52 protein-coding genes, 4 tRNA genes, 1 other RNA gene and 1 riboswitch (1 of these 58 only partly in view) are annotated in these 55881 nt (G+C 63.3%); of the genes, 29 read left to right on the top strand and 28 right to left on the bottom strand.

The annotated features are described in order from the left end of the window. The 7 genes from AC1RDJ_RS26275 to AC1RDJ_RS26245 all read right to left on the bottom strand — a co-directional run. Nucleotides 1-405, bottom strand: the 5' end (the start) of a protein-coding gene (locus tag AC1RDJ_RS26275; protein ID WP_071324731.1) for a cysteine protease StiP family protein. Its footprint begins 702 nt before the window's first position; 405 of the gene's 1107 nt are visible here — the first part of the coding sequence; the start codon lies at nucleotides 403-405; its stop codon lies off the left edge, out of view. After that, on the bottom strand, nucleotides 402-1154 hold the full coding sequence (locus tag AC1RDJ_RS26270) for an HAD family hydrolase (RefSeq protein WP_493029192.1): 753 nt from the start codon (nucleotides 1152-1154) through the stop codon (nucleotides 402-404). The genes AC1RDJ_RS26275 and AC1RDJ_RS26270 overlap by 4 nt, the downstream gene beginning before the upstream one ends. After that, nucleotides 1132-2289, bottom strand: a complete 1158-nt coding sequence (locus AC1RDJ_RS26265) for a phosphoribosyltransferase domain-containing protein (RefSeq protein ID WP_493029190.1) — start codon at nucleotides 2287-2289, stop codon at nucleotides 1132-1134. Before AC1RDJ_RS26265 ends, AC1RDJ_RS26270 begins: the two co-directional genes overlap by 23 nt. Further along, nucleotides 2286-3323, bottom strand: coding sequence for an ATP-grasp domain-containing protein (locus AC1RDJ_RS26260; RefSeq protein ID WP_493029189.1), 1038 nt, complete (start codon nucleotides 3321-3323; stop codon nucleotides 2286-2288). Before AC1RDJ_RS26260 ends, AC1RDJ_RS26265 begins: the two co-directional genes overlap by 4 nt. A 212-nt stretch (nucleotides 3324-3535) precedes the next feature. Beyond that, nucleotides 3536-4252, bottom strand: a complete 717-nt coding sequence (locus AC1RDJ_RS26255; RefSeq protein WP_071078756.1) for a TIGR00266 family protein — start codon at nucleotides 4250-4252, stop codon at nucleotides 3536-3538. Nucleotides 4253-4386: 134 nt separating this feature from the next. Beyond that, on the bottom strand, nucleotides 4387-4962 hold the full coding sequence (locus tag AC1RDJ_RS26250; RefSeq protein WP_070290657.1) for a TerD family protein: 576 nt from the start codon (nucleotides 4960-4962) through the stop codon (nucleotides 4387-4389). Between the two features lie 228 nt (nucleotides 4963-5190). Further along, nucleotides 5191-6276 (bottom strand): DUF475 domain-containing protein, encoded by a 1086-nt coding sequence (locus AC1RDJ_RS26245; RefSeq protein ID WP_071324727.1) that lies wholly within the window; start codon nucleotides 6274-6276, stop codon nucleotides 5191-5193. Between the two features lie 247 nt (nucleotides 6277-6523). Between AC1RDJ_RS26245 and AC1RDJ_RS26240 the strand changes: the two genes are divergently transcribed. The 3 genes from AC1RDJ_RS26240 to AC1RDJ_RS26230 all read left to right on the top strand — a co-directional run bounded on the left by AC1RDJ_RS26240 (nucleotide 6524) and on the right by AC1RDJ_RS26230 (nucleotide 11609). After that, a complete protein-coding gene (locus AC1RDJ_RS26240; protein WP_071324726.1) occupies nucleotides 6524-6949 on the top strand; it encodes a divergent PAP2 family protein in 426 nt (141 codons plus the stop codon). Between the two features lie 259 nt (nucleotides 6950-7208). Further along, the gene (locus tag AC1RDJ_RS26235; RefSeq protein WP_071324725.1) at nucleotides 7209-8384 is read left to right on the top strand and encodes an efflux RND transporter periplasmic adaptor subunit; all 1176 of its coding nucleotides are present in this window, start codon (nucleotides 7209-7211) and stop codon (nucleotides 8382-8384) included. A 3-nt stretch (nucleotides 8385-8387) separates the two neighbouring features. Next, the gene (locus AC1RDJ_RS26230; protein WP_071324724.1) at nucleotides 8388-11609 is read left to right on the top strand and encodes an efflux RND transporter permease subunit; all 3222 of its coding nucleotides are present in this window, start codon (nucleotides 8388-8390) and stop codon (nucleotides 11607-11609) included. Nucleotides 11610-11745: 136 nt separating this feature from the next. On the opposite strand, the gene AC1RDJ_RS26225 is transcribed toward AC1RDJ_RS26230, so the two are convergent. From AC1RDJ_RS26225 to AC1RDJ_RS26205, 5 genes are all read right to left on the bottom strand, one after another. Beyond that, nucleotides 11746-12111: a hypothetical protein gene (locus tag AC1RDJ_RS26225; RefSeq protein WP_493029187.1), complete on the bottom strand. Its 366-nt coding sequence runs from the start codon at nucleotides 12109-12111 to the stop codon at nucleotides 11746-11748. 260 nt (nucleotides 12112-12371) lie between these two features. Beyond that, on the bottom strand, nucleotides 12372-13292 hold the full coding sequence (locus tag AC1RDJ_RS26220) for an SAM hydrolase/SAM-dependent halogenase family protein (RefSeq protein WP_493029186.1): 921 nt from the start codon (nucleotides 13290-13292) through the stop codon (nucleotides 12372-12374). Nucleotides 13293-13308: 16 nt separating this feature from the next. Beyond that, nucleotides 13309-15831, bottom strand: a complete 2523-nt coding sequence (locus AC1RDJ_RS26215) for a TonB-dependent receptor plug domain-containing protein (protein ID WP_493029185.1) — start codon at nucleotides 15829-15831, stop codon at nucleotides 13309-13311. Nucleotides 15832-15976: 145 nt separating this feature from the next. Then, nucleotides 15977-16741, bottom strand: a complete 765-nt coding sequence (locus AC1RDJ_RS26210; protein WP_493029184.1) for a histidine phosphatase family protein — start codon at nucleotides 16739-16741, stop codon at nucleotides 15977-15979. A gap of 80 nt (nucleotides 16742-16821) precedes the next feature. After that, complete coding sequence (locus AC1RDJ_RS26205; RefSeq protein WP_289889305.1) at nucleotides 16822-18222, bottom strand: L-cystine transporter; 1401 nt, start codon at nucleotides 18220-18222, stop codon at nucleotides 16822-16824. A 282-nt stretch (nucleotides 18223-18504) separates the two neighbouring features. On the opposite strand from AC1RDJ_RS26205, the gene AC1RDJ_RS26200 reads away from it, so the two are divergent. From AC1RDJ_RS26200 to AC1RDJ_RS26185, 4 genes are all read left to right on the top strand, one after another. Next, a complete protein-coding gene (locus tag AC1RDJ_RS26200) occupies nucleotides 18505-18882 on the top strand; it encodes a nuclear transport factor 2 family protein (protein WP_493029183.1) in 378 nt (125 codons plus the stop codon). Nucleotides 18883-18891: 9 nt separating this feature from the next. Continuing rightward, nucleotides 18892-19281, top strand: a complete 390-nt coding sequence (locus AC1RDJ_RS26195; protein ID WP_071324718.1) for a hypothetical protein — start codon at nucleotides 18892-18894, stop codon at nucleotides 19279-19281. 96 nt (nucleotides 19282-19377) lie between these two features. Next, nucleotides 19378-19920 (top strand): hypothetical protein, encoded by a 543-nt coding sequence (locus AC1RDJ_RS26190; protein WP_493029182.1) that lies wholly within the window; start codon nucleotides 19378-19380, stop codon nucleotides 19918-19920. Beyond that, nucleotides 19892-20539, top strand: coding sequence for a hypothetical protein (locus AC1RDJ_RS26185; protein ID WP_071324716.1), 648 nt, complete (start codon nucleotides 19892-19894; stop codon nucleotides 20537-20539). Before AC1RDJ_RS26190 ends, AC1RDJ_RS26185 begins: the two co-directional genes overlap by 29 nt. Nucleotides 20540-20607: 68 nt before the next feature. Here the strand turns inward: AC1RDJ_RS26185 and AC1RDJ_RS26180 are convergent, their stop codons facing one another. Together AC1RDJ_RS26180 and AC1RDJ_RS26175 are read right to left on the bottom strand one after the other, a co-directional pair. Then, on the bottom strand, nucleotides 20608-21216 hold the full coding sequence (locus AC1RDJ_RS26180) for an IMPACT family protein (protein WP_071324715.1): 609 nt from the start codon (nucleotides 21214-21216) through the stop codon (nucleotides 20608-20610). 67 nt (nucleotides 21217-21283) lie between these two features. Beyond that, nucleotides 21284-21541, bottom strand: coding sequence for a hypothetical protein (locus AC1RDJ_RS26175; RefSeq protein ID WP_493029181.1), 258 nt, complete (start codon nucleotides 21539-21541; stop codon nucleotides 21284-21286). A gap of 66 nt (nucleotides 21542-21607) precedes the next feature. On the opposite strand from AC1RDJ_RS26175, the gene AC1RDJ_RS26170 reads away from it, so the two are divergent. Continuing rightward, the gene (locus AC1RDJ_RS26170; protein WP_493029180.1) at nucleotides 21608-22387 is read left to right on the top strand and encodes an AraC family transcriptional regulator; all 780 of its coding nucleotides are present in this window, start codon (nucleotides 21608-21610) and stop codon (nucleotides 22385-22387) included. A 54-nt stretch (nucleotides 22388-22441) separates the two neighbouring features. Here AC1RDJ_RS26170 and AC1RDJ_RS26165 read toward each other — a convergent pair. Then, nucleotides 22442-22517, bottom strand: a tRNA-Lys gene (locus AC1RDJ_RS26165). A 78-nt stretch (nucleotides 22518-22595) separates the two neighbouring features. Then, a tRNA-Lys gene (locus tag AC1RDJ_RS26160) sits at nucleotides 22596-22671 on the bottom strand. A 130-nt stretch (nucleotides 22672-22801) separates the two neighbouring features. On the opposite strand from AC1RDJ_RS26160, the gene AC1RDJ_RS26155 reads away from it, so the two are divergent. Together AC1RDJ_RS26155 and AC1RDJ_RS26150 are read left to right on the top strand one after the other, a co-directional pair. Then, nucleotides 22802-23260: a MarR family winged helix-turn-helix transcriptional regulator gene (locus tag AC1RDJ_RS26155; protein WP_493029179.1), complete on the top strand. Its 459-nt coding sequence runs from the start codon at nucleotides 22802-22804 to the stop codon at nucleotides 23258-23260. Continuing rightward, complete coding sequence (locus AC1RDJ_RS26150) at nucleotides 23257-24744, top strand: MDR family MFS transporter (RefSeq protein WP_493029178.1); 1488 nt, start codon at nucleotides 23257-23259, stop codon at nucleotides 24742-24744. Before AC1RDJ_RS26155 ends, AC1RDJ_RS26150 begins: the two co-directional genes overlap by 4 nt. Here AC1RDJ_RS26150 and AC1RDJ_RS26145 read toward each other — a convergent pair. Next, the gene (locus AC1RDJ_RS26145; RefSeq protein WP_493029177.1) at nucleotides 24738-25826 is read right to left on the bottom strand and encodes an NADH:flavin oxidoreductase/NADH oxidase; all 1089 of its coding nucleotides are present in this window, start codon (nucleotides 25824-25826) and stop codon (nucleotides 24738-24740) included. The genes AC1RDJ_RS26150 and AC1RDJ_RS26145 overlap by 7 nt on opposite strands. Before the next feature lie 117 nt (nucleotides 25827-25943). On the opposite strand from AC1RDJ_RS26145, the gene AC1RDJ_RS26140 reads away from it, so the two are divergent. Together AC1RDJ_RS26140 and AC1RDJ_RS26135 are read left to right on the top strand one after the other, a co-directional pair. Beyond that, nucleotides 25944-26279, top strand: a complete 336-nt coding sequence (locus AC1RDJ_RS26140; protein WP_493029176.1) for an ArsR/SmtB family transcription factor — start codon at nucleotides 25944-25946, stop codon at nucleotides 26277-26279. Nucleotides 26280-26421: 142 nt separating this feature from the next. After that, nucleotides 26422-27543, top strand: a complete 1122-nt coding sequence (locus AC1RDJ_RS26135) for an acyltransferase family protein (protein WP_493029175.1) — start codon at nucleotides 26422-26424, stop codon at nucleotides 27541-27543. A gap of 112 nt (nucleotides 27544-27655) precedes the next feature. Here the strand turns inward: AC1RDJ_RS26135 and AC1RDJ_RS26130 are convergent. From AC1RDJ_RS26130 to ybgC, 9 genes are all read right to left on the bottom strand, one after another. Beyond that, nucleotides 27656-27731: transfer RNA gene (locus AC1RDJ_RS26130), tRNA-Lys, on the bottom strand. An 88-nt stretch (nucleotides 27732-27819) separates the two neighbouring features. Beyond that, nucleotides 27820-27895, bottom strand: a tRNA-Lys gene (locus tag AC1RDJ_RS26125). Between the two features lie 67 nt (nucleotides 27896-27962). Beyond that, on the bottom strand, nucleotides 27963-28721 hold the full coding sequence (gene ybgF, locus AC1RDJ_RS26120; RefSeq protein ID WP_071324709.1) for a tol-pal system protein YbgF: 759 nt from the start codon (nucleotides 28719-28721) through the stop codon (nucleotides 27963-27965). 133 nt (nucleotides 28722-28854) lie between these two features. Continuing rightward, on the bottom strand, nucleotides 28855-29376 hold the full coding sequence (pal, locus tag AC1RDJ_RS26115) for a peptidoglycan-associated lipoprotein Pal (protein WP_071324708.1): 522 nt from the start codon (nucleotides 29374-29376) through the stop codon (nucleotides 28855-28857). A gap of 40 nt (nucleotides 29377-29416) precedes the next feature. Then, nucleotides 29417-30694, bottom strand: coding sequence for a Tol-Pal system beta propeller repeat protein TolB (tolB, locus tag AC1RDJ_RS26110; protein WP_083411951.1), 1278 nt, complete (start codon nucleotides 30692-30694; stop codon nucleotides 29417-29419). Then, entirely contained in the window at nucleotides 30691-31707 is a 1017-nt protein-coding gene (gene tolA, locus AC1RDJ_RS26105; protein ID WP_493029174.1) for a cell envelope integrity protein TolA, read from the bottom strand. Before tolA ends, tolB begins: the two co-directional genes overlap by 4 nt. A gap of 48 nt (nucleotides 31708-31755) precedes the next feature. Continuing rightward, a complete protein-coding gene (locus AC1RDJ_RS26100; protein ID WP_083411949.1) occupies nucleotides 31756-32196 on the bottom strand; it encodes an ExbD/TolR family protein in 441 nt (146 codons plus the stop codon). A 15-nt stretch (nucleotides 32197-32211) separates the two neighbouring features. Further along, complete coding sequence (gene tolQ, locus AC1RDJ_RS26095; protein ID WP_071324706.1) at nucleotides 32212-32901, bottom strand: protein TolQ; 690 nt, start codon at nucleotides 32899-32901, stop codon at nucleotides 32212-32214. A gap of 46 nt (nucleotides 32902-32947) precedes the next feature. Beyond that, nucleotides 32948-33349, bottom strand: a complete 402-nt coding sequence (ybgC, locus tag AC1RDJ_RS26090) for a tol-pal system-associated acyl-CoA thioesterase (RefSeq protein ID WP_071326617.1) — start codon at nucleotides 33347-33349, stop codon at nucleotides 32948-32950. A 314-nt stretch (nucleotides 33350-33663) separates the two neighbouring features. Continuing rightward, a riboswitch (ZMP/ZTP riboswitch) is annotated at nucleotides 33664-33790 on the top strand. 111 nt (nucleotides 33791-33901) lie between these two features. Between ybgC and glyA the strand changes: the two genes are divergently transcribed. From glyA to AC1RDJ_RS26035, 11 genes are all read left to right on the top strand, one after another. Then, a complete protein-coding gene (glyA, locus tag AC1RDJ_RS26085) occupies nucleotides 33902-35149 on the top strand; it encodes a serine hydroxymethyltransferase (RefSeq protein ID WP_071324705.1) in 1248 nt (415 codons plus the stop codon). Nucleotides 35150-35294: 145 nt separating this feature from the next. Continuing rightward, nucleotides 35295-35756, top strand: coding sequence for a transcriptional regulator NrdR (nrdR, locus tag AC1RDJ_RS26080; RefSeq protein WP_071324704.1), 462 nt, complete (start codon nucleotides 35295-35297; stop codon nucleotides 35754-35756). A 389-nt stretch (nucleotides 35757-36145) separates the two neighbouring features. Next, nucleotides 36146-36739: a type IV pilus modification protein PilV gene (gene pilV / locus AC1RDJ_RS26075; protein WP_493029173.1), complete on the top strand. Its 594-nt coding sequence runs from the start codon at nucleotides 36146-36148 to the stop codon at nucleotides 36737-36739. Further along, nucleotides 36736-37695: a PilW family protein gene (locus tag AC1RDJ_RS26070; protein WP_493029172.1), complete on the top strand. Its 960-nt coding sequence runs from the start codon at nucleotides 36736-36738 to the stop codon at nucleotides 37693-37695. The genes pilV and AC1RDJ_RS26070 overlap by 4 nt, the downstream gene beginning before the upstream one ends. Nucleotides 37696-37703: 8 nt before the next feature. Further along, complete coding sequence (locus AC1RDJ_RS26065) at nucleotides 37704-38363, top strand: pilus assembly PilX family protein (RefSeq protein ID WP_493029171.1); 660 nt, start codon at nucleotides 37704-37706, stop codon at nucleotides 38361-38363. Between the two features lie 50 nt (nucleotides 38364-38413). Beyond that, nucleotides 38414-42319, top strand: coding sequence for a pilus assembly protein (locus AC1RDJ_RS26060; RefSeq protein ID WP_493029170.1), 3906 nt, complete (start codon nucleotides 38414-38416; stop codon nucleotides 42317-42319). 294 nt (nucleotides 42320-42613) lie between these two features. Continuing rightward, on the top strand, nucleotides 42614-43066 hold the full coding sequence (locus AC1RDJ_RS26055; RefSeq protein ID WP_493029169.1) for a type IV pilin protein: 453 nt from the start codon (nucleotides 42614-42616) through the stop codon (nucleotides 43064-43066). Nucleotides 43067-43095: 29 nt separating this feature from the next. After that, nucleotides 43096-43716: a GspH/FimT family protein gene (locus AC1RDJ_RS26050; RefSeq protein WP_493029168.1), complete on the top strand. Its 621-nt coding sequence runs from the start codon at nucleotides 43096-43098 to the stop codon at nucleotides 43714-43716. Nucleotides 43717-43904: 188 nt separating this feature from the next. After that, the gene (ribD, locus tag AC1RDJ_RS26045; protein WP_493029212.1) at nucleotides 43905-44978 is read left to right on the top strand and encodes a bifunctional diaminohydroxyphosphoribosylaminopyrimidine deaminase/5-amino-6-(5-phosphoribosylamino)uracil reductase RibD; all 1074 of its coding nucleotides are present in this window, start codon (nucleotides 43905-43907) and stop codon (nucleotides 44976-44978) included. A gap of 148 nt (nucleotides 44979-45126) precedes the next feature. Then, complete coding sequence (locus tag AC1RDJ_RS26040) at nucleotides 45127-45759, top strand: riboflavin synthase (RefSeq protein WP_289889278.1); 633 nt, start codon at nucleotides 45127-45129, stop codon at nucleotides 45757-45759. 277 nt (nucleotides 45760-46036) lie between these two features. After that, nucleotides 46037-47578 (top strand): hypothetical protein, encoded by a 1542-nt coding sequence (locus AC1RDJ_RS26035; protein WP_493029167.1) that lies wholly within the window; start codon nucleotides 46037-46039, stop codon nucleotides 47576-47578. 87 nt (nucleotides 47579-47665) lie between these two features. Here the strand turns inward: AC1RDJ_RS26035 and AC1RDJ_RS26030 are convergent, their stop codons facing one another. Next, a complete protein-coding gene (locus tag AC1RDJ_RS26030; protein ID WP_071324695.1) occupies nucleotides 47666-48091 on the bottom strand; it encodes an OsmC family protein in 426 nt (141 codons plus the stop codon). A gap of 485 nt (nucleotides 48092-48576) precedes the next feature. Here AC1RDJ_RS26030 and ribBA point away from each other — a divergent pair, with 485 nt between their 5' ends. From ribBA to nusB, 3 genes are all read left to right on the top strand, one after another. Beyond that, a complete protein-coding gene (gene ribBA, locus AC1RDJ_RS26025; protein ID WP_071324694.1) occupies nucleotides 48577-49695 on the top strand; it encodes a bifunctional 3,4-dihydroxy-2-butanone-4-phosphate synthase/GTP cyclohydrolase II in 1119 nt (372 codons plus the stop codon). A 177-nt stretch (nucleotides 49696-49872) separates the two neighbouring features. Next, nucleotides 49873-50355, top strand: a complete 483-nt coding sequence (gene ribH, locus AC1RDJ_RS26020; RefSeq protein WP_071326615.1) for a 6,7-dimethyl-8-ribityllumazine synthase — start codon at nucleotides 49873-49875, stop codon at nucleotides 50353-50355. A 188-nt stretch (nucleotides 50356-50543) separates the two neighbouring features. Further along, nucleotides 50544-51014, top strand: coding sequence for a transcription antitermination factor NusB (gene nusB, locus AC1RDJ_RS26015; protein ID WP_071324693.1), 471 nt, complete (start codon nucleotides 50544-50546; stop codon nucleotides 51012-51014). A 336-nt stretch (nucleotides 51015-51350) separates the two neighbouring features. Here nusB and AC1RDJ_RS26010 read toward each other — a convergent pair whose 3' ends face one another. Further along, nucleotides 51351-52277 carry a lytic transglycosylase domain-containing protein gene (locus tag AC1RDJ_RS26010; RefSeq protein ID WP_071324692.1) on the bottom strand — a complete coding sequence of 309 codons (927 nt, stop codon included), beginning with the start codon at nucleotides 52275-52277 and terminating at the stop codon, nucleotides 51351-51353. Between the two features lie 477 nt (nucleotides 52278-52754). Here AC1RDJ_RS26010 and ubiD point away from each other — a divergent pair, with 477 nt between their 5' ends. The 3 genes from ubiD to dnaX all read left to right on the top strand — a co-directional run. Then, nucleotides 52755-54239 (top strand): 4-hydroxy-3-polyprenylbenzoate decarboxylase, encoded by a 1485-nt coding sequence (ubiD, locus tag AC1RDJ_RS26005; protein ID WP_083411947.1) that lies wholly within the window; start codon nucleotides 52755-52757, stop codon nucleotides 54237-54239. 202 nt (nucleotides 54240-54441) lie between these two features. Further along, nucleotides 54442-54540: signal recognition particle sRNA small type (gene ffs / locus AC1RDJ_RS26000), an RNA gene on the top strand. Nucleotides 54541-54778: 238 nt separating this feature from the next. Beyond that, on the top strand, nucleotides 54779-55881 hold a 1103-nt coding region (gene dnaX, locus AC1RDJ_RS25995; protein ID WP_493029165.1), incomplete at its 3' end, for a DNA polymerase III subunit gamma/tau.

Below are 55881 nucleotides of genomic sequence, written 5' to 3'. Positions count from 1 at the left end.
GATGCCGCGGTCGCGGATGATGGAGACGGAATAATGGCTGCACTCGCGCTGGAAGACCTGGCGCAGCACGTGGCCCAGGATGACGCCCACGGGCGTGCCGGCGCGCGCCAGCGAGACCAGGGCGATCGGACCCGCGCGGCGGGCCGCGATCAGGGCTGCCAGGCGCAGGCAGTCGCGCGCCATCTGCAGGCGGTTGGCGGCAAACGCGCTCTGGAACAGCGCCAGGTAGGCGGGCGAGGGCAGGGATTCGGGGGACAGCATTTCGCTGTAGTGGCGCTGGCCGGACTGGATCAGGCGCTCTTTCTCGGCCAGGTCCAGGATCGGCTCGAGCGCCATCGGCGTGAGCAGAAACTCCACGTCGTCCTGGCGGTAGCTGCCGCTGAAATGCTGTTCGACTGCCGTCATAGGGCCGCCACGGTGAGCGCCGCCAGCTGCGTGCCGTTGGGGACGATGGCATAGTCGCAGGCCGCCATGAAGCGCGCGTCCGAGCGGCTGTCGCCCATGCCGAAGCTGAGGATTGGGCCATGTTCGGCTTCCAGCTCCGCGCGCAGGTAGGCCACGGCGCGCGCCTTATTCAAGGTCTTGGGCAGCACGGCCAGGTTGTTGCCGTTGCGGTGGATGAAGTAGTCGGAGCCTTCCGTCGCGATCCAGTCCTGCAGCACCTGTTCCTCGATATCGGCCAGGCGTTCGCCGCGTGCCTCATGGTCCTTGACGACGACGTAGAACGGCGTGTCGTAATCCTCGATCAGGCGCGCGCGCGAAGGCATGCCCGCCTTGGCCTGGAAGTCGTCGATGATGCGCATGGCGTCCCGCAGGCCGGGCAGCGCCGTCTGCATGTCGTTCTGCATCAGCGCCAGCCAGCCCGCGTCGAGCGCGCCGCCCGGCTGCAGCACGATGCCGCCGTAATCGAGCACGCTGTAGCTGGTGAACGGCAGGTCGACGCGGCGGAATGCGTCGCCATTCCTGGCCGTGGCGGGGATCAGGGTCATGCCGCTTTGCGCGAATTCGAAGAAGGCACGCTGGCGCGCCGTCGTAAACGAGCAGGCCTCGCCATTTTTCAGATAGGCGGCCGGCTGCAGGTCGGTCTCGCCGACGCATTTTTTCGGGGTCTGGAACAGTGTGTCGTCCAGGTCAACAAACAGGAATTTCTTCAATTTTGGTCTCTGACTGAAAGTGGAACAGGCGGCCGTTCAACTGGCCGGCGAGTTGCATGAGGGCCGGACTGGCCGGGGTTTCATGGCAGATGAAGACGTGCTGGTACTGGCCAGGCGCCACGTTGTACAGGTAGTTGGCGATGCCTTCGCCGTAATTGTCGTCGCAGCAGACGATATGCCCGACAGAACCCCATGACAGGATGGGCGAACGCGTGGTCGACTGAACCACCACGCTCTTGCCCAGGGTTTCCAGTTCGCGCGCCAGCAGGAAGGACGGGTGCATGAATTCGCCCGTGCCCAGCACCAGCACGGAATCGCCGGCGCCGATTTCCTGCGCCAGCTGCACCGCCAGGCCTTGCGGCGGCGTCAGGGCGCGGCCCACGCCGATGCGGCCGAACACCGGGCTGGCGCCGCGTTCCTCGTTCGCCTCGAAGCGTTGCGCGCTGCCCGCCACGGGCGTCGGTGCCGCGCCGGCCTGGAAGGCGTACTGGCCGGAGAGCGCCGCGCCGATGCTGGTGGGCAGGCCGAAGCGCTGGCTCAGGCCCGCGTTGGCGGCCTGGCCCATGAAATTGGTGATCACGCCCAGGTGCAGCTTTTCCAGCTGCGGATAGCGCGCGCGGCACACTTGCACCAGGTTGGCGAAGGTATTGCCGGTCGACGCTTCATCGTCGATCAGCACCAGGCTGCGCGCGGTGGAAAACAGCGCGCTGGCCGCATCCGACAGGTGCAGGAACTGGCGCGGCGCGTGGCTGTGCGATTCCTCGAATTCGAAGAAGGGCACGCTGCCGACGCGGTAGCGCGAACTGTGCAGGAACAGGGCCTTGCCGTCCGGGTTGGCGCGCAGCCACGCCTCGAACACGCCCTGGCCCAGGCCGACGGCCGTTTCCGCCATGGCGATGAAGACCACGGGGCCGGGCAGGCTGGGGGGGATCTGCGCGGCCAGGTCGTCGTGGATGGCTTCCATGGCGCGCGGCGTGACGGGCCAGTGCTTGCCCAGTACCTTGGAGAGGAACAAGAAACCGCGCTTGGCGTTGGCGCGCGCGGCAAAGCCGATCAGCCAGTCCAGCGGAAAGCGCGCCTCGTCCACTTTGAGGGTCAGTTCGCCCGTCGGCATCTGCTGCTTGACGATGTTCATGGCAGCTCCACGGCGCAGGCGGATTCGCCCACGCGCATGCCTTCGCGTATGGCCGGCACGGCGAGCTTGTCGTAGCCCTGGTCGAAACCGGCCAGCGCCAGGTAGGGCAGGTTCGGACCGGCCGCGCACGCCATGCCGATGCCGCCCGACATGCGCGGGTTGATTTCCAGCAGCGCCAGGCCGTTGGCGCCTTCGCGGAACTGGATGTTGAACACGCCGTTCAGGCGGTAGTCGCGCGCCAGTTTTTCGCAGGCCGCCAGCAGGTCGGCGCGCAGTTCGATCAGCTGGCCGCTGCCGCCGCCCTGCAGCTTCTTGCGCGGCACGGCGCACACGAGGGCGCCCTGGTCGGCGACGCAGTCGGCGCTGTATTCGTGGCCATCGAGGTATTCCATCAGCAGCAGGGTCTTGAAAGTGCCCATCTGCGCCAGGCCGTCGCGCAATTCCTGCGCATTGATCTGGTAGGCGGCGCCGGCCAGCAGCAGCTGGGCGCTGGTGCGCTCTTCATCGAGAATGGCAAAGCCCAGGGCATACACGGATTCGGACGGCTTGATGCACAGCTTGCGGTGCAGCGGGCGCAGTTCGGCGTAGGCGGCGTCGTATTCCTCGATGCTGGTCACGGCGCGGTAGTCGGCCGGACGCGCCATGGGCAGGTCGAGGCCGTCGCAGAAGCGCGCCTTGTCATGCATCAGGGTCAGCGTCTCTTCGCTGGCCACGCTGAGCACGCGCGTGCCGATGGCGGCAAAGCGTGCGCTGGCGCTGCCGATCAGGCCCGCTTCCTTGCCGGGCCAGAATATCGTGATGCCCCGCTCGCGGCAGAATTCCAGGCACCATTCCACATAGTTATGGCCTGTCAGGCCCGATGGCTCGACCGCGTATTCGTGGGCCGACAAAAAGGCCGCCGCATGCGCGTTCGTATTGCTGCACACGATGTGGTAGCGGGGCTTGCCGCCGGTGGCGGCGCTGTCCGCCTCACGGATCAGGCGCATGGCCGTGCCGACCGAGGAAAATGTTTTGTTGAACCAGACTCTTTGCATGTACGGGGACCGGGTAAAGAAAGGGAAAGCCGCGCGCAGGTGCGCGCGCGGGGATTCTAATTGACCAGACTTAACCTGGCCTTAGAAAAACGCCAGCCCGAACCTGCTGCGCGTCGTGGACGCGACCTGCGATGCTTACTGTGCATACACACAGCTGCGCTTCTCGGCCATGTCCCCTTCCGCTGGCGACGGTTCTGGCGGGCGTTTGAGGATCAGCCAGCCTTGCCGGAGGCTGTCCATTTTAAGAACGCGTCGCGGTTGCGCGAGCAGATGAAGACCTTGCCCGAACCGGAAAAGCGCAGCACGATGCCTTCGCCGCTGGTCACGCTGTTGACGATATTGCCGAGGAAGCCGCCGATGCCGCCGCCGCCCGAACCGCCGCCCGTGGTCACGGAAATCTCGTATTTCAGGCTGTTGTCCCAGCACACGACGTGGGAATTGTCGATCACGACATCCTTGCCCGGCTCGACGTCGAGCTGGAACATGGAACCGAAGCCCGACACCACCACCTGGCCCGTGCCGGCCGTTTCCATGACGAAGAAGCCGCCGGACTGGGCGAACAATGCGTTGCCCAGACTCTGAGTGCGCACCTTCATTTCCGTGCCCGAAGTGGCGGCGACAAAGGCGCCGTCATTGAGCAGGTACTGGCGCGCACCGACGTCGACCACTTCGATGGCGCCGGGCAGGGTGGGCGACAGCAGGCAATCGCCGCTGCCGCGCACCGCTTCGATATGCTGCTGGAAGAACGATTCGCCATTCGCGAAGCGGCGCATGATGGCGCTGCCCAGGCCACCCGTCATCTTGCCCTTCAAGTCCAGCGCCGTTTCCATCATCACCATCGCATCGGATTCGCAATAGATGGTTTCGCCCTGTTTCATGCTGACGTGGAGGAATGGATCGACGTCGCCGGTGACACTAAATACTGGCATGGTAATCTCCAAAAAAAAGCCGCCTGAACTGTGCAGGCGGCAGTAATGATATGACATTAACCCAAGTCACCGCGGAAAACCGTCGCGCGCGAGCCCGAAGGCGAGCGGCGCAGCCGGTTTTACGAGCGTGAATCTTAGGCGTTCACGCCGAACGAGCGGGCGAGGGGGCCCAGGCCGCCGTTGAAGCCCTGGCCGATGGCCTTGAACTTCCATTCGCCGTTGTAGCGGTAGATTTCGCCAAAGATCATCGCCGTTTCCGTCGAGCTGTCTTCGGACAGGTCGTAGCGGGCGATTTCCTTCTCGCCTTCCGCGTTCAGGCAGCGGATGAAGGCTTTCGAGACCATGCCGAAGTTCTGGCGGCGCGCGTCGGCGTCGTGAATCGTCACGGTGATGCTGATGCGGTCGATGTCGGCCGGCACGCGGGTCAGGTCGATTTCGATGCGCTCATCGTCGCCTTCGCCTTCGCCGGTCGTGTTGTCGCCCGTGTGGACGACGGAACCGTCGGTCGACTTCAGGTTGTTGTAGAAGATAAAGTCAGAGTCGCCACGGACTTTGCCGTCGTTTTTCAGAAGGAAAGCGCTGCCGTCAAGGTCGAAGGTGGCGCCGTCTGTCGAACGAGGATCCCAGCCGAGGCCGACGATGATCTTCTTCAGGTTCGGTGCTTCCTTGCTCAGGTTGACGTTGCCGCCTTTTTGCAAACTGATTGCCATGTGGTGCTCCTTTTAGTAATTAAACTTAGAACGCCTGTCAAAACCTGCTGCGCGTCGTAATTTGCGGCCGGCGATGCTCACTGTGCCTTCGTACAGTTGCGCTTCCCGACCACAACTTCCTTCCGCTCGCTACGGTCTTGCAAGGCGTTGTTAATCCAGCCTTCATGGCATGAGCGCGCCAGGGCGCTCGTGCCATTACTCTCTCAATTGGGGGCGAAACCCCCGATTTCAAGCTTGTGCCGCGTGCCGCTTGCGATAGCGCAGCGACGACCACAGCGAGACCAGGATGAAGGCCACGCCGGATAGGCCCGTGAACCACTCGGGAATATGGTACTTGACGGATGCCAGCATGATCAAGGCCAGGATGCCGATCGCATAATGGGCGCCGTGCTCGAGGTAGACGAATTCGTCCAGGGTGCCCTTGTGCACGAGGAAAACCGTCATCGAGCGCACGAACATGGCGCCGATGGCCAGGCCCAGCATAATGATGACGACGTCGTTGGTGATGGCAAAGGCGCCGATCACGCCGTCAAAGCTGAACGAGGCGTCCAGCACTTCCAGGTAGAGGAAGCCGCCGATGCTGCCGCGCGCCACTGTTTTTACCAGCTCGCCATTGCCGTTTTTCGCGGGCGCTGCGCCTGCCTCTTCATCGTCGTCCTGGAGGTCCGGCTCGCCTTCTTCCAGCAAGCCGCTGATCCAGTTCACGCCGATGTAGACCGCGATGCCGACGATGCCCGAAGCGAGCACGCTGTATTTTTCATCGACGGGGCCCATGGCCACGCAGGCGGCCACGGCGCCCATGGTGATGAGCACGGCCAGGCTTTCGGTGCCCAGCGCGTTGACTTTTTCCTCGGCCCAGCCCAGCCAGTGCAATTCCTTTTCATCGTCGAACATGAAGTTCAGGAAGACCAGCAGCAGGAAGGCGCCGCCGAAGGCCGCCACCTGGGCATGGTTGTCCGTCAGGTGCTTGGCATACACTTCCGGCGTGGTGGTGGCCATGGTCCACACGTCGACCAGGCCCAGGCCCGTGGCGACGGAAACGATGACCAGCGGGAACAGCAGGCGCATGCCGAAGACGGCGACGAGGATACCCACGGTCAAGAACAGTTTTTGCCAGAACTCATTCCAGTGGCGCAAGACTGAGGCATTCACCACCGCATTGTCGAAGGACAGCGACACTTCCATGATGCCCAGCACGCCCGTGATCCACAGGGCCTGGATCATGCCTGGCACGCCGCCGTGGCTGTAGCCCCACCAGCCGGCCACCGCCATCAGGATGAAGGTAACTAAAAAAGAGATTCTGAAATGCCGCATGGAGACCCCGTTGCAAGTGTGGAAAGACGTTTGATTATCAGCGCCGCGCTGCGCGCCACTGCCAGTGTTGATATACGTCAATTGTTGTATATGCCATGATTTTATATTATCACCGCCGCTGGCGGCGTTTTTATAGGCCGCGGACAGACAGTTCTGCTGGCGCGGTTGATCTGCGATAATTGCGGCGCGCCCCTTTTGGCCACCGCAGCCCCTGACATACTTTTAGACATATAAGAAGGAATACCCCGTGGATATCGCTTACCTCGTCACGCCCCTGATCACCTGGATCCTGGTGGGACCGATCAAATTCCTGATCAACAGCGCCCGTACCCGGCAGTGGGCATTCGGCCTGGTCGGCAATGGCGGCTTTCCCAGCAACCATAGCGCCGTCGTTTCCAGCATGGCGACCCTGATCGCCTTGCGCGAAGGCATAGGCCATCCGGCCTTCGGCGTGGCCGTCACCCTGGCCTTCATCGTCATCATCGACGCCAACAGCCTGCGCCAGCACGTGGGCAAGCAGGCGGCGGCCATCAACCGCCTGGCCGGGGAAGCGGCCAGCGCCGCACACAAGACCTTGCGCGAGCGCATGGGCCATACGCTGGTGGAAATTGCCGGCGGCCTGTGCACGGGCGTGGCGATCGGTTTCCTGATCAATGCCGTATTTGCCAAATAACATCTTTTTAGAGCGGCGCAGCATCGCCGCCTATCGACGCAAAACCCCGCTTCAAGGCGGGGTTTTGCGTTTCAGGGCGTAAAAACTACGTTTCATCCATAGATTAAAGCATTACAGGAAACCGCCGATTGACATGCCCAGACACGCTCATGGATACTTTGGCGCTTGTGGTTTTAATAAAAATAAATGCCTGCTATCGCCTGCCGCCCTATCCGGGCTGCCGGTACGGTAACGGTGCTATCTATCCGGAGAATTACCCATGTTGCGCAAAACCCTGTTTGTTCTGGCAATCGCTTCTGCCCTGACCGCCTGTGGCAAAGAATCCAAAGATCCTGGCAAGGGCGTTGGCAAGGACGGCAAGGAACAGGCCAGCGCCGCCGTCAATTTGCTGATTTCCCCGGAAGACATGTTGACCATCCAGAGCAATGCGCTGGCATCGGGGCCCGTGATCACCGGTTCCGTGCAGCCAGAGCGCAATGCCGACCTGCGCGCCGAAGTGTCGGCCGTGGTGATCCAGGTCATGAAGGAAAATGGCGAAGCCGTGAAGCGCGGCGACGTGCTGGTGCGCCTGGACGAAACGGCCATCCGCGACAGCCTCAATTCGGCCGAGGAAGCGAGCCGCGCCTCGAGCCAGGTGCTGGAGCAGTCCGAACGCATGTTCCAGCGCATGAAGACCCTGCGCGCCTCGGGCATGACGTCGACGCAGGCGCTGGAAGACGCTGAAATCCGCCGCAACAATGCGCAGAGCGACCTGTCGGCCGCGAAGAGCCGCGCCGCCCAGGCCCGCCAGCAGCTGCAGCGCACGCTCGTGCGCGCGCCGTTCGACGGCATCGTGAGCGAGCGCAAGGTATCGAACGGCGATACGGCGCAAATCGGCAAGGAATTGATCCGCGTCATCGATCCGACCAGCATGCGCCTGGAGGGCCTGGTATCGGCCGACAAGATCGGCGTCGTCAAGGTGGGCCAGCCGGTGTTGTTCCGCATCAATGGTTATCCGGGCCAGGATTTCTCGGGCAAGGTGCGCCGCGTCGATCCAGCCGCCAACGCCATCACGCGCCAGGTGGCCGTGCTCGTCGATTTCAATGACAAGGAACAGCCGCGCGTGGCCGGCCTGTATGCGGAAGGCCGCATCGAAACGGATACCGTCAGCGCCCTGATGATCCCCGATTCAGCCCTGGTGAAGGCAGGCGACGTGACGTACACGTGGAAAGTCAAGGACAAGGCCTTGCAGAAGACCAGCTTGCGCATCGGCGCGCGCGACGTGCGCACGGGCCAGTGGGAAGTGCAAAGCGGGCTGGCCAGCGGCGACACCGTGCTGCGCACGCCGGGCTCGACCTTCAAGGATGGCCAGAAAGTGGAGTTGACGGCGGCCAAGGCCGTGCCGGCCGCCGCCGTGGCCAGCAGCAGCACCGCCGTTGCCGGTAAAGGAAACTAAGCCATGTTCCTTTCCGATTTCAGTATCAAGCGGCCTACCGCCACCATCGTCCTGATCCTGGCGATGATGTGCGTCGGCTTGCTGGCGCTCAAGAAACTGCGCGTCAACCAGAATCCGGACGTCGAAGTGCCGTTTATCGTCGTCAGCATTCCTTACCCTGGCGCATCGCCCGATACGGTCGAGCGTGAAGTGGTGAACCGCCTGGAAAAGTCGCTGCAAAGCATTTCCGGCGTGACCGAGGTCAATAGCGATTCGAACGAAGGTTCGGCCACCCTGTTCTTGAAGTTCTCGTTCAAGACCAATCTGATCGAAGCGTCCGACGATATCCGCAACGCCATCGCCTCCGTGCGCTACAAGCTGCCGCTGGAGATGCGCGAACCGATCCTGCAGCGCATCGACCCGTCGGCCGAGCCCATCATGCAGCTGGCCTTGTCGTCAAGCTCGCAAAGCCATGCGGAAATCTCGCGCCTGGCCGAGGACGTGCTGTCGGACCGCTTCCGCGCCGTCGATGGCGTGGCGCTGGTGAATGTGGGCGGCTCGCTGAAACGCGAACTGTCCGTGCTGTTGCGTGCGGAAAAGTTGCGTGAATATAATGTTTCCGTCAGCGATGTCGTCACGGCCTTGCGCAACCAGAACACCAATGCGCCGGTGGGCAAGGTGCGCGGCACGCTGGACGAGAAAAGCATCCGCCTGGTGGGGCGCATCGAATCGCCTGCCGAATTCGAGCAAGTGGTGATCAAGCGCCGCGGCGAGGAAATCGTGCGCCTGGCGCAGGTGGCCACCATTCAGGATGGCTTTGCCGAAGTCAACAGCATGAGCGTGCGCAGCGGCAAGCCGAACGTGGGGATATCGATTACCCGCGTGCGCGACGCCTCCACCGTCAGCGTGGCCAACAAGATCCGCGACATGGTGGCGGAAATCAACAAGACCTTGCCGAAGGGCACCTTGTTGCAAGTGACGCGCGACGGCGGCGAAAACGCCCAGCATAGCTTGAACAATGTGATCGAATCGCTGGTGCTGGGCGCCGTGCTGACGATTTTCGTCGTCTACGCCTTCCTGAACTCATGGCGTTCGACCCTGATCACGGCGCTGAGCCTGCCGACGTCCGTGATTGCCGCCTTCATCGCCGTGTGGCTGTGCGGCTTTACCCTGAACTTCATGACCCTGCTGGGCCTGTCGCTGGCCATTGGCGTGCTGATCGACGATGCCATCGTGGTGCGTGAAAACATCGTGCGCCACATGCAAATGGGCAAGGACCGCCGCACGGCGGCGCTGGAAGGCACGGCCGAGATCGGCATGGCCGTGGCCGCCACGACCTTCTCGATCATTGCCGTCTTCATCCCCGTGGCCTTCATGCCCGGTATCTCTGGCGAATGGTTCCGTCCGTTCGCCTTGACGGTGACGTGCTCGGTGCTGGTCAGCCTGGGCATCTCGTTTACGCTCGATCCCATGCTGTCGGCCTTCTGGGGCGACCCGATCGAGGAACACGCGGCGCCGAAGAAAGGCATCGGCCGCGTGCTGGAGAAATTCAACCACTGGTTCGACCACCAGGCCGACCGCTATGGCCGCGTCATCGCCTGGGCCCTGCATCATCGCCGCTGGATGGCCATCATCGCCTTCGGCAGCCTGGTCGGCGCCATCGTTCTGCATAGTACGCATGGCGGCACGAGTTTCCTGCCAGCATCCGATTCCGGCAATTTGATGATCAATGTGCGCACGCCGTCGTCGAGCAGCATCGAGTATTCGCGCCTGAAACTGGAAGCGGCGGCTGTGCTGGCGCGTACCTTGCCTGAAACCAAGGATACCAACAGCTCCATCAATGCCGGTGGCGGGCGCGTGTATGTCGATATCGGCAAGCGCAATACCCGCAAGCGTTCCGCCAAGGAAATCGCGGTCGAGCTGCGCGAGAAGATGTCGCGCCTCGTGGGTGCCGAATACGTGGTGCAGGACGACCTGAGCAATGGTTCGCAAAAGCCGATCCAGGTGGAATTCACGGGTCCCGATTCGCGCAAGTTGATGGAAATCACGAACGCCTATATGGACAAGATGCGCCTGATTCCGGGCGCCGTCGACGTGGGCCTGTCGGAGCAGGATCCGAAGAACGAGCTGCAGATTGAACTGAACCGTGGCCTGGCCAACTCGATGGGCATTTCCGTCAACGATGCGGCGCAATCGCTGCGCGTGGCGTTTGCCGGCGTGGAAGTGGGCGACTGGGTCGATCCGACGGGCGAAACGCGCGACGTGGCCGTGCGCCTGCATCCCGATGACCGCGTGGCGTCCGAGAATATCGAGCGCCTGCCGATCAGCGTGACGGGGACGTCGCAAATGGTGCCGCTCGACCAGATTGCCACCATTACCATGGGCAAGGGCCCGTCCGGTATCGAGCACAAGGATGGCAAGCGCACGATCACCGTGTCGGCCAATGCGCAGGGCCGCTCGAATGGCGAAGTGACCACCGACGCCATGAAGCTGGCCAAGTCGATCGATTTCCCGCCCGGCTACGGCCTGGCGCTGGGCGGTGCCGGCCAGGACCAGCAAGAGCTGTTCACGGAAATGCTGATCGCGCTGGTGATGGGTATCGGCTTGATGTATTTGATCCTCGTCATGCAGTTTGGTTCGTTCACGGCGCCCGTGGCCGTCATGATGTCCTTGCCGTTGAGTTTGATCGGGGTGGTGGTGGCGCTGGTGATCACGAACAACACCCTCAACCTGATGAGTTTTATCGGCATCATCATGCTGATGGGGCTGGTGGCGAAGAACGCCATCCTGCTGCTGGACGCGGCGCGCAAGCGCGAGGAAGAGGGCTATGGCCGCGAAGACGCGCTGATGTATGCGGGCCGCATGCGTCTGCGTCCCATCCTGATGACGACGTTCGCGCTGATCGCCGGCATGTTCCCCGTAGCGCTGGGCCTGGGCGAAGGTGGCGAGTTCTACCGCCCACTGGCGATCGCCATCATCGGCGGCACCATCACGTCGACGATTCTGACCCTGCTCGTGGTGCCGACCTTCTATGACAGCATCGAGATCGCCCGCGATGGCGCCGTGGCCAAGTTCCACCGCCGCGCCGCGCGCATGCCGGTGGCCGTGGCCATGATCCTGACCCTGGTCGAGTGCGTGCTGACCTTGCTGCTGCTGCGCTTCGTCTACCGCATGCTGAAGAAGGGCATCCTGTTCGCGATGGGACGCCGCACGCCGAAAGCGGCATCGGTCAGCCTGCAAAAGTAATACCGGGCCAAGGCCAGCTTGCGCTGCGCCGTGGTTTTCAAGGAGCCTTCCACGGAAGGCTCCTTTTTTTGCCTGTTGCTGCGGCCAGGCGCGCTACCTCATGCTCGGAAATTCACTATTGGCGCTTGCCGCTTGCCTAGCTGTTGCGCGGTGGCGGCGTGGTCGTGCCGGTCCCGGTCCCGGTCCCGGTACCCGTGCCCGGTGTGGTGCCATTGGCGGGCGGCACGCTCGGCGGCGGCGTCGTGGTGCCGTCCGGATTCGTGGTGGTGCCTGGTGCCACCCCTGGCGTGGCAGGCATGGTGGCGTCCGGCGTGGCGGGGGCGGTCGTGCCCGTGGTGCCCGAGGTGCCGCTGGTGCCTGGCGCCGTTGCCGGCTCCGTGGCCGCTGGCGTGGTGGTCGTCGTCGTGCTGGTGTCGCTGCGCTTGTTGCAGCCGCCCAGCAGCGCGCAGACGATGGTGCTAGCGAGGACGAGCTTGCTGGTAGTCAGGAGTGGAGCCGTCATGATTGTTCCTTTTCGGTGGAAGGCTGTCGTGGGAGCGCATGCCTTGCCAGACTGCCTGACTGGCAACTGGAGCATGGCTGGCATCGCTTGCAGAAATTAGAGTAGGCAGCCGGGCGCAGGTTCACCGCAGTTACAAATGAGGGGCGCTGGGGCGGAGCGGATATGGTCAGGTTTGATGTGGCGCAAGGGCGCGATACCCATCTGTCGCCGGAGGGCGGCAAGATGGGCCAGGACAGCATATCCTGGCCGCAGGGAACGGTTTATTTTGCAGGGACCTTGCTGACTTCCACTTCCCAGTCCACGCCTGATTCGATATGGTGTTTGGCGGCAAAGTCGCCCTGACTGATGGCGACGGCCACGTCGAGCAGGCTGTTCAGGTAGACGAGGGGCTTGCCCTTGGCAACGCCGCCAAACGTATGTTCGAACGGCGCCGTGACCCTGGCGACCTGCTTGCCTTTATGCAAGATGCGCACTTGCAGCGGATCGTGCAGTTTTACCTGCAATTCATCGAGCAGGGTTTTCGGGATATTCGTCCAGACATTGCCATATTTCACGTCGAGCACGGGCACGATGCCGCGGATGGTATTGCCGTCCCGTACAGGTTTTTGATAGGCGATCTTCACCACGGATTCGCTCGGCAATTGCGGGCCCACCTGTTCATAGCTGATGGCGCCCGAGGCCAGGCGCGCACCCACATACGCGTACACATCGCGGCCATGGAAGGTGTACGACTCGGCGGAACCGGCCAGGCGGTTGACCTTTTCATCAATCTCGCGCAGTTCGGCCACGCCGTCGCGCTCGGCGATCAGGGTGAACAGGCCGTTATCGGGGCCCACGAAATAGCGGCCATTTTTTGTCTTCAAAACAACAGACTTGCGTGCCGTCCCCACGCCCGGATCGATGACGGAAACAAACACCGTGCCTTGCGGCCAGTAATTGGCCGTCTGGTACAGGCGATAAGCGCCCAGCCAGATGTCGTAGTCGGGAATCTGGTGCGTCAGGTCCGAAACGGTCAGCGTGGGGTCGACGCCGTACGCCACGCCATGCATGGCCGAGACGGCGCCGTCGGCCGTGCCGAAGTCCGTCATCAGCACCAGCGGCGAGGCGGCCTGGGCGCTGGAGAACAGGAGGGCGCCCAGGCAGGCGCCGGTGACGAAGCGGGAGATTTTCTTGGTGATCATATGGTCTTTCCGTGCGTTAGAAGGTGTAGTTCAGCTTGGCGTAGAAATACGCGCCGTTGACGCCGATGGGATTGATGAAGTTGTAGGGCAGGGCGCCGCCATAGGTGGCGTTATTCGTCTGGCGCACACGCTGCGGATAGCGGTCGAGGATATTGTTGCCGCCCACGCTCACCGTCAGCTGCTTGCTCAGTTTCAATTGGCCTTCCAGGTCCAGTGACCAGACGGCGCCGAAGCGCTGCGCGGGTATGCCGTCGATCAGGGGCGCCTCGCTGTCGTATGAAAAATCTTTCAGCTCGCCAAAGCGCGTGGCACGCGCCTGCACACCCCAGCCTGCTGCCTGCCAGTCGGCGCCCAGTATCAATTTGCTCTTGGGTGACGCATGTTTGATGCGGAACAAACTCGTTTGCGTCAACAGGGTCAAGCTGGGATCGATGGCGTTCAAGGCGTCGGAGCTCAAGCGGACCTTGTCGAGCGTGGTCGTGTTCAGGTTCAGCGCCGTGTTGAGGTTCAGCTTGCCGTTGGCGTAGGCGAGGTCGTGGTTCAGCACCACGTCCAGGCCCTTGGTGCGCGTGTCGAGCAGGTTGGCCAGGTAGGCGACGGACTGGATGTCGCTACGCCCCACGCCAGCGAGGTAGGCGGTGACGGCGTCGCTTTGCAAGTCGCTCGAGCGCGTGATGCGGTCGCGGATGCGGATCACGTAGGCGTCCACCGTCAGGCTGGTGGCGCTGGCCGGTTTCCAGGCCAGGCCCAGCGACACGTTGGTTGATTTTTCCGGTTTCAGTGCCTGTGCGCCGAAGCTGCGTGCCAGCGTGTCGCTGGCCGGCAGCAGGGCCGACGTCTGCAGGGCCGTGCCATCGGCGTTGAAGTTCAGGGTGGCGAAGCGGAAGCCCGTCTGCACGAGGGCCGGCGCGCGGAAGCTGTTCGACAGCGAGCCGCGCACGAGGAAGGCGTCCGTCACCTTGTAGCGGCTCGACAGCTTGCCCGTGCTGGCGCTGCCGAAATCGCTGTAGCGCGAATAGCGGGCGGCGGCGCCCACCAGCAGGCGCGGCGTGAGGTCGCTTTCCACGTCCGCATACACGGAGCGGATGTGGCGGCTGCCGTCGTAGGTGTCCGACGGACGCAGGCCGGGGCCAGCCTGCGCGCCCGGTGGTGCAATAGCCTGCGCATCCGTGACGGTGCCGGCCGCATATGATGCGGCGTCGCCGGAGGAGCTCTGGTAGCTTTCGCGCATCCATTCCGCGCCCACGGCTACGTTCAGGGCCGCGGGCAGGCCGATGTCGAGGCTGCGCGTGGCGTCGAGGTTCAAGGCATCCTGGCGGAAGTCGAAGCCGGCCAGGTGGAAACGCGTGGGGCTGGTCGCGCCCAGCGAGGCGTTGACGGACTGGTTCACGCCGTAGTCAAAGCGGTCGCTGCCGTGACGGACGCTGGCGTCCCAGTTCCAGTCCGCTGCCGTGCCGCGCACGCCGGCCACGACGCCGAGGTCGCGCTTGTCGCCATTCGTGACGGGACGGTAGCCGTTCGGATACAGGGCGAGTACGTTCGACGGATCGCCCGGATAGCGGAAGTAGGCGCTGCCGTCGGACTTGCGCTCGTTCAAGGTGGCAAACGAGTACAAGTCCAGGCCGCTAGCGAGGGTGAGCTGCGCGTTGTAGAACAGGTAGTGATTGTGTTGGCGCGAGTCGCCGGACTTGAACAGCACCTTGCCGTCGAGGGCCAGGTCGGCTGGCGTGGCGTTGTACGAGGTCCAGCCCGCGTCGCTGGGGCCGGCCCGCTCCGTGGGCGAACGGCGCCGCGTTTCTGCGCCGAAGCGGAAATAGCCGGCTTCGCCCAGCAGTACGCCATAGTCGGCGTTGACGATGACGGTCTGGCCATCCGTCAGGGTTTGATCGGTCGGGTCGAAATGCGTGTGGTTGGCACCATAGCTGACGGCCGCCGAGCCGCCCGTGCGGGCTTTTTTCAGCACGATGTTGATCACGCCCGCGACGGCGTCGCTGCCGTACTGGGCGCCGGCGCCATCGCGCAGGATTTCGATATGGTCGATGGCGCCCGGCGGAATGGCGTTGATGTCGACCGGCACCGTGCCGGCAAAGCTGCTTTCCGTGTCGAGCACGGCGCTCGTGTGGCGGCGCTTGCCATTGATCAGCACCAGCACCTGGTCGGGCGCCAGTCCGCGCAACTGGATGCCGCGCACGGAGTCGGATGCGCCGCTCGATTCGATGCGGGGGAAGTTGATCGAGGGCGACAATGCCTGCAGGGCCGCGCCCACGTCCCCCGTGGCCAGCGCATTGCTGACTTCGCGCGCGCCGAAGCGGTCGATGGGCACGCTGCTGTCGAAGACGGTACGGTTGCGCGCGCGCGAACCGACGACGGTGACCTGGTCGATGCTGGCGCCCGCTTGCGTTGCGGCATCGCCGGCTGTGTTAGCGGTTTCGGCATCGGCCCAGGCGGGTGCGGCGCCCAGCATGGCGCAGGCCAGCACGATGGCGCGCAGCGACGTGGAGGGAAGGGAGGGCGATACGTGTGAATGGCGCGGGTGCAAGGCGGTGTCCTTTGGGCTCGGTCAATGTATTTATGAAAACTTTTGATTGAGCTTACGGCAGGCCGTTGCCATGGCGAACGATTCTTTATGGATATGCTTATGGCTGTTGTTTCTGTGTGATTTTCGTGTGACTTCTTGGCGCGGCTCAGGATTTGGGCGCGGCCGGCATGTCTGGCTGGGCTGTGACGGGCGTGCCGGCCGCTTCCAGCGGCGCGACGAAGTTGCACAGGTCCAGTTGCAGCTTGCCCTGCTTGCCGAGGGCGGGATTGAATGCGTACGAGGTGATGCCGCAGTTGGGCACGTCGGCGGCCTTGTCGATGGCCAGGATGGCTTGCTCGTCGCAGCGTTCCAGCAGGTAGCGGAAGCAATTGACGATCACCTGGTGGCCGACGACCAGCACCCGTTCGCCCCGGTATTCGCGCGTGATGGTGTCGAGCACGCTGCGCAGGCGCAGGATGACGTCGCACCAGCTTTCGCCGCCCGGTGGCCGGAAGTAGAACTTGCCCACGTGCTGGCGCTGTTCGTGCAGTTCCGGATACTTGCTGGCGATGCCGCGCGCGGTCAGGCGGTCGAGGATGCCGAATTCCTTTTCGCGCAGGCGCTCGTCGGCCACCACGGAACTCAGGCTGTCCGCGCCCAGCCGCGCCAGCACGGCTTGCGCCGTCTGATGGGCGCGCACGTATGGCGAATACAGCACGACGGTCGGTTGTTGTTCAGGGGGGAGGGCGGCAAACCAGCCGCCGAGCGCTTGCGCCTGGCGCGCGCCCAGGTCGGAGAGGGGGACGTCGACATCGCGTTCGGCGATGGCGATCAACAGCTGTTTTTCCGCTTCGGCGGCATCGCGCGCCACGTTGCCGGCACTTTGGCCGTGACGCACGATCCACAGTTGCTGCGGCCACTTTTGTTCCATCGCCTGGCGCCTTCCTCTGTACTTGTTGTGAATAAATATAGAGGAAAGCGGCAAGGCGCGGCGCGCCGCTGGAGTGGTGCTTAGGCGGCGTGTTCCGCTTCGTCCAGGTCGGGCGCGTCGTCGCTGTTGTAGACGGCCAGGTCGGTCTGGCCCATGACGCGGCTGGTGACGGTGCCGGCCGTGATGGAGCCGCTCACGTTCAGGGCCGTGCGGCCCATGTCGATCAGCGGTTCGACGGAGATCAGCAAGCCGGCCAGGGCGACGGGCAAGTCCATCGCCGACAGCACGATCAGGGCGGCAAACGTGGCGCCGCCGCCCACGCCGGCCACGCCGACGGAACCGATGGTGATGATGGCCAGCAATGGCAGCAGGAAGCTGATCGTAAACGGGTCGACGCCGACGGTGGGCGCGATCATGACGGCCAGCATGGCAGGATAGATGCCGGCGCAGCCGTTCTGGCCGATGGTCGAGCCGAACGAGGCGGCGAAGTTGGCGATGCCTTCCGGCGTGCCCAGGCGCTGGGTCTGCGTCTGCACGCTCATCGGGATCGAGCCGGCGCTGGTGCGCGAGGTGAAGGCGAAGGCCAGCACGGGGAAGACTTTCTTCAGGAAGCGCAGCGGGTTCAGGCCCGTGCCGGCGATGATGGCCAGGTGCACGAGGAACATCAAGATCAGCGCGCTGTACGAGGCGACGACGAAGTTGATCAGTTTCAGGATGTCCGTGTAGCTCGACGAGGCTACCACTTCGAACATCAGCGCGAATACGCCGTATGGCGTCAGGCGCAGCACCAGGGTGACCATGCGCATGACGATGGCGTGCGCCACTTTCATGAAGCTTTCGAACGAGGCGAAGATTTCCGGCTTCTTCGCGGCGATGCCGGTGGCCGAGATGCCGATGAAGATGGAAAACACGACCACGGCAATGGTGGAGGTCTTGCGCGCGCCCGTCATGTCGAGGAAGGGGTTGGTCGGCACGAAGCTGACCAGCAGTTTCGGCAACGACAGCGCCTTCGCCGTTTCCAGCGAACCTTGCAGCTGTACGCCGCGCGCCACTTCGGCGGCGCTCGACGTCAGGCCGACGGCAGTCAGGCCGAACAGCTTGGCCATCAGAATGCCCAGCGCGGCGGCGATGGTGGTGGTGATGAGCAGGGTGCCGATGGTCAGCGCGCTGATCTTGCCCAGCGAACTCGCATCCTTGAGTTTCAGGATGGCGGAAATGATGGAGACCATGATCAGCGGCATGATGATCATCTGCAGCAGTTTCACATAGCCGCTGCCGACGATATCGATGTATTCATTGGTGCCGGCGATGATGGGCGAGCCGGCGCCATAGATGGCTTGCGCGGCCGCGCCCAGCAGCACGCCCAGGCCCAGGCCCGTGAAGACGCGCACGGTAAAGGTCGCGTGGCGGCTTTGCTGGCGGAACATGAAAGCGAAGACGATCAGTGCAACGAGCAGGTTCAGAATGATGTTGATTGCCATAGTGGGCCTTATCTTGGTTTTCTTGGTTTTATGCTGCAGAGGGCATTTTATAGAACTTTGCTGCAAGTAACATCCGCGCCGGTCCTGGCCCGGTCCAGGGCGGAAGGGCAGGCACTGTACAGTACTATGGGGACGTTTTGCGCCATACCGCTGCGAATATTACGCTATATAAATATGCTCCACAGGCATAAGTCGTCCGGATGATTGTGTAATTGGCTATTTCGTGCCAGCATGCTTTCCCCGTTTGCTACTATGGCGCGCGTTATCTTGATAAGGAAAACAATGAATGCTTTGACGGAAGTACAGGTGCTGGATGTGGAAGAGTGCTTGCGCCAGGCCATGATGGCCTCCGATGTGGCCGTGCTGAACGACTTGCTGGGCGACGACTTGCTGTTTACGAATCACCTGGGGCACTTGCTGAGCAAGCATGCCGACCTGGCCGCGCACGAGCAGCGCCTGCTGACCATCACGGAATTGCGCGCGTCCGAGCGCCATGTGCGCCTGAGCGGCGACGTGGCCGTGGTATCCGTGCGCATGCAGTTGACGGGCAGCTATCACGATGTGGAGACGCATGGCGACTTCCGCTTTACGCGCGTGTGGGCGCGCAATGCCGCCGGCGCGTTGCAAGTGATCGCCGCCCATTCCGGCGTGATCGCTTAAGGAGTCGCAGTGGATCATCGTTCCAAAGGGCAGCTGGTCGAAGCTGTCATCGCCGCCGGCCCCGCCACCCTGGCCATCACGGCCGGCTATCCCGTGCTGCTGTACAACCTGGTGCGCACGTATGCGGACGCGCCCGGCGCCAATGCGCTGGCGGCGCTGCTGCTGACGGGCGGCCTGTGGGCCTTGCTGGAATTCTGGCGCATCGCGCTGGCAACCGTGGCGCGCAAGGCCTATGCGTTCAACTGGCGCTTCTGGCTGGCCATCGCCGGCTTCCTCGCCTGCTTCGTGCGTTTCGTGCCGGACATGGCTGCCGGACTGATGCTGGTCTTGCTGGTGCTGCCGGCGCTGGCGTGGATCCATTTCATCTTGTTGCAGATCAAGCGCCCGCGCCAGGCTTGATTGCTGGAAGTGCCGTAGCGGGAGCGATATATTATTACTGAAATCAAAAAACTGGGCGAGCAATTCCACGCGATAGCGTCGCAATCCGACTTTTTCATGGCGACCTATTTAGAGGCCGTCAAGCTGCGCGTGGCACGAACGCAGATCAGCAAAGGACCGCTGTTTAATGTCAGGCTATTCGACGCCCAACGGGCCGGCTTCACGCCGGGAAAAGAGCTAAAGACGCTGCCCGCGAAGTTAAAAGATACTTATGTGTACTATTTCGACGGGGAGGACAGGATACTCCTGGTGGAAAGCCATGGCGGCTCTGCTACTGTCATCAACAGGAACTTCTATTTTCATGAACCGGACAGGCTGAAAAGCGTGCACTTCAATGCAGGAGGGAGCTTGAGGAATGTCATGCTCAGTTTTCTCGATGGGGCACGCATCACGCAGGACATTAATTTCGGAAAATTTGGCGTAGGTCGTTACGATTACCTGTATGAAGGGGATCGCCTCCAGTCCATCATGGTCCGGCAGCGAGAGCATGGTCAGGAAAGCCCTAGCGGATACCAGATTCTGTTCGGCTATGTGGATGGAAAGATGGACAATATTTTCCACATGTTTACGAATGGATATCAGGAGCAGCGCTATCCATGACGTTGGTGGTTTTGAGGGCAAGGCCGTGAAAAAATACATGTGGCATCTGTATTATTCTGGAACGGATGTGGTGGACGCCAGTGAAGCGTGGACGAGCGGGCATGTCGGTGCGGGTATCTGTCAAGACTGCGGAAATTATATGCCCGGGAATGAAGGCGACTTTGCCGTGGTCGTGGAGCAGCGTATTCCTGCAAAAGCAGATATGTTTTCAATGGGACGGCTATCGCCTTCCATCATGTCCGCCAGGCTGCGGAAATTGCTGCCGGAGCGCATAAACGAATTTTTCAGGTTCGGCGATGTCTATCTCGGTGACTCTTCGAGGAAGATGGAGAGCCACTGCGCATTTGTTGGCGGAGCGCCGTGGGTCCTGCTCTTTGGCGATCAGCCCGCAATGATGGATGGTGCAGTAGTCGCGGATGCAAAAATTGCGGCTTGCCCTGCCTGCGGCGTGAAATTCGGCTTTGGGCGAGGGAACAGGCATGCCGACACCAGCGTCAACGTGATCCATGAAATTTCCTGGACGGAGTTTGGCGGAATGTTAATTTCTGACGACATAATGCAGCCCTTGCGCGGCATTCAATTGAAAAATGTCAGAGTTGAAAAGATAGAAATCCGTTAGGCGCGCCTCGGGCGTGGATAAAGACCCGGTTTGTGACTGGTGACTGCCAGCGGCAGCGCACTTGCCGACTATGACTGGCCGTCGCTATCCTGCGCGTCCAGCCAGTTGATCCGTCCATTGCCCGCTTCCTCCAGGTGGGCGAGCAGGGCAGTGGCGGCCGCTTCCGCCAGGCTGAAGTCGAACAGCACGTCTTCGCCATGCTCCACCTTGAGCAGGGTGGCGCCGGCGGCATCGAGTTCGCGGCGCAGCATGCCTTCCATCGCATACGGCAGCGTGCAGCGCAGGTTTCTCTGGCGCACGATGGCCGTCTTTTCCGCCAGCAAGAGCGCTTGCGCCACGCTATCCGTGTAGGCGCGCACGAGGCCGCCCGCGCCCAGCTTCACGCCGCCAAAGTAGCGCACGACGGTGGCCAGCACGCCTTCGAGGTCCTGGTGGCGCAGCACGTCGAGCATGGGCCGCCCGGCCGTGCCGCTCGGTTCGCCATCGTCGACGGCCGCCGACTGTCCGCCCGCCAGCAGCGCCCAGCACACATGGCAGGCGCCCGGATGCTGCGCCTTCAAATCGTTGACCACCTGCTGCGCGCTGGCGCGGTCCGTCATCGGCTGCACGCAGCCGATGAAGCGGCTTTTCTTGATGATCAGTTCGCTGTGGACGGGGGCGGCGATGGTGAAGGGCATGGCGGGAGCAAGGGCGGGCAAAGCAGCATGATAGAGGAAATGCGCGCCCGCGACGAGCCAATGCCGCCTACCTGGCCGATGGCAATACCAGCTCGCGCAGCGCAGCATCGCGCACTTGCACGATGTCGAACAGTCCCAGCGCGTGCAGGGCGGGCAAGGCGTCGAGCATGTCGCGCTCGGCGACGGCCCGTTCCGCATCGCCGCTGGCCTCGTCCAGCCACAGGCGGGCATTGGCGAGAAAAGCGCCTACCGTGCCCTTGCGCACGGTGACGCCGTTGAACTGGCCTTGGTTTTGTTGATCCGGTAACACGTCTTCGGCACGCATGATGTACTCCTGAATAATGGAAAGACTCCACTGTATGATGGCGGGATTGTCTTGCCTGCCTTGTTTATGACTATCGATACGTCAAATCCGCCAATCTTGCCGCCGATGCTGCTGGCGCCGCTGCGCGCCCTGCGCATGTCTCAGCCACAGGAGCGGGTGACGCCGCCGCACCGCCATGCCAGCGGCCAGTTGTTCGGCGCCGAGCGCGGCTTGCTGTCCATCGGCGCCGACAGCGGGCAGTGGGTGGTGCCCGCCAGCCACTGCGTGTGGATGCCGCCCCATCACGCCCATGCGCTGCGTTCGCATGGTCCGTTTGCGGGCTGGAGCGTGTATGTGGACGAGGCCAGTTGCGCCAGCTTGCCTGCCGCGCCTTGCGTGATGCGCGTCTCGGGCTTGCTGCGCGAGGCGGTGGGCCGCGCCAGCAGCTGGGAAGGTGGCGCGCTCGATGCGCGGCAAGCCCGCGTGGCGGGCGTGATACTCGACGAGATCGCCGCCTCGCCGCATGAGCCCTTCGGCTTGCCCCTGCCCACGGACCCGCGCCTGTTGCGCGTGGCGCGTGCCGTGCTCGATGACCTGGCCGACGAGCGGGGCGTGGCGGCATTGGCCGCCTGGGTCGGCGTCTCGCCGCGCACCCTGGCGCGCCGCTTCCAGGCCGAGACCGGCTTTGCGCCGGCCGCGTGGCGCCAGCGCGCCCGCATCCTGCGCGCCCTGGAATTATTGGCCGCCGGCCAGCCCGTCACGACGATTGCGCTGGACCTGGGCTACGACAACGTCAGCGCCTTCATCGCCATGTTCAAGCGCGTGATGGGCGTGACGCCGGGCAGGTATGGGGAAGGGGTGGAGTAGCTGGCGCGCAAAACAAAAAAGCCAACCGCGAACGGTTGGCTTCTCTGAAGTATTTGGTAGGCCGTGCGGGATTCGAACCTGCGACCAACGGATTAAAAGTCCGCTGCTCTACCAGCTGAGCTAACGACCCAAAACTTTGACTGCTTGCTGCGGTAACGCTGTGCGGTGCGTGCTTGCCATGGCGGCATGCAAACGGACTGCAAATTCTTGGTAGGCCGTGCGGGATTCGAACCTGCGACCAACGGATTAAAAGTCCGCTGCTCTACCAGCTGAGCTAACGACCCAAGGGCGGCTATTATGACGGCCAAAGGTGGTTTTGGGAAGGGCCAGGCGGGACATGGGCGCAAAAAAGCCTTGCGTGGCGTTCACATGCGGCCTAATATGGATAGATAGCCTACCTATTTATATCATCCCATGCCTGATACTGAAGATCTTCCCATCCCCGAACGCGCGCTGGCGCTGTCCGATGAATTGCGCACGGCGTTCAAGCGCCTGCTGCGCTCGATGCAGCGCGAAGGGGGCGAGCTGGAGAGCGGCGTGTCGATGATGCAATACATGCTGCTGGCGCTGATCCACGAGCAGCCCGGTATTGGCGTGGCCGCGCTGGCGCGCCTGCAGAATGTGCGCGGGCCCACCGTCAGCGCGCAGATCAAGTCTTTGGCCGAGGCGGGACTGGTCGAGCGCAGCGCACCCGATCCGCAGGACCGGCGCCGTTCCGGCCTGCATGTGTCGGCGCAAGGCGAGACCATCCTCGAGACCCTGCGCGCGCGCCGCCGCGATGCGCTGGCGCGGCGCATCGCCCGCCTGACGCCGCAGCAGATGGAGGCGCTGGCCGCCGCCATGCAGCCGCTGCTCGAGATTGGCCAGGCATGAGCAGCCCCGCCAAACCCGCAGGCGCAGAGGCGCCGCTGACGGAGCGTGAAGTGCGCGCCACCTACCTGGGCCTGATGGCCGTGCTGGGCCTGGGCGCGCTGGACCAGAGCATCGTCGCCACGGCCCTGCCGCGCATCGTCGACGACCTGGGCGGCATGGCGCACCTGTCGTGGGTGGTGACGGCGTATGTGCTGGCCTCGACGGCCACCATGCCGCTGTACGGCAAGCTGGCCGACCAGTATGGCCGCCGTCCCATGATCTTCACGGCCTTGCTAACCTTCCTGCTCGGTTCCGTGCTGTGCGGGCTGGCGCAGAACATGACGGAACTGATCGTCTTCCGCGCCATCCAGGGCCTCGGCGCGGGCGGCTTCATGCCGCTGGCGCAAATCATCATCGGCGATATCGTGCCGCCGGCCGAGCGGGGCAAGCGGCAGGGCATGGTGCCCATCGTGTTTGCCGTCACCAGCGTGCTGGGCCCCGTGCTGGGCGGCGTCATCACGGACGCGCTGTCGTGGCACTGGATTTTCTTCGTGAACCTGCCCGTGGGCGCGGTCGCCTTTGTCATCATCGCGCGCGCCATGCGCAAGCCGGTGCGCACGCATGCGCACCGGATCGACTACCTGGGTTCTGCCTTGCTGACGGGGGCCGTCACGGCGGCGCTGCTGGTGCTGGCGCTGGGCGGCACCGAGTGGCCGTGGGATGCGCTGGCCATCAAGGTGTGCGGCGGCGTCGCCGTGCTGCTGGGGGTCTGGCTGGCGTTCCACGTGGGCAGGGTGGATGAACCCGTGCTGCCGCCCGACCTGTTCGAGAACCGCACCTTCAATATCGCCAGCCTGGTGATGGCCGTGACGTTCATGGGCCTGATGGGCGCCAGCGTCTTCTTCCCGCTGTTCTTCCAGCTGGTGATGGGCACGACGCCCGCGGAATCGGGCGTGATGACGGTGGCCATGATGGTGGGGCTGGTGGCCTCGTCGATGTTCAACGGCAGGGTGCTGTCGCGCTCGGGCAAGTACAAGATGGTGCAGGTGATGGGGCTGGCCGTGGCGGTCGTGGCGTTTGCCGTGCTGGCCTGGGCCATGGAAACGTCGCAGGGCTACTCGATCATCGAGCCGGCCATCTTCTTCCTCGGCACGGGCCTGGGCCTGGTGATGCCGAACATGACGATCGCCGTGCAGAATGCCCTGCCATTGGCGCGGCGCGGCGTGGGCACGGCCATGCTGGCCTTCTTCCGCTCGCTGGGCGGCTTGCTGGGCGTGACGGCGTCGGGCGCCATCCTTGCGCACCAGCTGCACCGGCACGGCGTGGAAGCCGTCTCGGCGCTGGGCGCGCACGCGGCGGCACAGACGGTGGAAGTCTACCGCCATGCGATCGCCAGCGTGTTTGGCGCCGGCGCCGTGCTGCTGCTGGTGGGGCTGGTCTTCCTGCTGTTCTTGCCGGAACTGCCCCTGGAAGGGCATCCGGCAACGGTGAAGGACGATCAGTAGCGTTCCAGCCAGTGCGCGTAGGGCGCCGGCAGGGTCCACGAGGCGCGCTCGACTTTCAATTCCTTGGCGGCAAAGTAGGCCCAGTGCGGATTGGCCAGGTGTGCCTTGCCGACCATCACCAGGTCCAGCTGCTCTTCCTTGACGACGCGTTCGGCAATGGCCGGCGTGCCGAAGCCCCAGGCCGACGAGACGGGCACGCCCGCTTCGCGGCGCACGCGCTCGGCGATCGGGCCCATGAAGGCCGGGCCCCACGGGATGGTCACGTCGGGAATGGTAAAGCCCATGCTGACGCTGATCATGTCCATGCCGGCATCCTTGAACTGGCGTACCAGGCCGATCGATTCGAGCAGGGTTTGCTCGTCGCGGCCGTCGAATTCCAGCACGCCGAAGCGGATCGTCAGCGGCAGGTGCTCAGGCCACACTTCACGCACGGCTTTCAATGTTTCCAGCAAGAAGCGGCTGCGGTTTTCCAGGCTGCCGCCATAGATATCGTCGCGCCGGTTCGAGTGGGCGGAAAAGAAGCTTTGCGCCAGGTAACCGTGGGCGAAGTGCAGTTCCAGCCATTCGAAGCCCACTTCACGGGCCCGCACGGCGGCGTCGACGAAATTCTGGCGCACGCGGGCGATATCGTCGAGATCCATGGCGCGCGGCACCTTCGGCAAGCCGCCGCCAAAGGCGATGGCGGAAGGGGCGATGGTTTGCCAGCCGCGCGCGTCGCCGTCAACAATATGGTCGTCGCCTTCCCATGGGCGGTTGGCGCTGGCCTTGCGGCCCGCGTGGGCGATCTGGATGCCGGGCACGGCGCCGGCCGCCTTGATGGCTTTCACGACGGGGACAAAGGCTTGCGCCAGATCATCGTTCCAGATGCCGGTGCAGGCGGGCGTGATGCGGCCTTCCGGCGCCACGGCGGTTGCTTCGACGATCACCAGGCCGGCGCCGCCGCGCGCCATGCCGGCGTAATGCGACAGGTGCCAGTCGTTGGCCTGGCCATCGACGGCCATGTACTGGCACATGGGCGGCACGGCGATGCGGTTGCGCACGGTGATGTCTTTGAGGGTGTAGGGCTGGAAGAGGGCGGACATGGTGGCCTTTATGGTTTGTTGATGAGTAAGGTGCGGGTAGCGTGCGTATGTTGATTCGGTAGTTCGTAAATATTCGAATAATGGAATTAGTATAGCCGATGCTGTATGATTCTGCTCATGCGCCCACACAAACATCCTCCCGCCAGCGAATTCGTCCTCGAACGCGTGCTCTACGCCTTGAGCGATTCCATCCGCCTCGACATCGTGCGCCACCTGGCCCGCGTCGAGGCGGCCGCGTGTGGCGACCTGGACGGCGGACGGCCGAAATCGACCGTCTCGCACCACTTCAAGGTCTTGCGCGAAGCGGGCCTCGTCTACACGGAAAACGCGGGCACCACGCATATGAATACCCTGCGCCGCGCCGATATCGAGAGCCGCTTTCCCGGCTTGCTCGATGCCATCCTCGCGCAGCAGCCGCTGCTGCAGGAGTTTGGCGGGCAGGGCGGCGCGTAGCACCTGCAGCTTGCCGTGCGGCGATGCGCGGCGACGCAACCTGTCAACCTCGGCTATGATGTCGGCCGGTCGGCAAAATCATCGGCAACGCGCTTGTCTGGGATTGTGTTGTTGAAAAGTGGCTGTATGGCAAGGGTTGTGGATGAAGGCAGTGGCAGGAATCGACGCGGACAAGGTGCTGCGCGCGCAGTTTGGCTGGATTAATCTGTTGAAGGCGGGCGCGGCGCAATTGATCGTGCTGCACCATCTGGCGTTTTACGGCCCCATGTCCGATTACGTGCAACCGCTGTGGCCCGACTTGCTGGACTGGCTGGGCGGCAGCGCGCGCATCGCCGTGCAAGTGTTCCTCGTCATCGGTGGCTTTCTCGTCGCCAAGTCCCTTGCTCCTGCGGCTCTTCCTGGTATCGATTCCCCCTTGCAAGCCATCTGGCGCCGCTATGCCAAGCTGGCGCCGCCATTCCTGGCCGCCACCCTGCTTGCCGCCGTCGCGACCCCCGTGGCCGGCATCTGGATGATGCACGATTCCATGTCGGCCGCCGTCACCCTGGGCCAGCTCAGTGCCCATGCCTTGCTGCTGCATGGCGTGCTCGGCTATGAATCGCTGTCGGCTGGCGCCTGGTATGTGGCCATCGATTTCCAGCTATACCTGCTGACGGTGTTGCTGCTGTGGCTGGGCGGCCGCCTGGCGGGTCAGCGGCGGCCGGGCTGGCTGATGCCGCTGGCCGTCACCGTGGGCATCATTCTTTCCCTGCTGTACTTCAATATCGATGCCGGCTGGGATAACTGGGCGCCGTACTTCTTCGGCAGCTATGGCCTGGGCATGCTGGCCTGGTGGGCCAGCGACCCCAAACGCCAGCCTGGCGCCATGACCGTGCTCATGGCCCTGGCCGCCGTGCCCGTCCTGCTGGCCCTGGCCATCGACTATCGCAGCCGCATCGCGCTGGCCCTGATCGTCGCCTGCGCGCTGTTCCTGTTCGGCCGCGCCCGCACGCCTTCCCGTGGACGCGCCTGGAACGTCATCAACGCCCTGGGCCGCATCTCGTACGCCGTCTTCCTCGTGCACTTTCCCGTCAGCCTGCTCGTCAATGCATTATTCACCAGCTACGTCCCGCTCGAGCCGGAATGGCAGGCGCTGGGCATGCTGACGGCCTGGAGCGCCAGCCTGGCGGCCGGTGCCGCGTTCTATCGTTGGGTGGAGGTGCCGCTGGGACGCGTGGTGCAGGCCTGGGTGGCGAAGGCTGGCGTGCGGACGGTGTCGGCCTGAGGGGTGGCATGCGCCTGCAGGGATGTGGGCGCCAGAGTTTTTTTGCATTGCCGGGAAGTGCGCGCGCAAAACAAAAAAGCCAACCGCGAACGGTTGGCTTCTTCATAGTATTTGGTAGGCCGTGCGGGATTCGAACCTGCGACCAACGGATTAAAAGTCCGCTGCTCTACCAGCTGAGCTAACGACCCAAAAACTTTTACAACAACTTCGGTAACACTGTGCGGTAAAAAAATGCTTGCTATAACAACTCGCAAGCAGATCAGTACTGCGTATTCGTGGTAGGCCGTGCGGGATTCGAACCTGCGACCAACGGATTAAAAGTCCGCTGCTCTACCAGCTGAGCTAACGACCCGAAGAAGGAAGATTATAGGGGGTGCCCGGGATTCTGTCAAACCTAACGGGCAACTTTTTCCCCGGTTTTACTTTTTACCTGCGCGTTCCTTGGCCGTCTGGGCGGCGCTGGAGTCCGGATAGCGCGAGATCAGCGCGTTGTAAGTCTTGGTGGCGTTGGCCTTGTCTTTCAGTTCCGTGTAGCAGCTGGCGATGTTGAGCATGGCGTCGGCTGCCTTCGGGCTGTCCGGGTAGTTCTTCACGACCACTTGCTGGGCGCTGATGGCGCTCTTGCAGTCGCGCTGGGCGTAGTGGGCGTTGCCCAGCCAGTATTGCGCGTTGGCCGCGTAGGCGGACTCCGGGTAGCGCTTGACGAAGGCGTCCAGCGAAGTGGCCGCCGCCTTGTAGTCGCCCGACTTGAACAGGCCCAGGGCGGCGTCATACGCGCCTTGCTCGGAGACGCCCACGGCCGCTTCCTGGCCGTCGATGGTGACCTGGCGCGGTTCGAGCTTGCGCAGGCGCGCGTCGAGGTCGGTGTAGAAATCCTTCTGGCGCTTTTGCGCGTTGGCCAGGTCATTGCCCAGCACTTCGATCTGGCCGCGCAGGCGGGCGATCTCCTGCATGGTCTGGTCGTGCTGGTTGATCAGGCTCAAGGTGCTGGTCTTGTCCGCTTTCGTGTCGATGCGGCTATTCATGTCCCGCGCCAGCGCGTCGACCTTGGAGCGCAGCTCCAGGATGGCCTTGCGTGCTTCGTCGTCGTCGAACAGGGCCGCGTTGGCGTGCAGGGGCAGGGCGGCAAAGGCGGCCAGCAGGGCGGCGGCGACGCCGGCTTTCGAGAATGTCATCATGAGTCGGGCTTTCAAAAGTTACGCAAACATGCAAACGGGGCGCTGGGCGGTGAAAATCCGCACAGCGCCCCATTATTATGCCTATGACTGGCCAGTTAGGTAAGCGCCAATCCTGCCGCGCTCACCCGGGATATCAATAAGCGATGTCAGCGCGGCGGTTTTCTGCCCATGCTGCTTCGTTGTTACCTTGAGCCTTAGGCTTTTCTTTGCCGAAGGACACTGCTTCCATCTGGCTGTCGGACACGCCCAGGGCGGCCATCGACTTGCGCACTGCTTCAGCACGTTTCTGACCCAGGGCCAGGTTGTACTCGGCGCCGCCGCGATCATCGGTGTTGCCTTGGATGATGACTTTGCGTGCTGGGGTCTTCACCAGGTAAGCCGCGTGGTTTTGCACCACTGGCGTTTCCGATTCACGCACGACGTATTTGTCGAAGTCGAAGTACACGCTGCGGTTAGCCAGCACGCCTTTTGGATCGTTCAGCGGGTCAACGGTTTCAGCAACAACGGTGTTGACTTCGCGTACGTCTGCTGGTGGCGCGGTTTTTTCAGGAGCGCGCTCGACGACTGGGGTTTCTGCCAGTTTGACAGGGGTGCTGCAAGCCGACAACAGGGCTGCAGTAGCTGCGATGAAAGCTAAACTTTTAAAGTTACTCATTTTTATTCTCCGGGTCGTGGTTAAGGTAAAACGTACTGCATTACTTCATGAAAGGACCCCAGGTGGGCTCCTTGATATTGCCAGCTTGCGTGGTCAGACGCTGCTTGACGCGGCCATCCACCGAAACTACCGCCAGCGACTTGCGTCGCCCGGATTCGGTCGCGTACATAATATATTTCCCGTTGGGCGAAAAGCTCGGTGATTCGTCGTTGGCGGTGTCCGACAGGCGCAAGTCCTGGCCACTAGCCAGGTCAAGCGCGTAGAGCTGGAAATTGCCGTCGCGACGGGAAATATAAGCGAGTGTCTTCCCGTCGGACGAAATCCGCGGGCTGGTGTTGTAGGAGCCGCCAAACGTCACGCGCTTGGCTTCGCCGCCACTGACGGGCATGCGGTAGATTTGTGGTCCGCCGCTGCGATCACTGGTGAAGTAGATGCTTTGGCCATCGGCCGAGAATTGGGGTTCCGTATCGATGCCGCTGCTGGTGGTCAGGCGGCGCAAGCCACCGCCATCGGCGTTCATGATGTAGACCTGGGTATGTCCGTCGCGCGACAGGGCCACGGCCAGGCGCGAGCCGTCCGGGCTCCAGCTCGGCGCCGAATTGCTGCCTTTTTCGTTCGACACGATGGTGCGCTGGCGCGTCACCAGGTTTTGCACGTAGACGATGGGCTTGCGTTTTTCAAACGAGACATACGCCACCTTGGTGCCGTCCGGCGACCAGGCCGGCGAAATGATCGGCTCGTGCGAGCGCAGGGCGACCTGGATGCCTTCGCCGTCGGCGTCGGCGATTTCCAGGCGGTATTCGCGGCCCGACTGCGTGACATAGGCGATGCGCGTGGCGAACGCGCCCTTGGTGCCCGTCAGCTTTTCATAGATGTCATCGGCGATCTTGTGCGCCAGCAAGCGGTTGAATTGCGGTGCGGCCGCATTGTTCATGCTCGACAGCTGGGCGCCCTTGATGGTGTCGAACAGCTTGTAGCGCACGTCCAGGCGGCCATCGGCCATGCTTTGCACGCTGCCGGCCGCCAGCGCATCGGCGCCGCGCGACTTCCACTGATCGTAGCTGACGGGGGCCGTTTCGGCGATCGGCGCATCGGTGTCGATCAGCTTGAACACGCCGCTGCGCGCCAGGTCGGCCTTGATGATGCCCGACAGCGATTGCGGCGCCGCCGCTTCATTGACGAACGGGGCGATGGTAACGGGGATCTGGTTGCTGCCGATCCCGGTAATTTCCACGCGCAGTTGCGCCTGGGCAGCCGTGGCGCCCAGCACCAGGCTGGCGCAGAGCACGACATAGCTCATTTTTTTCATGATCATCATTTAGGCAAATCCTTCATCTCGAATATGAGTTCAATCTCGCGTTCCACCGTGCCGTCTTTTTTCTTCGGCAGTGGCGACGATTTATTAATGGCGTTTTCCACCGAGCTGTCATACGCCGGCAGGCCGCTACTTTTGATCTTCCGGACCGAAATAATTTCCCCAGTTGGCAGTTGCTCGATCTTGAACACGGCGCGCGGGTTGCCCGGCACGTCCGTGCTACCGCTGTACGCGATATTGCTCTTGATCTTGCTCGTCAGGGCAGCGACATAGCCGCTGTCCTTGCGTGGCGCGGTCGATTTCTCGGCCGTGCCCGTCGTGCCGGCACCTGCCGCGCCCGTGATGCGGCTCATTTCTGCGGCACGTGCCTTGTCGGCGGCTTTTTTCTCTTCTGCCGCTTTCTTGGCCTTGGCGGCTTTTTCCGCCGCGGCCTTCTTGTCCGCCAATTCCTTCTCGGCTTTTTCCTGGGCTTTCTCTTTCTCTTTCTCGAGCTTGGCCTTCTCCAGCTTGTCGGCCTTTTCCTTCTCGAGCTTCTCAGCCTTGTCTTTTTCCTTCTGCTTCTGTTTTTCCAGCTCGCGTTTTTCTTCCTCGCGTTCCTTCTGTTCCTGTTTGCGGCGCTCTTCCGCGGCCGCTTTGTCCTTTTCTTCCTTCAGCTTGGCCTTCTTGCGCTCGAGGGCGATTTCCGCCTCGCGCAGGTCAACCTTCGGCTCGGGCGCTGCCACCGGCGGCGGTGGCGGCGGGGCGGGCCGTTCGGCTTCCGGTTCCGGCGGCGGGGCAGGTGTCGGCTCCGGTTCCGTCGCCACCTCGGGCGGCGGCGCGGCCGTCTGCACCTTCAGGTCCCACACTTCCGCTTCCACGGCCACAGGTTCCGTATTTTGCCAGTGTACGCCCACCCACAGGAAAAACAGCAGGCCAAGATGCATCGCCAGCGCCAGGCCCAGTGAGGGCCAGCGGCTGCGTTCGCGCGGCACGCTGTAGGGCTTGCCGAGTACATGGTCGATTTGTTTGGTCTGCAAAGTCAAGTCTATCTAAAAACGGTCAAGTCTGGATACGTGAGAGTGCGCTTACTTGGTGGCCAGGCCAACCCGGGTGATGCCCATCTTTTTCGCTTCCGAAATCAGCTGGATCACATCGTCGTACTTGCTTTCCTTGTCGCCCGCGATCAGCACGGGATAGTCGGGATTGGTCTCGTGCAAGCCACGCAGCTTGCGCAGCAGGGCGTCGCGGTTCGGTTCCGTTTCCGGCGCCAGCTGTTCCTTGCCGATCACGCCGATCGACAGCGAGCCGTTCGGCTTGAGCACGATCTGGATATAGTCATCGGGCGGTTTCGCCGTCTTTTCCGCGTTGGGCAGGTTCACCACGCTGGGATTGTTCGACGACGGCATCACCATGAAAATGATCAGCAGTACCAGCATCACGTCGATATATGGCACGACGTTGATTTCCGACTTGAACTTGCGGCCTCGGCCGCCGCGCATGCCGCCGCTATTGAATGAAGAGCCCATGGACGCTGCCCCCTCTTAGCGCGACTGGCGCTGCAGGATGTTGGAGAATTCCTCGACGAAGCTTTCGAAGCGGATCGCCAGGCGGTCGATATCATGCGAGAAACGGTTGTAGGCCACGACGGCGGGAATGGCCGCGAACAGGCCGATGGCGGTGGCGATCAGCGCTTCGGCAATGCCGGGCGCGACGGCGGCCAGCGTGGCTTGCTGCACGTTGGCCAGGCCGCGGAAGGCGTTCATGATGCCCCACACGGTGCCGAGCAGGCCGATGTACGGCGAGACGGAGCCGACGGACGCGAGGAAGGCCAGGTGCGATTCGAGCACGTCCATTTCGCGCTGGAAGGCGGCGCGCATGGCGCGGCGGGCGCCGTCGAGCACGGCGCCGACGTCGAGCGCTTCGCGCGAACCGTACGAGGCCTTGCCCTTGATGAATTCGCCCATGCCGGCATCGAAGATGCGGGCCAGCGCGCCGCTCTGGTCGCGGTTGCCGTTGGCGCTCTGGTGCAGCGCATGCAGGTTGCCGCCGGCCCAGAAGCTGCGTTCAAATTCGATGGTTTGCTTGCGGGCCTGACGTACCGCAAACATCTTGCGGAAAATGTAGGTCCAGCTGGTGAGGGAGATCAGCAACAGCAGGGCCATGATCAATTGCACGATCAGGTGGGCATTGGAGATGAGCGCGAGGAAAGAAAGATCTTGTGTAACGTTCATTGGCTGGCAGTCTGTTGGTGAATTATCCGGGGGTGGCGGGTAGGGCTCAGGCGGCGCGCATGCGGGCCGCCACTGCATCAGGCACGGCGCGCGGGCGCAGTGCCGAGTCGACGCAGCCGATCTTGACGCGTGCCGTATTGAGCAGGCTGTCGCCGCACCAGGCTTGTTGCAGGAAAACGATGGAGGCGCGCCCCATTTTCTCTATGCTTAAGGTTAATCTTATCGTGTCATCGAGTCTGGCCGGCGCATGATAGTCGGCGTTGACGCTTTTGACAACGAACATCGCGTCGTGCTGTTGCAGCAATTCCTGCTGGCCTACCTCGATGGCGCGCAGCCATTCTGTGCGCGCGCGCTCAAAGAACTTCAGGTAGTTTGCGTAGTAAACGATGCCACCGGCGTCGGTGTCTTCATAGTAGACACGTACGTTCCAGGTAAAGACTGAAGGCATGTTTATTGCGCCAGTAGTGAGATTGAGCAACATTTTACGCGATTTTTCTTCTTGTGACTTGAGGCGCTTGCCTGAATGCCATGCAAAAGCAGCATGCAAGTTGCACCGCAGCATTGTAAGTCTGGGGTGTCCAATGGCAAGCTTCGTAACATACGCTTACATGCCGCAGCCAGGTTTAAGTTCAGCTTAAGAACTAGCGTAGCGGCCCGGTTGATGCTGCGGCGTGCCCGGGCTTGCATGGCGCGCGGCGATTATAGCCGCACCGTTGCATTCCTTGCTCAATTTGAGCACTTAACTTACAATTTGATTTCCATTACGTCTCACGTGACTGGCGAAAAGTCGAAGCGATCTCCACAGTGTGGCGGTCCGCTTACCGGCGAAAGGTGGACACCCACCGGGAAACGTGAGATTTTTCATCAGCCGTTCGCCTGGGTAGCCACTATGGAAAAGCACGAAGAGGCTGCCTGTCCAATGTTGTTATTCACTTAACGCCGGCGCCCCTCATTCGATCCAACCTGCCAGTACAAGCACCCTCATACTTGGAGTTTTTACATGTTTGCAAAAGATCACACCCTCGCCAACGTCGATCCTGAATTGTTCGCCGTCATTCAAAAAGAAAACGTGCGCCAGCACGATCACATCGAGTTGATCGCGTCGGAAAACTACACCTCGCCAGCCGTGATGGAAGCGCAAGGTTCGCAACTGACGAACAAGTATGCCGAAGGCTATCCAGGCAAGCGCTACTACGGCGGCTGCGAATACGTCGACGTGGCCGAGCAACTGGCGATCGACCGCGTGAAACAGCTGTTCGGCGCCGAATGCGCGAACGTGCAGCCGAACTCGGGCTCGCAAGCGAACCAGGGCGTGTTCTTCGCCATGCTGAAACCAGGCGACCTGATCATGGGTATGTCGCTGGCCGAAGGCGGCCACCTGACGCACGGCATGCCGCTGAACATGTCCGGCAAATGGTTCGACGTGGTGTCGTATGGCTTGACGGCGGAAGAAGACATCGACTACGAGGCCATGGAGCGCCTGGCGCGCGAACGCAAGCCCAAGCTGATCATCGCCGGCGCTTCGGCATTCTCGAAAAAGATCGACTTCGAGCGTTTCAGCAAGATCGCCAAGGAAGTGGGCGCCTATTTCATGGTCGACATGGCCCACTACGCCGGCCTGATCGCCGCCGGCCTGTACCCGAACCCGGTGCCATTCGCCGACTTCGTCACCTCGACCACGCACAAATCGCTGCGCGGCCCGCGCGGCGGCATCATCCTGATGAAGGCCGAGCACGAAAAAGCCATCAACTCGGCCATCTTCCCCGGCATCCAGGGCGGCCCGCTGATGCACGTGATCGCCGGCAAGGCCGTCGCCTTCAAGGAAGCGCTGAGCCCTGAATTCGTCGACTACCAGAAGCAAGTGATCAAGAACGCCGACGTGCTGGCGAAAACCCTGATCAAGCGCGGCCTGCGCATTGTTTCCGGCGGCACCGAATCGCACGTCATGCTGGTCGACCTGCGCGCCAAGAACCTGACGGGCAAGGAAGCCGAAGCCATCCTCGGTTCCGCGCACATCACCTGCAACAAGAACGGCATCCCGAACGACCCGCAAAAGCCATTCGTCACCTCGGGCATCCGCCTGGGCAGCCCGGCGATGACGACGCGCGGCTTCAAGGAAGCGCAAGCGGAAGAAGTGGGCAACCTGATCGCCGACGTGCTGGACAATCCGCATGACGCCGCCACCATCGAGCGCGTGAAAGCGGCCGTGAAAGTGCTGGCCGACGCGCACCCGGTCTACGCCGCATAATTATTTGTCCAGAATGTGTCATACAGAGTAAGATTCTGTCTGACACATTCCGTTGTGCCCATGGGCGCCCGGAGTGATTCGGGCGCCCTTTAATTTAAGAGCGGCGATTTTCCGTCATTCACTACTATAAAGTTGTATCCGCCACATGAAATGTCCATTTTGCCAGCACGGCGACACCCAGGTTCTCGATACGCGCGTATCGGAGGAAGGGGATGCCATACGGCGGCGGCGCCGCTGCAGCAAATGCGACAAGCGCTTCACCACCTATGAGCGCATTGAACTTATCATGCCGGCCGTCGTCAAAAAGAATGGCAGCCGGACGGAGTTCGCTGCGGATAAGTTGCGCGGCAGTTTGATGCTGGCCTTGCGCAAGCGCCCCGTCGCGGCCGCCTCAGTGGACACGGCCATCGCGTCCATCCAGGAAAAACTGCTGACCAGCGGCTTGCGCGAAGTCGATTCCGGCTATATCGGCGAACTCGTCATGCAGGAATTGAAGCGTCTCGACAAGATCGCCTACATCCGCTTCGCTTCCGTCTACAAGAATTTCGAAGACCTGGCCGAGTTCCAGGATGCGATCGCCGAAGTGGGACAGGCGCGCAAGCCCTGATTTGCCCCTGACTTGCGTCTGATCGCGGCGCGCTGGCGGCTGGCATGCCGCGGACGTTTCGGCGCCTTGCCGTCCCGGCGATTCGTCGCCTCACTGTCGCACCATCTCATTCGTCCATCGTCCAGACTCGATGCACCCTGCAGGGCTGGCCGCCCTATGGCCGCATCGTCACGGCCGCGTGTAGGCGCCACCTGGCCATGCCGCGCGCGAGGCTGCTGCTTGCCTGGCGTTTCTTGCAAGCGGTCTGATCAATTCCAGCAGCGTTTTTTCTTCGCGCCGCGCCTTTTTGCCACATCGTTTGCGCTGCCGCATACCAGAGTCTTTGACCGCGCCTATCGTGTAGCTGGGCCGCCCGTTCCTGCGGTCCGTTTTGCGCGAGGGAGCACTTCATGGACAACGGAGGCCGCCGCAGGGCGACGATGGACGGCAGCAGCCTGGTCGAGGTGCTGGTGTCGCTGCTGCTACTGGCGCTGGGCTTGCTCGGCGCCAGCATATTGCAGCTGACTTCCCTGCGCGCGCGCCATGAGTCGGCGCTGCTGTCGGCCGGCGCCCAGCTGGCTTCTGGCATGGCCGAGCGCATGCGCGCCAATGGCGGCCTCCTGCATGGTCCCGACGCCAACAATCCCTATTTGAACCTGGCTTACGAAGCGGCGCCGGATGGTGCCGAACCGCCTGGCGGCGCGCCCGACTGCTTTGGCGCCGCCGCCTGCGGCGCGGCACAGCTGGCGCAATTCGACATCGCCGAGTGGAAACAGCAGCTGCATGCCGCCTTGCCCGGCGCGCGCCTGCTGATCTGCCGCGACGCCCAGGCATGGGACAGCGCCGCGCAAGGCTTGCACTGGGCTTGCAGCGGCGGCAAGGGTGCGCCCATCGTCATCAAGCTGGGCTGGCGCGGCCGCCGTCCCGACGGCAAGCCTGCCGTGAATGGGGCCGGCGAGTCGCTGCCCAAGCTGGCATTGCAACTGGGCGGAGGCGGCGCATGAATGCCGCACGACGCCGGCGTGGCGGCATGAGCCTGGTTGAATTGCTGGTGGCCCTGTCCCTGGCTGCCTTGCTGATGCTGGCCGCCAGCACCGTGCTGCTGGCGGCCAGCGGCAGTTACTTCGACCAGTCCGCCAGCGCGCGCCTGGATGACAACGGCCGCTATGTGCTCGATGCCATCGCCAGGGCCGTGCGCCAGACGGCGTACGTGAATTGGGACAGCAGCGCCGCGCCGGTCGCCCACGCGGCGTATGACAGCGCCAATATCGCCGGACTCGACGCGCACAGCCTGGACAAGAACAGCGAGGGCATCAGCCAGCCGCTGCCGGCCGCCGTGCATGGTAGCGACGTGCTGGCCTTGCGCTATTACGGCGCCGGCACGGGAGAGAACGGCGATGGCTCCGTCCTCAATTGCGCCGGCTTTGGCGTCGGCGCCGCGCAGACGGAGGCGCAGCGGGGCTGGAGCATTTTTTATGTGGCGCAGGGCGCCGACGGCGAGGGCGAGCTGCGCTGCAAGTACCGTGGCGCGAACGGCTGGGGCGCCGACGCCATCATCCGTGGCGTCGACACCTTCCAGGTCCTGTATGGCCTCGATACGGATACGCCGCCCGATGGCGTGGCGAACCAGTTCGTCAAGGCCAGCGCGCTCGACGCTTACGATGCGGCGCTGCTGCTGGTGGGCGCCAGCGCGGCCGAACGCCAGCGCGACTTTGCCCGCCGCACGCACTGGAAGCGCGTGGCCAGCGTGCGCGTGGCGCTGCTGCTGCATGGCGAGGCGGGCGAAGCGGAAAAGACCGGGCCAGCGCAGTTCGACCTGTTTGGTGCCGCGTATGCGGAGGCGCATGGCGCCAGCGACACGGGCGTGCGCATCGCACGTTCAGCCCTGCCTGCCGCCTTGCGGGGCCGGCTGCGGCACTTGCTGCAGACCAGCATCCTGCTGCGCAACGGGCCGGCATAGGCGGCACGATGGCCAGCGCTGGCGCCAGCTGCGGCTCACCGGTTTGCCTCCAGCGGGGCGCGACCCTGGTGTACGTGCTGTGCCTGCTGGTCGTGATCCTGTTGCTGGGCATATCGGCGGCGCAGATGGCATTGCTGGGCGAAAAGGCGGCTCGCGGCGAGCGCGACCGGCATATCGCGTTCCAGGCCGCGGAGGAGGCATTGATGGATGCGCAGAACGATATCGAAGGCTTGCCCGGCGCGCCAGGACGCAGCAGCCTGTTCGCGCCGGGCAGCGCGGCGGGATTCACTGTCGGCTGCGGCGATGGTGGCGAGCTGGGCTTGTGCCTGCCGGCGGAAAAGGGCGCGCCGGCGCTGTGGCTGAGCATGGAGCTGGGCGGTGCCGAGGCGGCCAGCGGGAGCGACGGGAACCGCGCCGTACCCTATGGCCGGTTTACGGGCGCGGCCATGCAGACGGGACAGGGCTTTTTGCCATTTCGCCGGCCCCGCTACATCATCGAGTTGCTGCCGTTTCACCTGCCCGGCGAAGAGGCGGGGGCCGTGATCGGCAGCCTCGCCACCGGCAATTATCTGTACCGCGTGACGGCCATCGGTTTTGGCGCGCAGGACAGCACGCAGGTGGTGCTGCAAAGCTATTACCGCAAGCAGGTAGCCGGAGCGGGGCCATGATCGCGCATCGGTATCAGCATCAGCCTCGGCATCAGTACCGGCATAGGTTGGTGCGGGTATGGTGGCGCGCTGGCCGGGCCTGGCTGGCGGCACTGTGCTGGCTATGTTGCAGCGTTGCCGTTGGCGCCACCACGCCCACGGTGGCGCTGGAGCGGGCCGACGTCGGCTTGCACGGTGCCCGCGTGCCGCCGAATCTGTTGCTCAACCTGTCGTTCACGCACGCTGCCGCCGCTGCAGCGCATGCAGGCGACTACGTGCCACAGCGCGACTACGCCGGCTACTTCCATGCGCGCATGTGCTACCGCTATCCGTATCGCAGCAAGGATGGCGTGAGCGTGCCGGACTTGCGCGTAGCGACCGCTTACTTCTCTGTCCTGAAGCCGGCCGACGCGCAGCATGGCTGTGGTGGCGATAGTTTCAGCGGCAACTTCCTCAACTGGGCTAGCGCCAGCATGCTCGATATCGTCCGTTATGCTCTGACGGGCGGCGACCGCGTCATCGACGAGGCGCGCAAGACGGTGCTGCAGCGCGCTTATCTGCCTGACAGCCAGGACGGCAACGATGCCATCGACTTTTTCGCCCATCCCGCCTTTTTCCCGTGCAAGGTCTTGCGCGAGGGCGTGGCGGCCGCGACACCGTTTGCGCTGGCGCAACTGGCCATCGTTTCCTGTCGCAACCGCCTGCTGTTTGGCGACGGCACGCTGCCGGCGGGCGGCAATTGCGACGTTCCCGGCGTAGCGGGCACTCACGGCGTGTTCCTGGCGCGGGTGCAGGTGTGCGATGTTACCGAAGGGCCGCTGCGCGATGACCTGTGCCTCTCGTATGGCAAGTACTACAAGCCGGTGGGCGCCGTGCAGCGCCATGGCGGCAGGGTGCGCGTGGGCGTGTTCGGGCACCTGAACGCCGCGCCGCCGGGCGCTGGCTATGTCTACGGCGGCGTATTGCGCGCGCCGCTGGCCCATGCGGGCAGCCAGCGCTGGGCGGCGCCCGATTTTTTACCGCAAGACAATCCCGAGTCCGCGTGGAATGCCGCCAATGGCGTGTATATTCCCCATGGCGCGGGCCATGGCGGCGGGGTGACCGCTTACATCAACGGCCTGGGGCGCAGCAATCTCCTGCATCCCGGCGCCTACGCCAGGGCGGCACCGACGGCCGAACTGCTGTACGAATCGCTGCGCTACCTGCAGGGGCGGCAAGCGAGCGCCGTGGTGCCGCCCGCCACGGCGCCGCCTGCCGTCGACGAAGGTTTGCCTGTCATCACCCAGTGGAGCGACCCGCTGGCGGCCAGTTGCCAGCGCCAGGTCGTCGTCAGCGTGGCCGACGCGGGCATGGCGGGCGATCGTTACGTGCCGGGCAATGTGCCGACAGCCAGTCCGCCCATGCATGCCAGCGACCGCGCCCGAGCGGCCGATGGCTATGCGCCGCCCGCGCTCGATGTCATGGCGTGGACGCGCGCGGTGGGCAAGCTGGAAAGCGAGGGCGGACAAGGCAACCCGGCGCCACGGCCTGAACTGGCCGGACTGGAGTTGGTGGCCGATGGGGCCGGTGGCGCCAGCTACCATGCGGCCGGCCTGGCGTACTGGTCGCATGTGCAGGTGCTGCGACCCGGCGCAGGGGGCAAGGGCGGCAGCGCGGTCGAACACCATGCGGGCGACTTGCGGCCGGGCGACCCGTCCGGCGCGCCGCCCGTCACTCCCTTGTTGCTGGCGGCCAAGTATGGCGGCTTTCTTGACGCGGACGGCGACGCCAATCCCTTCCACAGCGCGGCGGGCAGCGCGATGGATGAGTGGAGCGTGGATGGCCGCTGGCCCAGCCATTACCTGGCGGGCAGCGACGCTGCGGCCCTGATCGCCGGCGTGCGCGCCGCCTTCGTGGCCGCCGACAAGGGGACAGGCACGGCGGCGCTGGCCGGCCCCTCGCTGATGGCGCTGGCCAGCGGGACGGAGGAGGCGTACTGGTTTCACACGCGGATGCGCCTGGCCGATGGCGGCATGACCTTGTCGCGCACCGCGTTTGGCGTGGGCGCCGATGGCGGCATGCTTGCTGGCAAGCCAGTGTGGCGCACCGGCGAGCGCGACAAGGCCATGGCGGATGCTACGCCAGCGGCCTGGCGCCCCGTCTACACGCTCGATAGCCAGGGCGCCCTGATACCATTGACCTGGGACAAGCTCGATGCGCAGCAGCGCGCCGCCTTCGCTGGCGGCGGTGGCGCTGATGGGCAGGACGATGGCCAGGGAGAGGCGCGGCTCGCCTATCTGCTGGGCGGAATGCTGCACGAGGTGGGGCGGCCGGGCGGCTTCCTGCGCCGGCGATCAGACAACCTGGGTACGGCGCCTTATGGCAACCTCGCGTACGTGGGCGCACCGGCGCCGGGCATGCCGGGCGCGGATTACGCCTTGCATCGCAAGCTGCTGCTGCAGCGGAAAAGGATGCTGTACCTGGGCGCAAACGATGGCTTGCTGCATGCGTTCGACGCGCGCACCGGCAGCGAGCTGTACGCCTATCTGCCGCGTGCGCTGCTACGCCCCGCCGTGGCCATGGCGAGCACTCACTACAGTCCGGGCCCCATGCTGGACGGCGCCGCGGCCACGGCGGAAGTGCTGGTGCTGGGACACTGGAAGACAGTGCTGGTGTCCGGCATGGGGGGCGGCGCGCAGGGTGTGTTTGCGCTCGACATTACCGACCCGGCGCGCTTCGCGCAAGACGGGGCGCTGTGGGAATTTACGGACCGCGACGATAAGCTCATCGGCAACGTGCGCGCACCGCCGGGCTTTGCCCGCGTCAACATGGGCGGCAAGGATGGCGCGCCGGCCTACCGCGATTTTGCCGTGGTGGCCAGCGGCTACAACAATAGCGTGGACGATGGCAAGGATACGACGGCGCCAGCCTCTGCGGCCGCCATCTTCCTGCTGGCGCTGGACAAGCCGCCCGGCACGCCGTGGCTGTTGGGCAGCAATTACTACCGACTGAAAGTACCGGTGGACAGCGATGGCGATGGAGAGGAGGGCCCGGTCGCTGGTGCCGGTGTCGGCCTTGGCGCGGCAGCCACCGCCACCGCCCACGCGCTGGGGCCGCCCGCCCTGGTGCCGGGCAGCGACGGGGCGCTGGCCTACCTGTATGCGGGCGATTTGCAGGGCAATATCTGGCGCCTCGACCTGTCCATGGGGCCGCCGTGGAAGGATGGCGTGGGGCGCAAACGCATCTTTGTCGCGCACGATGCGCAGGGCCGGCGCCAGCCCGTGACGCAGCAGCTGAAAGTGGCGTATGCGACCGGCGGCGGCTATCTGCTGCTGTTTGGCACGGGCAAGCTGGTCGAGGCGGCCGACACCTGGCCGGCGGCCTTCCTGTCGCAGGCGTTTTATGCCGTCCATGACGACTTGCGCGAGCAGTCTCCCACGCGCACCCGTGCCGAGCTGGAGCGGCGCAGCCTGGGCGAGGCGGCGGGCGGCGTGCGCGTCGATGGCGCCGAGTTGCGCTACACGGGCAGCGATGCCATGCGCGGCTGGTATCTCGATTTTCTCGATACCGCGCAGACGGGCGAGCGCAGCATCCACAACCCGGTACTGGCGGCAGGCAAGGTGGTGTTCAATACCGTCTTGCCGGGGCGAGACCCGTGTGCGCGGCCGGCTACGCGCGTATACGTGCTCGACGTGCTCAGCGGTTTTGCCGCCGACGCCGCCGGCGTGGTACAGGCGGGTGCACAGACGGGGCAGTTGCACGATGGCCTGGCGCGCGGGCCGCCATTGGTGATGGAGCTCAACAGTACGGTGGCTGCCGCCAACGCGACGGGGCGTGCCGAGGGGAGCAAGGAACTCGCCGTACTGCAGCCGGGCTTGTCTGGCGCGGCCGGGCTCAAGGCGCTCAAGGTGGTCAGTGCGCCGCTGCCCGCTGGGCGCATCAGCTGGCGCGAGGTGGCGAACTGGCGTGAATTGCACGAGGCGGCAAAAAAGAAATAGCGTGGCGAGCGCTGGAAAGAATGTGAAATTGCCAATGGTGCAATGAAGAGCGTTGGCGAACATTGACAAGGCAAGGGCCGTGGGCGAAGTCAGGGCGCAGCTGGCGCGGTGGCGGCGCACGCGTCGTGGGCGCAGCGAGAAGGAGGGCGGGAAATGGCCGGGGCCGGGGCATGGAGATGGACAAGGCGGCAAGGCGGAACGCGAGCGACGATGTCCGGCGCAGGCAGTGGCGCTTGCCGCGAGGATCGGACCTGGCATCCGGTGTGTGCGCCGCGTTCCCGGTGCCGTGCCGCTGTGCCCGGTTTCAGCCTGATCGAGTTGCTGGCCGTGCTGGCGATCGTCGCCATGCTGCTGACGCTGGCCTTGCCTGCCTATCATGGTCATGTCGTGCGGGCCAAGCGCGTGCAGGGACAATCGGCCCTGTTGCGGCTGATGCAGCAGCAGGAACGCTATTACACGCAGAACAATCAGTATCTGGCCTTTAGTTCGGCATCGCTGGCGCCGCAGGCGCAGCAATTCCAGTGGTGGTCCGGCGAGGGGCCGGTGGGCAGCGCGGGCGGCAGCGCGTATGAAATCGAGGCGGTCGCCTGTCCGGACATGAGCATCGGCCAATGCGTGCTGCTGCGCGCCCTGCCGGGCACGGCGAAGGTGGATCCGCAGTTTCACGATCCCGAGTGCGGCGTATTGTCCTTGACCAGCATGGGGCAGCGCGGCAGCAGCGGCCCCGCCAGCCAGTGCTGGCCCTAGCCATGGCCGCGCCGGAGAGGGCACCGCTCATGGGTACACGGCTGAGGTACGCATGGCAGTTATGTGGAAGCGCTTTATCTTTCCGTGCGTGCGGCCAGCCACGCAGGGCAGGACATACCTTGCTGGAATTGCTGGCCGTGTTGTCGATCGCGGCGCTGCTGGCGGCAGCGGCCTTGCCCAGCCTGCGGTACTTGCTGGAACGCCAGCAGGTGCGCGTGGCCGCCACGGACCTGTTTTCCGCCATCGAATTGACTCGGGCGCAAGCGATGGCGCGCGGCCAGCGCGTGCTGCTGATGCCCGCCGGGTCCGGCGGCATGGATTGGCGCACGGGCTGGCTGGTATTTGTTGACAGCAATAGCAACCTGGCCTTCGATGGCGGCGACGAGCTGCTGTTCCGCCAGGGGCCGCTGGCGGCCGGCATCAGCGCCCAGTTCGCGTTTTCATCGGCCACGCCGCCGTTTTATATCGCCTACAATGGTGCGGGACGCAGTTGCAGCGCCACCAATAGCCTGGCGGCACGCTGGGGCACCTTGTCCCTGATTTTGGGAAAACAGGTGCGCCATATTAAAATCAATATGCTGGGCAGGGTACGAGTGTGCGATCCGCAGCAGCAGGCGGTCAATTGCAGCGGCGTGGCCGACAGCCAGTAGCTCGATATTGATGATGATCAAACCGCAGCAGCAGTTGCGCTACTTTTGATGGACACTCTATTGCTGGCATCCCTGAGTTGCCCCCTTGAGTTGCGCCATAGCTGCAGCATATAGTTGCGTCCCTTGATTACCTTTACACTCACCGTCAAACAAAGAAGCCTGTGGAAATACTCAACGATATAGATGGCATGCGCCTGGCGCTGGAATGGGCGGCGCGCGGTTTGTACACGACCTCGCCGAACCCCCGCATCGGCTGCGTGATCGTCAAGGATGGCCAGGTGATCGGCGCCGGCGTGACGCAGGCGGCCGGGCAGGATCATGCCGAGGTGCAAGCCTTGGCCAATGCCAGCGCGCGCGGCAACGATGTGCGCGGCGCCACGGCCTATGTCACCCTGGAGCCGTGCAACCACCATGGCCGCACGCCGCCATGCTCCGATGCGCTGGTGCGCGCCGGATTGGGGCGTGTCGTGGCCGCCATGACGGACCCGAATCCGCTGGTGGCGGGCCAGGGGCTGGCCAAGCTGGAGGCGGCCGGCATCGCCGTCACCACGGGCGTGCTGGCGGACGAGGCGTATGAGATGAATATCGGCTTCTTTTCGCGCATGCAGCGCGGCAAGCCGTGGGTGCGCATGAAAACGGCGGCCAGCCTGGACGGCATGACGGCTTTGCACAATGGCAAGAGCCAATGGATCACGGGGCCGGAAGCGCGCGCCGACGGCCACGCCTGGCGCGCGCGCGCCTGCGCCATCCTGACGGGCATCGGCACGGTCAAGGCCGACGATCCGCAGCTGAACGTGCGCGCCGTCGCGACGCCGCGCCAGCCGCGCCGCATCGTTGTCGACAGCCGCCTCGACATCAGCCTCGACGCGCGCATCCTGCAAGGGGGCGGCACGTGGATCGTGGCCGCCGTCGCCGATCCGGCAAAGGAAGCGCAGCTGCGGGCGCTGGGCGCGGAAGTCATCGTGCTGCCGAACGCGGCCGGCAAGGTCGACCTGGCCGCCCTGATGCTGGAACTGGGACGCCGGCAAATCAATGAAGTCCACGTCGAGGCCGGCTCCAAGCTGAACGGCTCGCTGATACGCGAAGGCTGCGTCGACGAGCTGCTCGTGTACCTGGCGCCCACCTTGCTGGGCGATGCGCAAGGCATGTTTTCCTTGCCCGCGCTCAGCGACCTCGACGGTCAATACCGCTTGCAGTTTCACCAGGTTCAGCAAGTCGGCGCAGATGTGCGTATCCTTGCCAGGTTCGGCGCGAGCACTTGATCAAGGCGGGGCAAGGGGCTGCCTGCCATGGCGTCCTATCCACGCTCTTCGGCAAGGCGCCGGCCCCGCACGTTGTACAGATGTTCCCGCCACCGTATTTATTACCTTCTTATTATTACCTTTTTAATTACTTCAATATAGGTTGACCATGTTTACAGGAATTGTTGCAGCCATTGGCAAGATTGAAACCGTGCAGCCGCTCGAAGGCGGCCTCGACGCAGGCGTGCGCCTGAACATCCACGCGGGCGGCTTGCCGCTGGCCGACGTGGCCCTCGGCGATTCGATCGCCATCAATGGCGCCTGCATGACGGTGGTGCAAAAATCGGACACGGGCTTTGCCGTCGATGTCTCGCGCGAAAGCCTCAATTGCACGGTGGGCCTCGATACCACCACGGAAGTGAACCTGGAAAAAGCCCTGACCCTGGCCGAACGCCTCGGTGGTCACCTGGTTTCCGGCCACGTCGACGGCCTGGGCATCGTGCGCAAGTTCGAAGCCGTGGGCGAGTCGTGGGAACTGGTCATCGAAGCGCCGCATGAGCTGGCGAAATACCTGGCCTTCAAGGGTTCCGTCGTCGTCAATGGCGTGTCGCTGACCGTCAACCGCGTGGAAGACCTGGGTGCGGGCGCCGTCAACGGCTGCCGCTTCTCGATCAACCTGATCCCGCACACGATCGCCATGACGACCCTGAAGCACTTGCAAGTCGATGGCAAGGTCAACCTGGAGATTGACCTGATTGCCCGCTATGTCGAGCGCATGTTGTCGCTGGATAAACAAGCATAAGCAGCTTGCCCCTCCGCATGCACCGCGCAGGGAGGGTGCTCCCGGCCTGGCAGTCGCCTGGGGCCTATGCCCATCGGGCGCATCCCGTGCCGGTTGCGCATCGGGAGCGCGGACGAGGCGTGAGGAAGACGCGTGGCCAGCCACGCGGCGACTTCCCGCTTCGGGGCGGCGCCAGCGGGGGATGCATTCATCTGCCGGGATAGGCGCTTGGCCGCCAAGCGTGTGTTGCTTTTCCTGCAGGCGCGCATAATAGGGCTTTCCCCTGTGGAGGCCAGTCATGGATCCGATCTCGCGCGCCACCTTGCCCAATATCATACCGGCAACACCCCGTGTCGGCGAAACGGCGCCGCTGGCGCCGGCCGTGCCCGTGCCCGCTGCAGGCGCGGCGGCAGCCATCTCCATCCTGTCGTCGACCCAGGTCGACATTTCCCCGCTGGGCCAGTTTTTGTCCGGCGTGGCCTTGTCGCGCCGCCAATTGCTGGCCTTGCAGGGCGCCACGGACGAGGCCCGGGCGGCAAATACGCCCGTGCATGTCAACGACGACTTGCTGGCGCTGGCGCGCCAGTTGACGGAATCGTTCGCCCAGCTGCAAACGAGCGGCATCGATGCCAGCCAGCTGGCGACGGCCGGCGATACGCCGGGCAGCCTGGCGCAGCGCTACGATTTGCTGTCGGGCGATGGCACGACGGGCGCCGCGGCTGCGCTGGCGCAGGACGGCAGCTTGCTCACGCAGGCGGGGCTGGCCCGCATCGGCATCGACTTGCGCAATGAAGAGGTGGATGCGGCCACCCTGCAGGCAGCGTATGCGGCCGACAGCAATGCCACTCTGAACGCCTTGCAGCAGGGAACGGACGTGCTGGCGCAGGTGGGGGCCATACTGGCCCAGCGGCAGGGCGCCCTCGTTGCTACTGCCGTGGAAGCCGATCTGAACGGTGAAGGAGTGGCGGCCAGTGCTGTTGTTGCGGGCCAAACGCCGGCGGCACAGGCTGCCGTGCTGGCCCAGACCCCCGCGGACGAACCGGCCATGGCCCCGCTGGATGCCTTGGGGCAGCGGCAGCTGGAAGTGCGGCAGCAGATGGAAACGGAGGAGTTGCAGCAGGACTTGCAAGAGGTGCAACAGCAGTCGGCGCCAGATGCCGCGCAATTGCCGTCCGCCACGCCCGCCCGCGCCCAGCTGGCGCAGGCAGGCGAGTTGCCAGCCCAACAAGCCCAACAACGCAGCGCCGATGTGCAGCGGCAACAAGCGTTGCAGAGCGATGGCGTGCAGGAGCGCTTGCAGACGCAGCGGACAGATAGCGAGCGCATCGATGCCCAGCGTATCGACGGGGAGCGCCAGGTGCGCCAGCAAGTCTCGGCGGGAGTGGAACCGTTGCGCCAGGAGCAAGTCCAGCAGACGCAATTGCAACAAGACCAGCGCCAGGAACAGGTGCGCCTGGCCGCCGACGAGGCGGTACGCACACAGCTGGCGGCCGACGACGCGCAGATGGCGGCGCGGGCGGCCGGCGAGCGGGCGCAGTCGCTGGCGCGCGAGGCGCAGGCCGATACCGATGCGGGCCTGGCGGCGGCGACGGCGCAAGCCCAGCTGGCGCAGCAAAATGCACAGGCGCAGCAACTGGCCACGCAAAACGCGGGCCAGGCCGTGCCGCCGCCGTCGTCGCAAGACCCGTCCGTGGCGGCGGCCATTGCCGCTTACAATTTGAATAACGCCGCCCTGAATCCCGGCCTGATGAACCGGCCGTTGCCGGCCAGCGACTCGCGTCTGCCGCTGGTGGCGCCGGTTGCCCCCGTGGAACCGGTCAAACCAGTGAACAAGGTTTGATATCAGCCAGATCGAATGTCAAGCAAGGTTTGATACAGGCAAGATTTCAGCCCAGGATGCGGCTTGCGCAGCAGTCAATGCCACGACTCAAGGCAATAGCGTGGCATCCAGGGTAATGTTGGCCTTAAGTAACTTCGACACGGGGCAGCCAGCCTTGGCCTTGCCCGTCAATTCCTCGAACCTGGCCTGGTCGGCGCCCGGTATCTTCGCTTTCAACACCAGGTGCACGGCCGTGATGGCAAAACCGTCATCGACCTTGTCCAGGGTCACCTCGGCCGTCGTCTCCATCTTTTCCGCCGTCAAGCCTGCTTCGCCAAGTATCAGCGACAGGGCCATGGTGAAGCAGCCCGCGTGGGCGGCGCCGATCAGTTCTTCCGGGTTGGTGCCGGGCTTGCCTTCGAAGCGGCTGGCAAAGCCGTAGGGATATTCCTGCAGCGCGCCGCTGCGGGTGCTGATGGCGCCCTTGCCATCCTTGATGCCGCCTGACCAGATGGCCGATCCGTTGGTTTTCATGCTGCCGCTCCTGTATGGGGTGTACCTGCAATGACGGGAAAGCGCCGGCGGCGGCTGGCGCGGCCGGGCGCAAGGGGAATCAGCGCCGTGGCGATGACTGGCTGATCTTATGCTCTTTGCAAGGCTGGCGGCGCGCGTTTTGGCCGCGCCGTTTGCGCTGGATCGAAGAATCGGCGCTTTGCCGGGCAGGCCGGGCTGCGGCTGCGGTGTTGCTGTGGCTACACTGTCTTATTTCAGGTCTGTCGACGCTAAATCCTTTAAAATAGCAGGTTATAAGAAAATTCCCGGAAATCCGCGGAATTTTTGCGCTTGATGTTTCAGGTTCAGGTTCAGTTTTTAGTTACATTAACAACGCCCGGCAAAACCGTAGCGAGCGGAAGGGACAGGTGGCTGAGAAGCGCAACCGTACGAAGGTACGGTGCGCATCGCAGGCCGCCTGGACCGACGCGCAGCAGGTTATTCCAGGCGTCATACGAGGATGAATAATGTCTATATCCAGCACCGAAGAGATCGTCGCTGAATTGCGCGCCGGCCGCATGGTGATACTGGTCGATGAAGAAGACCGGGAAAATGAAGGCGATCTGGTGCTTGCCGCCGATTTCGTGACGCCTGAAGCAATCAATTTCATGATCACGCATGCGCGTGGCCTCGTTTGCCTGACCTTGACGGAAGAGCGTTGCGACGAGCTGAACCTGTCGATGATGACCTCGCGCAATGGCACGGCCTACGGCACCAACTTCACCGTCTCCATCGAGGCGGCAGAAGGCGTGACCACGGGCATTTCCGCCGCCGACCGCGCCAAGACCATCCAGGTGGCTGTGGCCAAGGGCACGCAGCCCAGCGATATCGTCCAGCCTGGCCATATCTTCCCGCTGAAAGCGCAAAAAGGCGGCGTGCTGATGCGCGCTGGCCATACGGAAGCCGGCTGCGACTTGACGGCCATGGCCGGCCTGACGCCCGCCTCCGTGATTTGCGAAATCATGAAGGACGACGGCACCATGGCGCGCCTGCCGGACTTGCTGGTGTTTGCCGAGCAACATGGCCTGAAGATCGGCACGATTGCCGACCTGATCCATTACCGCAGCCAGACGGAGTCGCTGGTCGAGCGCGTTGCCGAGCGCACCCTGCACACGGCGCATGGCGAATTCCGCCTGATCGCCTTCCGCGACAAGCCGAGCGCATCGGCCCACCTGGCCCTCGTGCACGGCGACCTGGCCCCGGGCCTGGAAGCGCTGGTGCGCGTGCACCAGCCCGTTTCCCTGCTCGATGTGCTGGAAAGCGAGGCGACCACCCATTCGTGGACGGTGGCCGCCTCGATGGCCGCCATCAAGCGCTCCGAGCGGGGCGTGATGGTCTTGCTGAACTGCGGCGAGACGTCGGGCGAGCTGTTTGCCCAGTTTGCCGCGCTCGATACGCCGCAAGCCAAGCCGAAAGGCCGCGCCGCCAGCATGGATCTGCGCAGCTATGGCATCGGCGCGCAAATCCTGCGCGACTTGGGCGTGAGCAAGATGCAATTGCTGGCCAGCCCGCGCAAGATGCCGTCGATGGTCGGTTTCGACCTGGAGGTAACGGGTTTTCAGTGCCATCCTGGCCAGGATGCCTAAGCAAATCTACTGCGCGTCGTGGTTTGCGGCCTGCGATGCGCCCTGTACTGCCGTGCAGTTGCGCTTCTCGGCTGCCAATCACTGCCGCTCGCTACGATTTTGTCAGGCGTCGATGTGATACTAAATGAAGGCGACATGTGCGTGTCGCCCTGAACCACCAGATTAAAGAGGCTTATGATGACCGTAGGAACATATGAAACCAATTTTGCCGGCGAAGGTTTGCGCGTCGGTATCGTCCAGGCACGATTCAATGAAATCGTCGGTGGTGGCTTGCTGTCGGCATGCCTGGAAGAGTTGAGCAAGCTGGGCGTGGCCGATGAAGATATCCTGCACGTGACCGTGCCGGGCGCCCTGGAAATCCCACTGATTCTGCAAAAAATGGCAGAAACCGAGCAATTCGACGCCCTGATCGCACTGGGCGCCGTGATTCGCGGTGAAACCTACCACTTCGAGCTGGTATCGAACGAATCGGGCGCGGGCATCACGCGCGTCGGTCTCGATTACGGCATCCCCATCGCCAACGCAGTGTTGACGACCGAAAACGACGAGCAGGCGGAAGTGCGCATGCTGGTCAAGGGAGCGGAAGCGGCACGCGTGGCAGTGGAAATGGCTAATCTGGCGCAAGCGCTGGAAGAGTTGCAGGACGCCGACGAAGACTAAGCGCATGTGACAAGAATGCCATGGCGGCGTTGCGAGGCCTAGCCGTACTTTCGTACTGTGTTCGGCCTCGCGCCTTGCCCTGACATCCTTCTCACGCACGCTTGAGCTGTGGCTGCGCTGCCTAAAGGCGCACCATAGTGTCTCGCCGGAATTTGTAGTGAACAAGTACTTAAGAACAGGTAACAATCATGACTGAGAAAAATTTGCTCGCCAATCCCAGCAAAAACCGCACGCCGCGTCACCGCGCGCGCGAGTTTGCGCTGCAGGGCTTGTACCAGTGGCTGTTGAATAATGAAGATGCGACCACCGTCGTGAACAATATTCGCGCCGCGCATGGCTTCGACAAGGCGGACGGCGATCACTTCACGGTGCTGCTGTACGGCACGATCAAGGATTCGCTGGCGCTGCGCGACAGCATGGCCCCATTGATCGACCGCAATATCGCGGAACTGTCGCCAATCGAACACGGCATCCTGCTGATCGGCGCGTTCGAGCTGAAGAACAACATGGAAATCCCGTACCGCGTCGTCATCAACGAAGCGGTCGAGCTGGCCAAGTCGTTTGGCGGTATCGACGGCCACAAGTATGTGAACGGCGTGCTGGACAAGCTGGCAGTGAAATTCCGCGAGGAAGAAGTCAACGCCAACAAGCGCAAGTAATATATGTATACATCCTGCGGCTGGGCCGCACGGATGCAAAAAGGGCAGACTGCAAAGTCTGCCCTTTTTGTTTGTGAAGCGCTGTCAACATATGGCCTCGCGCCTGTTCGCGGGCCTTGGCGGCCTCTTTCGACCGTGGAGGGAAGCCAGACACCGGCTCTGTCGGTACGGCGAAGGTGGTGTGTACTGCGCCCGCCGTCGCTAGTGAGCGGGCCGCGCAACTGGTCCGAAGAGCGTGCGCCCAGCAAGCCGTACGCCGCGGGGCAAGAAAAAAGCCACCGGCACGTGCGTGCGGTGGCTTTTTTGCTGGATGCCCCTGTGAGGGCTTTTAAAGGGTCACAGGCCGGCGATCTCGTTATGCGGTGCAATCTTGATGGTAATGCTGCCGCTTTCCTTCGGCAGGGCAGGCGCCTGGGCTGGCGCCGGCGTGTTCGATGCCATCACCGGCGTTGTCGTCGGCACGCGCTGGCCGGCGGACACTTGCTTCAGGCGCCGGTATTCGGCCAGCACGCGCGAGCCGTAGCCCGAGTCGGTGGCGAAGTTGGCGGCGCCGACATAGGTTTTCAAGCCCGCTTCGACGGAACCGCCACGCGTGACGTAGTCTTTCAGGATCAGCGAGCCGACACGGATGTTGGCCACCGGATTCAAGGCCGCTTGCACGCCGCCCATTTCCTGGAAGCGCTCGTGGTGGATTTTCGACATGACCTGCATCAAGCCCTGCGCGCCCACTGGGCTTTCGGCGAACGGGTTAAGGCCCGATTCGATGGCCATCACGGCCAGGATCAGCAGCGGGTCGAGCTTGATTTCACGCGCCGTCAGGTAGGCCGTCGAGACGAGCATATTGGTCGCGTCGTTGGCCACGCGGTAGCGCTTGGAGAGCCAGTTGGTGACCCATTGCTGCTGCTTTTGCGTGCCCAGCAAGGCTTTTTCTTCCTTCGTCAGCGGTGCATCGTTGACGGCGGCCGTTTGCACGGAAGCAGGCGCTTCCATCAGTGCCGACAGGGCCGGTGCTTCCACGGCTTGTGCTTCTGCCATCGGCAGCGGGAACAGGCTGTGCGTCAGCTGCTTGCCCAGGTCCGGGCGGAACATCAGCAGGGCGATCAGTGCAAGTGCGGAAATGCCAAAGACTGTCAGTGTGTGTTGCGCCGTGGTCAAAACGCCACGTGCTGAAATGGCCGTTGCGCGGGCGCGCAAACGCGCCAACGCTGGCTGGCCAGCCACGGTTGAAGCAGGCAAAGCTGCTTCAGTGCTACGATGAGTCATAGAGTTCCCCGAAATGTCGCGTCAACAGGCAGTCCCTCCGCGGTCTCGCGGTGTTGTGGGTACTGCCAATGCCGTGCATCAGAAATATCATCGTTTCCGCCGCGTATGGATGCGTGCGAGAAACGCCGTCATTGCTTGCCTGAGCTGATCGGTCCCTTTTGGTATTGGATCAGTCGCAATACAACTTTTACCGGGGGTAAGGCAGACGCCTTTTGAAAACACTCCTTAAAATGTCATGTGGAGCCCCGACTCCGTGAATGAAGGAGAGACGCTAAAATCAAGCTCTGGGCCGGCGTCCTCTTTCAAGTTGGGCGAATTGTAGAAGCCGTTTTATATCAAGTCAATACTAACGAATCGTTTCTTTATTACTTTTATGTCTTACTTTTTGACTTGCATTGTGCCAAAAGCCAATAAAATCAATTACTTGGCATAGATCCTTCAGCAACGGCGTCCGACGTCAAAAAAAATTAAAAACACATGAAATATTCAGATTTGCGAGATTTTATTTCTCAACTGCAACAAATGGGTGAACTTAAGCCCATTTCAACGCCCATTTCACCGATTTTGGAGATGACGGAGGTTTGCGACCGCACCCTGCGCGCGGGCGGACCGGCCTTGCTGTTCAACCATCCGACGGGGCACACGATGCCGGTGCTGGGCAACCTGTTCGGCACGCCGCGCAGGGTGGCGCTGGGCATGGGCGCCGAGGACGTCAGCGAACTGCGCAAGATCGGCCATGTGCTGGCGCGCCTGAAGGAACCGGAGCCGCCGAAGGATTTCAAGGATTTGCTGGGCCTGGGCTCGCTGGTGAAATCCGTGTGGGACATGTCGCCCAAGGAACTGCGCGGCGCGAAATGCCAGGAAATCGTCTGGGAAGGCAATGACGTCGACCTGGCGCGCCTGCCGATCCAGCATTGCTGGCCCGGCGACATCGCCCCCCTGATCACGTGGGGCCTGGTGATTACCAAGGGCCCGAACAAGAAGCGCCAGAACCTGGGTATTTACCGCCAGCAAGTGCTGGGGCGCAATAAGGTCATCATGCGCTGGCTGGCGCACCGGGGCGGCGCGCTGGACTTCCGCGAGCACGCCATCCAGAGCAAGGGCAAGCCATATCCGATCGCCGTCGCGCTGGGCGCCGATCCCGCTACTATATTAGGTGCCGTGACGCCGGTGCCGGACAGCCTGTCCGAATACCAGTTCGCCGGCTTGCTGCGCGGCAGCCGCACGGAGCTGGTGAAGGCCATCGGCAGCGAGCTGCGCGTGCCCGCGTCGGCCGAGATCGTGCTGGAAGGCCATATCTATCCGGACGAAAACCATCCGAGCGGCTACGAGCATGCGCTGGAAGGGCCGTATGGCGACCACACGGGCTACTATAATGAACAGGACAGTTTCCCCGTGTTTACCATCGACCGCATCACCATGCGCCGTGACCCGATTTACCACTCCACGTATACGGGCAAGCCGCCGGACGAGCCGGCCGTGCTGGGCCTGGCGCTGAACGAAGTGTTCGTGCCGCTGCTGCAAAAGCAGTTCAGCGAGATCACCGACTTTTACCTGCCGCCCGAAGGCTGCAGCTACCGCATGGCCGTGGTGCAGATCAAGAAACAGTACGCGGGTCACGCCAAGCGCGTGATGTTCGGGGTGTGGAGCTTCTTGCGCCAGTTCATGTATACCAAGTTCATCGTCGTCGTCGACGAGGACGTCGATATCCGCGACTGGAAAGAGGTCATCTGGGCCATCACCACGCGCGTCGACCCGATCCGCGACACGACCCTGGTCGACAACACGCCGATCGACTACCTGGACTTCGCCTCGCCGATCAGCGGCCTGGGCAGCAAGATGGGCATCGACGCGACGAATAAGTGGCCGGGCGAAACGACGCGCGAGTGGGGCACGACGATCGCCATGACGCCGGAAGTGAAGGCGAAGGTGGATGGCATCTGGCAGGAGCTGGGCTTGTAGGGACTACGTAGGTCGGGTTAGCGCTTGCGCGTATGCCGACGTTGCGGCGCTTGCAGGCTCATGGTGGGCATACTCAGCAGTGTCGGCTTACGGCCTGCGGCCTAAGCCGACCTACGCCGACCTACGCCGACCTGCGCAGGAAATGATTGCGCCCGATACGGCAACTTCCCCAATCTTGCGCAGGTCGGTTATAATTGTCCCCGGCGGGCCCCTGCGCATCGTGGCATGGCTAACCTGGTCAGGTCGGGAACGAAGCAGCCACGGCTATTAACCATGAGTGCCGCAGATCAGGCTCGCCTCCTTCGGGAATGTTTTATCAGGATCGACAATCAAGCTGCCATGGGCAGCTTTTTTGTTTTATGGCCTCTTTTTCTTGCCAGGCCGCGGCATTGCCGGGCTTGTCCCTTTTTGCATAAATAGTCGCGGGGCATGTTATACAATTGCTGCTTTGCCGCGTCTGCCAGATTTGAATGGCCCGGCCATGAGGCTTGCGCCCACCGCGCAGGATCACCCGCAAAATCGCATGGTAAAATCTCAGCATGTCCTATCAAGTCCTCGCCCGTAAATACCGCCCCAAGAATTTCGAGACGCTCGTCGGCCAGGAGCACGTCGTGCGCGCGCTCACGCATGCCTTGCACAGTGGCCGATTGCATCACGCCTACCTGTTCACGGGCACGCGCGGCGTCGGCAAGACGACCCTGTCGCGCATCCTGGCCAAATCGCTCAATTGCATCGGCCCTGACGGCACGGGCGGCATCACGGCCCAGCCGTGCGGCCAGTGCGAAGCGTGCACGGCGATCGACGCGGGACGTTTTGTCGACTATATAGAGATGGATGCGGCGTCGAACCGCGGCGTCGATGAAATGGCGCAGCTGCTCGAGCAAGCCGTATATGCGCCAAGCAATGCGCGCTTCAAGGTCTATATGATCGATGAGGTGCACATGCTGACGAACCACGCGTTCAATTCCATGCTGAAGACGCTGGAAGAGCCGCCCGAGCATGTCAAATTCATCCTGGCCACGACGGACCCGCAAAAAATACCCGTCACCGTGCTGTCGCGCTGCCTGCAGTTCAACCTCAAGCAGATGCCGCCCGGCCACATCATCAGCCACCTGGACAATATCCTGGGGCAGGAGGGCATCGCCTTCGAACAGCCGGCCTTGCGCCTGCTGGCGCAGGGCGCCCACGGTTCCATGCGCGATGCGCTGTCGCTGACGGACCAGGCTATCGCGTATGCGGCCGGCGAAGTGACCCTCGATGCCGTGCAAGGCATGCTGGGGGCGCTCGACCAGTCCTACCTGGTGCGTCTGCTCGACGCGCTGGCGCAGCAGGATGGCGCCGATCTCCTGGCCGTGGCCGACGAGATGGCCTCGCGCAGCCTGTCGTACAACGGCGCGCTGCAAGACTTGGGCACCTTGTTGCACCGCATTGCGCTGGCGCAAAGCGTGCCGGCGGCCTTGCCGCAGGATCTGCCCGAATACGCGGACATCGTGCGCCTGGCCGCCGCCTTCGATGCGGAAGAAGTGCAGCTGTTTTACCAGATCGCCGTGCATGGCCGCAATGAACTGGGCCTGGCGCTCGATCCATCCAACCCGCTGTATGGCGATACGGATGGCGACGCCGTCGTCAGCCTGAGCAAGGG

The sequence above is a fragment of the Janthinobacterium sp. GW822-FHT07H10 genome (genome assembly GCF_058798675.1).
This window is presented reverse-complemented; position numbering and strand designations above follow the sequence as displayed.

Bases quoted from the DNA above. Each gene is read 5' to 3' on its own strand.
- AC1RDJ_RS26265 (WP_493029190.1), bottom strand. From the start codon at position 2,289: ATGAACATCGTCAAGCAGCAGATGCCGACGGGCGAACTGACCCTCAAA.
- AC1RDJ_RS26260 (WP_493029189.1), bottom strand. From the start codon at position 3,323: ATGCAAAGAGTCTGGTTCAACAAAACATTTTCCTCGGTCGGCACGGCC.
- AC1RDJ_RS26255 (WP_071078756.1), bottom strand. From the start codon at position 4,252: ATGCCAGTATTTAGTGTCACCGGCGACGTCGATCCATTCCTCCACGTC.
- AC1RDJ_RS26250 (WP_070290657.1), bottom strand. From the start codon at position 4,962: ATGGCAATCAGTTTGCAAAAAGGCGGCAACGTCAACCTGAGCAAGGAA.
- AC1RDJ_RS26245 (WP_071324727.1), bottom strand. From the start codon at position 6,276: ATGCGGCATTTCAGAATCTCTTTTTTAGTTACCTTCATCCTGATGGCG.
- AC1RDJ_RS26235 (WP_071324725.1), top strand. From the start codon at position 7,209: ATGTTGCGCAAAACCCTGTTTGTTCTGGCAATCGCTTCTGCCCTGACC.
- AC1RDJ_RS26230 (WP_071324724.1), top strand. From the start codon at position 8,388: ATGTTCCTTTCCGATTTCAGTATCAAGCGGCCTACCGCCACCATCGTC.
- AC1RDJ_RS26225 (WP_493029187.1), bottom strand. From the start codon at position 12,111: ATGACGGCTCCACTCCTGACTACCAGCAAGCTCGTCCTCGCTAGCACC.
- AC1RDJ_RS26220 (WP_493029186.1), bottom strand. From the start codon at position 13,292: ATGATCACCAAGAAAATCTCCCGCTTCGTCACCGGCGCCTGCCTGGGC.
- AC1RDJ_RS26210 (WP_493029184.1), bottom strand. From the start codon at position 16,741: ATGGAACAAAAGTGGCCGCAGCAACTGTGGATCGTGCGTCACGGCCAA.
- AC1RDJ_RS26205 (WP_289889305.1), bottom strand. From the start codon at position 18,222: ATGGCAATCAACATCATTCTGAACCTGCTCGTTGCACTGATCGTCTTC.
- AC1RDJ_RS26200 (WP_493029183.1), top strand. From the start codon at position 18,505: ATGAATGCTTTGACGGAAGTACAGGTGCTGGATGTGGAAGAGTGCTTG.
- AC1RDJ_RS26190 (WP_493029182.1), top strand. From the start codon at position 19,378: ATGGCGACCTATTTAGAGGCCGTCAAGCTGCGCGTGGCACGAACGCAG.
- AC1RDJ_RS26185 (WP_071324716.1), top strand. From the start codon at position 19,892: ATGGATATCAGGAGCAGCGCTATCCATGACGTTGGTGGTTTTGAGGGC.
- AC1RDJ_RS26180 (WP_071324715.1), bottom strand. From the start codon at position 21,216: ATGCCCTTCACCATCGCCGCCCCCGTCCACAGCGAACTGATCATCAAG.
- AC1RDJ_RS26175 (WP_493029181.1), bottom strand. From the start codon at position 21,541: ATGCGTGCCGAAGACGTGTTACCGGATCAACAAAACCAAGGCCAGTTC.
- AC1RDJ_RS26170 (WP_493029180.1), top strand. From the start codon at position 21,608: ATGACTATCGATACGTCAAATCCGCCAATCTTGCCGCCGATGCTGCTG.
- AC1RDJ_RS26155 (WP_493029179.1), top strand. From the start codon at position 22,802: ATGCCTGATACTGAAGATCTTCCCATCCCCGAACGCGCGCTGGCGCTG.
- AC1RDJ_RS26150 (WP_493029178.1), top strand. From the start codon at position 23,257: ATGAGCAGCCCCGCCAAACCCGCAGGCGCAGAGGCGCCGCTGACGGAG.
- AC1RDJ_RS26145 (WP_493029177.1), bottom strand. From the start codon at position 25,826: ATGTCCGCCCTCTTCCAGCCCTACACCCTCAAAGACATCACCGTGCGC.
- AC1RDJ_RS26140 (WP_493029176.1), top strand. From the start codon at position 25,944: ATGCGCCCACACAAACATCCTCCCGCCAGCGAATTCGTCCTCGAACGC.
- AC1RDJ_RS26135 (WP_493029175.1), top strand. From the start codon at position 26,422: ATGAAGGCAGTGGCAGGAATCGACGCGGACAAGGTGCTGCGCGCGCAG.
- ybgF (WP_071324709.1), bottom strand. From the start codon at position 28,721: ATGATGACATTCTCGAAAGCCGGCGTCGCCGCCGCCCTGCTGGCCGCC.
- pal (WP_071324708.1), bottom strand. From the start codon at position 29,376: ATGAGTAACTTTAAAAGTTTAGCTTTCATCGCAGCTACTGCAGCCCTG.
- tolB (WP_083411951.1), bottom strand. From the start codon at position 30,694: ATGATGATCATGAAAAAAATGAGCTATGTCGTGCTCTGCGCCAGCCTG.
- AC1RDJ_RS26100 (WP_083411949.1), bottom strand. From the start codon at position 32,196: ATGGGCTCTTCATTCAATAGCGGCGGCATGCGCGGCGGCCGAGGCCGC.
- tolQ (WP_071324706.1), bottom strand. From the start codon at position 32,901: ATGAACGTTACACAAGATCTTTCTTTCCTCGCGCTCATCTCCAATGCC.
- ybgC (WP_071326617.1), bottom strand. From the start codon at position 33,349: ATGCCTTCAGTCTTTACCTGGAACGTACGTGTCTACTATGAAGACACC.
- glyA (WP_071324705.1), top strand. From the start codon at position 33,902: ATGTTTGCAAAAGATCACACCCTCGCCAACGTCGATCCTGAATTGTTC.
- nrdR (WP_071324704.1), top strand. From the start codon at position 35,295: ATGAAATGTCCATTTTGCCAGCACGGCGACACCCAGGTTCTCGATACG.
- pilV (WP_493029173.1), top strand. From the start codon at position 36,146: ATGGACAACGGAGGCCGCCGCAGGGCGACGATGGACGGCAGCAGCCTG.
- AC1RDJ_RS26070 (WP_493029172.1), top strand. From the start codon at position 36,736: ATGAATGCCGCACGACGCCGGCGTGGCGGCATGAGCCTGGTTGAATTG.
- AC1RDJ_RS26065 (WP_493029171.1), top strand. From the start codon at position 37,704: ATGGCCAGCGCTGGCGCCAGCTGCGGCTCACCGGTTTGCCTCCAGCGG.
- AC1RDJ_RS26050 (WP_493029168.1), top strand. From the start codon at position 43,096: ATGGGTACACGGCTGAGGTACGCATGGCAGTTATGTGGAAGCGCTTTA.
- ribD (WP_493029212.1), top strand. From the start codon at position 43,905: ATGCGCCTGGCGCTGGAATGGGCGGCGCGCGGTTTGTACACGACCTCG.
- AC1RDJ_RS26040 (WP_289889278.1), top strand. From the start codon at position 45,127: ATGTTTACAGGAATTGTTGCAGCCATTGGCAAGATTGAAACCGTGCAG.
- AC1RDJ_RS26035 (WP_493029167.1), top strand. From the start codon at position 46,037: ATGGATCCGATCTCGCGCGCCACCTTGCCCAATATCATACCGGCAACA.
- AC1RDJ_RS26030 (WP_071324695.1), bottom strand. From the start codon at position 48,091: ATGAAAACCAACGGATCGGCCATCTGGTCAGGCGGCATCAAGGATGGC.
- ribBA (WP_071324694.1), top strand. From the start codon at position 48,577: ATGTCTATATCCAGCACCGAAGAGATCGTCGCTGAATTGCGCGCCGGC.
- ribH (WP_071326615.1), top strand. From the start codon at position 49,873: ATGACCGTAGGAACATATGAAACCAATTTTGCCGGCGAAGGTTTGCGC.
- nusB (WP_071324693.1), top strand. From the start codon at position 50,544: ATGACTGAGAAAAATTTGCTCGCCAATCCCAGCAAAAACCGCACGCCG.
- AC1RDJ_RS26010 (WP_071324692.1), bottom strand. From the start codon at position 52,277: ATGACTCATCGTAGCACTGAAGCAGCTTTGCCTGCTTCAACCGTGGCT.
- ubiD (WP_083411947.1), top strand. From the start codon at position 52,755: ATGAAATATTCAGATTTGCGAGATTTTATTTCTCAACTGCAACAAATG.